Source organism: Pseudomonas sp. GW821-FHT05D12, from assembly GCF_059419825.1.
The window spans coordinates 1-55,164 of record NZ_JBWKSN010000022.1 but is presented as its reverse complement, the minus strand read 5'-3'; the positions used below and the strand labels follow the sequence as shown (position 1 = coordinate 55,164).

General features: G+C 63.1%; 57 protein-coding genes (1 of these 57 only partly in view). 33 read left to right on the top strand and 24 right to left on the bottom strand.

Annotation, left to right across the window (positions count from 1 at the left end; genetic code table 11):
- Window positions 1-255, top strand: partial view of a sugar transporter gene (locus AC07SI_RS28985; protein WP_065907348.1) — the final stretch only. The gene continues 936 nt to the left of window position 1, outside the view; the window shows 255 of its 1,191 coding nt (coding positions 937-1,191); its start codon lies beyond the left edge, outside the window; the stop codon is at window positions 253-255.
- Window positions 256-353: 98 nt separating this feature from the next.
- Entirely contained in the window at window positions 354-1,061 is a 708-nt protein-coding gene (aqpZ, locus tag AC07SI_RS28980) for an aquaporin Z (protein WP_495007019.1), read from the top strand.
- Window positions 1,062-1,082: 21 nt separating this feature from the next.
- On the opposite strand, the gene AC07SI_RS28975 is transcribed toward aqpZ, so the two are convergent.
- The 9 genes from AC07SI_RS28975 to AC07SI_RS28935 form a co-directional block, all read right to left on the bottom strand.
- Window positions 1,083-2,282: an NAD(P)/FAD-dependent oxidoreductase gene (locus AC07SI_RS28975; protein ID WP_495007018.1), complete on the bottom strand. Its 1,200-nt coding sequence runs from the start codon at window positions 2,280-2,282 to the stop codon at window positions 1,083-1,085.
- Between the two features lie 126 nt (window positions 2,283-2,408).
- On the bottom strand, window positions 2,409-3,404 hold the full coding sequence (locus tag AC07SI_RS28970; protein ID WP_495007017.1) for a GlxA family transcriptional regulator: 996 nt from the start codon (window positions 3,402-3,404) through the stop codon (window positions 2,409-2,411).
- Complete coding sequence (gene tal / locus AC07SI_RS28965) at window positions 3,401-4,324, bottom strand: transaldolase (RefSeq protein ID WP_495007016.1); 924 nt, start codon at window positions 4,322-4,324, stop codon at window positions 3,401-3,403. The genes AC07SI_RS28970 and tal overlap by 4 nt, the downstream gene beginning before the upstream one ends.
- Before the next feature lie 22 nt (window positions 4,325-4,346).
- Window positions 4,347-5,300 carry a sugar-binding transcriptional regulator gene (locus tag AC07SI_RS28960; RefSeq protein WP_495007015.1) on the bottom strand — a complete coding sequence of 318 codons (954 nt, stop codon included), beginning with the start codon at window positions 5,298-5,300 and terminating at the stop codon, window positions 4,347-4,349.
- Window positions 5,301-5,345: 45 nt separating this feature from the next.
- A complete protein-coding gene (locus tag AC07SI_RS28955; RefSeq protein ID WP_065907325.1) occupies window positions 5,346-6,146 on the bottom strand; it encodes a glucose 1-dehydrogenase in 801 nt (266 codons plus the stop codon).
- An 11-nt stretch (window positions 6,147-6,157) separates the two neighbouring features.
- A complete protein-coding gene (locus AC07SI_RS28950) occupies window positions 6,158-6,922 on the bottom strand; it encodes an SDR family oxidoreductase (RefSeq protein WP_213553198.1) in 765 nt (254 codons plus the stop codon).
- A 421-nt stretch (window positions 6,923-7,343) separates the two neighbouring features.
- Window positions 7,344-8,855, bottom strand: a complete 1,512-nt coding sequence (locus AC07SI_RS28945) for a sugar ABC transporter ATP-binding protein (RefSeq protein ID WP_495007014.1) — start codon at window positions 8,853-8,855, stop codon at window positions 7,344-7,346.
- 15 nt (window positions 8,856-8,870) lie between these two features.
- Window positions 8,871-9,803, bottom strand: a complete 933-nt coding sequence (locus tag AC07SI_RS28940; RefSeq protein ID WP_065907318.1) for a sugar ABC transporter substrate-binding protein — start codon at window positions 9,801-9,803, stop codon at window positions 8,871-8,873.
- Between the two features lie 50 nt (window positions 9,804-9,853).
- The gene (locus AC07SI_RS28935; protein ID WP_012724867.1) at window positions 9,854-10,861 is read right to left on the bottom strand and encodes an ABC transporter permease; all 1,008 of its coding nucleotides are present in this window, start codon (window positions 10,859-10,861) and stop codon (window positions 9,854-9,856) included.
- A 360-nt stretch (window positions 10,862-11,221) separates the two neighbouring features.
- Here AC07SI_RS28935 and AC07SI_RS28930 point away from each other — a divergent pair, with 360 nt between their 5' ends.
- From AC07SI_RS28930 to AC07SI_RS28915, 4 genes are all read left to right on the top strand, one after another.
- Entirely contained in the window at window positions 11,222-12,058 is an 837-nt protein-coding gene (locus AC07SI_RS28930; RefSeq protein WP_282398166.1) for a transketolase, read from the top strand.
- Window positions 12,048-12,980 (top strand): transketolase family protein, encoded by a 933-nt coding sequence (locus AC07SI_RS28925; protein WP_495007013.1) that lies wholly within the window; start codon window positions 12,048-12,050, stop codon window positions 12,978-12,980. The genes AC07SI_RS28930 and AC07SI_RS28925 overlap by 11 nt, the downstream gene beginning before the upstream one ends.
- Before the next feature lie 5 nt (window positions 12,981-12,985).
- Window positions 12,986-14,461, top strand: coding sequence for an FGGY family carbohydrate kinase (locus AC07SI_RS28920; protein WP_106803493.1), 1,476 nt, complete (start codon window positions 12,986-12,988; stop codon window positions 14,459-14,461).
- Between the two features lie 267 nt (window positions 14,462-14,728).
- A complete protein-coding gene (locus tag AC07SI_RS28915; protein WP_495007012.1) occupies window positions 14,729-15,031 on the top strand; it encodes a hypothetical protein in 303 nt (100 codons plus the stop codon).
- 13 nt (window positions 15,032-15,044) lie between these two features.
- Here AC07SI_RS28915 and AC07SI_RS28910 read toward each other — a convergent pair whose 3' ends face one another.
- Complete coding sequence (locus AC07SI_RS28910; RefSeq protein WP_495007011.1) at window positions 15,045-15,989, bottom strand: aliphatic sulfonate ABC transporter substrate-binding protein; 945 nt, start codon at window positions 15,987-15,989, stop codon at window positions 15,045-15,047.
- A 246-nt stretch (window positions 15,990-16,235) separates the two neighbouring features.
- Between AC07SI_RS28910 and AC07SI_RS28905 the strand changes: the two genes are divergently transcribed.
- The 5 genes from AC07SI_RS28905 to AC07SI_RS28885 all read left to right on the top strand — a co-directional run bounded on the left by AC07SI_RS28905 (window position 16,236) and on the right by AC07SI_RS28885 (window position 21,737).
- Window positions 16,236-17,174 carry an aliphatic sulfonate ABC transporter substrate-binding protein gene (locus AC07SI_RS28905; RefSeq protein WP_495007010.1) on the top strand — a complete coding sequence of 313 codons (939 nt, stop codon included), beginning with the start codon at window positions 16,236-16,238 and terminating at the stop codon, window positions 17,172-17,174.
- Entirely contained in the window at window positions 17,171-18,496 is a 1,326-nt protein-coding gene (locus AC07SI_RS28900; protein WP_495007009.1) for an LLM class flavin-dependent oxidoreductase, read from the top strand. Before AC07SI_RS28905 ends, AC07SI_RS28900 begins: the two co-directional genes overlap by 4 nt.
- A 424-nt stretch (window positions 18,497-18,920) precedes the next feature.
- Window positions 18,921-19,979, top strand: a complete 1,059-nt coding sequence (locus AC07SI_RS28895; RefSeq protein WP_495007008.1) for an ABC transporter substrate-binding protein — start codon at window positions 18,921-18,923, stop codon at window positions 19,977-19,979.
- Window positions 19,966-20,955, top strand: coding sequence for an ABC transporter permease (locus tag AC07SI_RS28890; protein WP_065907539.1), 990 nt, complete (start codon window positions 19,966-19,968; stop codon window positions 20,953-20,955). The genes AC07SI_RS28895 and AC07SI_RS28890 overlap by 14 nt, the downstream gene beginning before the upstream one ends.
- Window positions 20,949-21,737 (top strand): ABC transporter ATP-binding protein, encoded by a 789-nt coding sequence (locus AC07SI_RS28885; RefSeq protein WP_120448928.1) that lies wholly within the window; start codon window positions 20,949-20,951, stop codon window positions 21,735-21,737. The genes AC07SI_RS28890 and AC07SI_RS28885 overlap by 7 nt, the downstream gene beginning before the upstream one ends.
- Here the strand turns inward: AC07SI_RS28885 and AC07SI_RS28880 are convergent, their stop codons facing one another.
- Entirely contained in the window at window positions 21,738-22,586 is an 849-nt protein-coding gene (locus AC07SI_RS28880) for an AraC family transcriptional regulator (protein WP_065907544.1), read from the bottom strand.
- 109 nt (window positions 22,587-22,695) lie between these two features.
- Between AC07SI_RS28880 and AC07SI_RS28875 the strand changes: the two genes are divergently transcribed.
- Window positions 22,696-23,106 (top strand): hypothetical protein, encoded by a 411-nt coding sequence (locus tag AC07SI_RS28875; RefSeq protein WP_065907546.1) that lies wholly within the window; start codon window positions 22,696-22,698, stop codon window positions 23,104-23,106.
- A gap of 550 nt (window positions 23,107-23,656) precedes the next feature.
- On the opposite strand, the gene AC07SI_RS28870 is transcribed toward AC07SI_RS28875, so the two are convergent.
- Window positions 23,657-23,992: a hypothetical protein gene (locus AC07SI_RS28870; protein WP_065907552.1), complete on the bottom strand. Its 336-nt coding sequence runs from the start codon at window positions 23,990-23,992 to the stop codon at window positions 23,657-23,659.
- A 90-nt stretch (window positions 23,993-24,082) separates the two neighbouring features.
- Between AC07SI_RS28870 and AC07SI_RS28865 the strand changes: the two genes are divergently transcribed.
- The 3 genes from AC07SI_RS28865 to AC07SI_RS28855 all read left to right on the top strand — a co-directional run bounded on the left by AC07SI_RS28865 (window position 24,083) and on the right by AC07SI_RS28855 (window position 25,788).
- Window positions 24,083-24,427, top strand: a complete 345-nt coding sequence (locus tag AC07SI_RS28865; RefSeq protein ID WP_065907561.1) for a hypothetical protein — start codon at window positions 24,083-24,085, stop codon at window positions 24,425-24,427.
- Between the two features lie 55 nt (window positions 24,428-24,482).
- Window positions 24,483-25,391, top strand: a complete 909-nt coding sequence (gene glsB / locus AC07SI_RS28860; RefSeq protein ID WP_495007007.1) for a glutaminase B — start codon at window positions 24,483-24,485, stop codon at window positions 25,389-25,391.
- A 76-nt stretch (window positions 25,392-25,467) separates the two neighbouring features.
- A complete protein-coding gene (locus AC07SI_RS28855; RefSeq protein ID WP_065907763.1) occupies window positions 25,468-25,788 on the top strand; it encodes a hypothetical protein in 321 nt (106 codons plus the stop codon).
- 5 nt (window positions 25,789-25,793) lie between these two features.
- Here AC07SI_RS28855 and AC07SI_RS28850 read toward each other — a convergent pair whose 3' ends face one another.
- The 7 genes from AC07SI_RS28850 to AC07SI_RS28820 form a co-directional block, all read right to left on the bottom strand.
- Window positions 25,794-26,297 (bottom strand): signal peptidase II, encoded by a 504-nt coding sequence (locus tag AC07SI_RS28850; RefSeq protein ID WP_495007006.1) that lies wholly within the window; start codon window positions 26,295-26,297, stop codon window positions 25,794-25,796.
- 71 nt (window positions 26,298-26,368) lie between these two features.
- The gene (locus tag AC07SI_RS28845; RefSeq protein WP_495007005.1) at window positions 26,369-26,704 is read right to left on the bottom strand and encodes a DUF6124 family protein; all 336 of its coding nucleotides are present in this window, start codon (window positions 26,702-26,704) and stop codon (window positions 26,369-26,371) included.
- 407 nt (window positions 26,705-27,111) lie between these two features.
- The gene (gene mddA, locus AC07SI_RS28840) at window positions 27,112-27,882 is read right to left on the bottom strand and encodes a methanethiol S-methyltransferase (RefSeq protein ID WP_495007004.1); all 771 of its coding nucleotides are present in this window, start codon (window positions 27,880-27,882) and stop codon (window positions 27,112-27,114) included.
- 134 nt (window positions 27,883-28,016) lie between these two features.
- Window positions 28,017-29,285, bottom strand: coding sequence for an NAD(P)/FAD-dependent oxidoreductase (locus AC07SI_RS28835; protein ID WP_495007003.1), 1,269 nt, complete (start codon window positions 29,283-29,285; stop codon window positions 28,017-28,019).
- Window positions 29,282-30,034 carry an amino acid ABC transporter ATP-binding protein gene (locus tag AC07SI_RS28830; protein ID WP_065907571.1) on the bottom strand — a complete coding sequence of 251 codons (753 nt, stop codon included), beginning with the start codon at window positions 30,032-30,034 and terminating at the stop codon, window positions 29,282-29,284. Before AC07SI_RS28830 ends, AC07SI_RS28835 begins: the two co-directional genes overlap by 4 nt.
- Entirely contained in the window at window positions 30,031-30,699 is a 669-nt protein-coding gene (locus AC07SI_RS28825; protein ID WP_065907573.1) for an amino acid ABC transporter permease, read from the bottom strand. Before AC07SI_RS28825 ends, AC07SI_RS28830 begins: the two co-directional genes overlap by 4 nt.
- Window positions 30,696-31,478, bottom strand: a complete 783-nt coding sequence (locus AC07SI_RS28820) for an ABC transporter substrate-binding protein (RefSeq protein WP_065907574.1) — start codon at window positions 31,476-31,478, stop codon at window positions 30,696-30,698. The genes AC07SI_RS28825 and AC07SI_RS28820 overlap by 4 nt, the downstream gene beginning before the upstream one ends.
- Window positions 31,479-31,693: 215 nt before the next feature.
- Between AC07SI_RS28820 and AC07SI_RS28815 the strand changes: the two genes are divergently transcribed.
- Complete coding sequence (locus AC07SI_RS28815) at window positions 31,694-32,473, top strand: IclR family transcriptional regulator (protein WP_065907576.1); 780 nt, start codon at window positions 31,694-31,696, stop codon at window positions 32,471-32,473.
- Window positions 32,474-32,681: 208 nt separating this feature from the next.
- Here the strand turns inward: AC07SI_RS28815 and AC07SI_RS28810 are convergent, their stop codons facing one another.
- Together AC07SI_RS28810 and AC07SI_RS28805 are read right to left on the bottom strand one after the other, a co-directional pair.
- Complete coding sequence (locus AC07SI_RS28810; RefSeq protein WP_065907580.1) at window positions 32,682-33,926, bottom strand: saccharopine dehydrogenase family protein; 1,245 nt, start codon at window positions 33,924-33,926, stop codon at window positions 32,682-32,684.
- Between the two features lie 28 nt (window positions 33,927-33,954).
- Window positions 33,955-35,052: a carboxynorspermidine decarboxylase gene (locus tag AC07SI_RS28805; protein WP_106803504.1), complete on the bottom strand. Its 1,098-nt coding sequence runs from the start codon at window positions 35,050-35,052 to the stop codon at window positions 33,955-33,957.
- A 478-nt stretch (window positions 35,053-35,530) separates the two neighbouring features.
- Here AC07SI_RS28805 and AC07SI_RS28800 point away from each other — a divergent pair, with 478 nt between their 5' ends.
- The 6 genes from AC07SI_RS28800 to AC07SI_RS28775 are packed head-to-tail and all read left to right on the top strand — an operon-like array spanning window position 35,531 to window position 41,019.
- Entirely contained in the window at window positions 35,531-36,550 is a 1,020-nt protein-coding gene (locus AC07SI_RS28800) for a LacI family DNA-binding transcriptional regulator (RefSeq protein ID WP_495007002.1), read from the top strand.
- Window positions 36,534-37,538, top strand: coding sequence for an ABC transporter substrate-binding protein (locus AC07SI_RS28795; protein ID WP_106803505.1), 1,005 nt, complete (start codon window positions 36,534-36,536; stop codon window positions 37,536-37,538). Before AC07SI_RS28800 ends, AC07SI_RS28795 begins: the two co-directional genes overlap by 17 nt.
- On the top strand, window positions 37,539-38,357 hold the full coding sequence (locus AC07SI_RS28790) for an ABC transporter permease (RefSeq protein ID WP_495007001.1): 819 nt from the start codon (window positions 37,539-37,541) through the stop codon (window positions 38,355-38,357).
- Window positions 38,354-39,148 carry an ABC transporter permease gene (locus tag AC07SI_RS28785; RefSeq protein WP_106803507.1) on the top strand — a complete coding sequence of 265 codons (795 nt, stop codon included), beginning with the start codon at window positions 38,354-38,356 and terminating at the stop codon, window positions 39,146-39,148. Before AC07SI_RS28790 ends, AC07SI_RS28785 begins: the two co-directional genes overlap by 4 nt.
- Window positions 39,145-40,176 (top strand): ABC transporter ATP-binding protein, encoded by a 1,032-nt coding sequence (locus AC07SI_RS28780; protein ID WP_495007000.1) that lies wholly within the window; start codon window positions 39,145-39,147, stop codon window positions 40,174-40,176. Before AC07SI_RS28785 ends, AC07SI_RS28780 begins: the two co-directional genes overlap by 4 nt.
- A 6-nt stretch (window positions 40,177-40,182) precedes the next feature.
- Complete coding sequence (locus AC07SI_RS28775; protein WP_495006999.1) at window positions 40,183-41,019, top strand: phosphodiesterase; 837 nt, start codon at window positions 40,183-40,185, stop codon at window positions 41,017-41,019.
- Between the two features lie 83 nt (window positions 41,020-41,102).
- Here AC07SI_RS28775 and AC07SI_RS28770 read toward each other — a convergent pair whose 3' ends face one another.
- A complete protein-coding gene (locus tag AC07SI_RS28770) occupies window positions 41,103-42,746 on the bottom strand; it encodes a sensor domain-containing diguanylate cyclase (RefSeq protein ID WP_120448916.1) in 1,644 nt (547 codons plus the stop codon).
- Between the two features lie 141 nt (window positions 42,747-42,887).
- Here AC07SI_RS28770 and AC07SI_RS28765 point away from each other — a divergent pair, with 141 nt between their 5' ends.
- A complete protein-coding gene (locus AC07SI_RS28765; protein WP_282398059.1) occupies window positions 42,888-43,493 on the top strand; it encodes a LysE family translocator in 606 nt (201 codons plus the stop codon).
- Between the two features lie 406 nt (window positions 43,494-43,899).
- Here the strand turns inward: AC07SI_RS28765 and AC07SI_RS28760 are convergent, their stop codons facing one another.
- Window positions 43,900-45,054, bottom strand: a complete 1,155-nt coding sequence (locus AC07SI_RS28760) for an acetyltransferase domain-containing protein (protein WP_495006998.1) — start codon at window positions 45,052-45,054, stop codon at window positions 43,900-43,902.
- Window positions 45,055-45,186: 132 nt separating this feature from the next.
- Between AC07SI_RS28760 and AC07SI_RS28755 the strand changes: the two genes are divergently transcribed.
- The 8 genes from AC07SI_RS28755 (at window position 45,187) to AC07SI_RS28720 (ending at window position 53,606) form a co-directional block, all read left to right on the top strand.
- Complete coding sequence (locus AC07SI_RS28755) at window positions 45,187-45,684, top strand: sigma-70 family RNA polymerase sigma factor (protein WP_106803512.1); 498 nt, start codon at window positions 45,187-45,189, stop codon at window positions 45,682-45,684.
- Entirely contained in the window at window positions 45,681-46,634 is a 954-nt protein-coding gene (locus AC07SI_RS28750) for a FecR domain-containing protein (RefSeq protein WP_495006997.1), read from the top strand. Before AC07SI_RS28755 ends, AC07SI_RS28750 begins: the two co-directional genes overlap by 4 nt.
- Before the next feature lie 90 nt (window positions 46,635-46,724).
- Complete coding sequence (locus tag AC07SI_RS28745; RefSeq protein WP_495006996.1) at window positions 46,725-49,178, top strand: TonB-dependent siderophore receptor; 2,454 nt, start codon at window positions 46,725-46,727, stop codon at window positions 49,176-49,178.
- Between the two features lie 59 nt (window positions 49,179-49,237).
- The gene (locus AC07SI_RS28740; protein ID WP_495006995.1) at window positions 49,238-49,786 is read left to right on the top strand and encodes a DUF924 family protein; all 549 of its coding nucleotides are present in this window, start codon (window positions 49,238-49,240) and stop codon (window positions 49,784-49,786) included.
- Window positions 49,787-49,883: 97 nt separating this feature from the next.
- Window positions 49,884-50,516 (top strand): glutathione transferase, encoded by a 633-nt coding sequence (yfcF, locus tag AC07SI_RS28735; RefSeq protein ID WP_495006994.1) that lies wholly within the window; start codon window positions 49,884-49,886, stop codon window positions 50,514-50,516.
- A 111-nt stretch (window positions 50,517-50,627) separates the two neighbouring features.
- Window positions 50,628-51,359, top strand: coding sequence for a GntR family transcriptional regulator (locus AC07SI_RS28730; RefSeq protein ID WP_106803516.1), 732 nt, complete (start codon window positions 50,628-50,630; stop codon window positions 51,357-51,359).
- Between the two features lie 97 nt (window positions 51,360-51,456).
- On the top strand, window positions 51,457-52,737 hold the full coding sequence (locus tag AC07SI_RS28725; RefSeq protein WP_106803517.1) for an MFS transporter: 1,281 nt from the start codon (window positions 51,457-51,459) through the stop codon (window positions 52,735-52,737).
- A gap of 29 nt (window positions 52,738-52,766) precedes the next feature.
- The gene (locus AC07SI_RS28720; RefSeq protein WP_495006993.1) at window positions 52,767-53,606 is read left to right on the top strand and encodes an amidohydrolase family protein; all 840 of its coding nucleotides are present in this window, start codon (window positions 52,767-52,769) and stop codon (window positions 53,604-53,606) included.
- Here the strand turns inward: AC07SI_RS28720 and AC07SI_RS28715 are convergent.
- The gene (locus AC07SI_RS28715; RefSeq protein WP_065907610.1) at window positions 53,583-53,846 is read right to left on the bottom strand and encodes a hypothetical protein; all 264 of its coding nucleotides are present in this window, start codon (window positions 53,844-53,846) and stop codon (window positions 53,583-53,585) included. The genes AC07SI_RS28720 and AC07SI_RS28715 overlap by 24 nt on opposite strands.
- 131 nt (window positions 53,847-53,977) lie before the next feature.
- Here AC07SI_RS28715 and AC07SI_RS28710 point away from each other — a divergent pair, with 131 nt between their 5' ends.
- A complete protein-coding gene (locus tag AC07SI_RS28710; protein ID WP_065907612.1) occupies window positions 53,978-54,622 on the top strand; it encodes an ATPase in 645 nt (214 codons plus the stop codon).
- A gap of 34 nt (window positions 54,623-54,656) precedes the next feature.
- Window positions 54,657-54,998: a hypothetical protein gene (locus AC07SI_RS28705; protein ID WP_065907613.1), complete on the top strand. Its 342-nt coding sequence runs from the start codon at window positions 54,657-54,659 to the stop codon at window positions 54,996-54,998.
- The last annotated feature ends 166 nt before the right edge of the window (window positions 54,999-55,164 follow it).

The window sequence follows — 55,164 nt, the reverse complement described above, 5'->3', positions numbered from 1 at the left end:
ATGGGCTTCGGCCTGGCCATGCAATCCAAGGTGCTGGTCCTTGCGCCGGACGCCACCGACGTGGCGATGGCGATGTTCTCCGGCATCTACAACATCGGTATCGGCGGCGGTGCGCTGATGGGCAGCTGGGTCGGCAGCCACTTCGGCTTTGCCTGGATCGGCGCGGCGGGCGGCTTGCTGGCGGCGGTGGCGTTGATCGGCTATTGCCTGGCGATTCGTCGGTTCGGCACGGGTGTGCCCGCGACCCCGCGGTAAAACGCTAAAACCAGACAAGTCTTACAGGGCGCCATGATGCCCATTGCTACCGTCGCCCAGGACCGCCCACGTCCTGTGGTGACGGCACCTGAACAGCAATGGAGTCACTTGTGCAAAGACGTTTGACCGCAGAATTCCTCGGAACCTTCTGGCTGACTTTCGGCGGATGTGGCAGCGCCATTCTGGCGGCTGCGTTCCCTGGGTTGGGGATTGGCTTCGCCGGCGTGTCACTGGCGTTCGGCCTGACCGTGTTGACGATGGCCTACGCGGTGGGCGGTATCTCCGGTGGGCATTTCAACCCGGCGGTGACCCTCGGCCTCTGGGCCGGGCGCCGCCTGTGCGGGGGGAAAGTGCTGCCCTATATCGCGGCGCAAGTGGTTGGCGCCATTGCGGCTGCAGCGACGCTGTATGTGATCGCCAACGGCCAACCCGGTTTCGAGATGGGCGGCTTTGCTGCCAACGGCTACGGCGAGCTGAGCCCGGGCCTGTTCGACATGAAGGCTGCACTGCTGGCCGAAGTGATCGCTACGTTCTTCTTTGTGCTGATCATCATGCGCGTGACCGCGCCGGGCGCGCCCGCAGGCTTTGCGCCGATTGCCATCGGCCTGGCGCTGACCCTGATTCACCTGGTCCTGATCCCGGTGACCAACACCTCGGTCAACCCCGCGCGCAGCACCGGCCCGGCGTTGTTCGCCGGCGGTGAGTACATTGCGCAGTTGTGGTTGTTCTGGCTGGCGCCGATGGTCGGCGGGGTATTGGGGGCATTGGCAGCTCGTGGCCTGACGGTACATACACCACAGAGTTGATAGCTGCCGCCCCAGGCGCGGTCAGGCCACCGGGATCAGCGGGTCAGCCGCCGCCAGGGCGGTGGCCCGATCAGCAACGGGTGGGTAGATCCACACGGTGTTGATCTGCTGTTTAAGCTCCTTGGCTTCCTGGCCCACCAGTTTGAGCTGACGATCCCAGCCCTCGGTGTACACCGCGCCCCAGGCACCGAGGTCGAGGCAGGTGACGTATTTGGGCTGGCTGTAGGTCATCGGGGCCACACCGATCAGGTCGGCGGCGACGTTGTTGCCGGCGTAGCGGCCCAGGGCAATGGCGTGCTGGCAGGACATGCCGGCGAAGTGACCCAGGTCATCGGTGGCGGCGTAGGCCACATCACCGGCGGCAAAGACATCGGCCAGGCCCTTGACCTTGAGGTTGCCGTCCACATGCAGGCGGCCCTGGGGATCAAGGGTGCCGCTGACCTGTTCGGTCAGCGGGTTGGCGCGAAAGCCGATGGTCCAGATCACGGTACTGGACTCAATGCGTTCCCCATCGGCCAGGGTCACGCCGCCGGCATCCACCGCGGCCACTGAGGTGTTCAATCTCCATTCCAGGCCCAGGTGTTCGCTGGCTTGAACGATGGACGGGCGAATACCATCGCCCATGGAAGCCGCAATCTGCGGGCCGCGGTCCACCACGATCACACGAATATCGGCGTTGTCACCCAGTGTTTCGCGCAGGCGTGCCGGCATTTCGGTCGCGGTCTCGATCCCGGTAAACCCGCCGCCGGCCACCACCACAGTGTTACGTGCCGGGCTGTCGGGCAGCTTGTTCAACCCCTTGATGTGCGCTTCGAGGCGCGTGGCATCTTCGATCTGGTCCACATCGAACACGTGCTGGATGCCTTCCATCTGTGGCCGATTCAGACGGCTGCCAGCGGCTAGAACCAGGCGATCGTACGTGAGGGTGGTGGCTATGCCAGCCGCATTGCGGTAGGTCACCTGCTTGCCATTTTCATCGATGCGGTCGGCGGCGCCCTCGATGAAGTCCACGCCGACCGCCGCAAACAACGGCCCCAGCGGTGCTTGCATGGCATGCACGTCGGCTTCGTAGAAACGTGGACGAATACGTAGCGCCGGCTGTGGGGCCAGCACGCTGATCTGCACGTCATGGCGATCATGTTTGTCCAGCAGGCGTGCGGCGCTCAAGGCGCTCCAGACACCGCCGAAGCCGGCGCCGATGATAAGGATGTGCTGCTTCATGGGGATGCTCCAGGGACCAGGTCGATACGATTGCTCAAGGTGCAATGCGTTACCGGCCTACTCTAAGAGCGCGGTTGTTTGTCGGGTAGGACACAAAACCCTGAATTACTGCCAACCGGCCCGCTGTCAGCGGGAAAAGCGCGCGCGGTAGTCGCGAGGGGAAATCGACAGGTGGCGATGGAAGGTGTAGCGCATCCGTTCTTCATCGCCAAAGCCACACAGGTGCGCGACTTGGTCGATGTTGCGCTGGGAGTCTTCCAACAGGCGTCGTGCCGCCTCCACGCGAAACAACTCGATGGCCTTGGCCGGGGTGCGCCCGGTTTTTTGCTTGTAGACCCGGGCGAAATTGCGCGGGCTCATGCGGCTTTGTTCTGCCAGGCGCTCCACCGTAAGCTCGCTGTCGCTGAGGTTATCGGCGATCCACAGGTGCAAGGCGTCGAAACCCGCAGTGTCATCGGTCTGCGCTTGCAGCAGTTGGCTGAACTGGGCCTGGCCACCGGGCCTTTTGAGAAACACCACCAGCTCCCGCGCCACTTGCAGGGCGACGTGACGCCCGCAATCGGCCTCGACCAACGCCAGCGCAAGGTCGATACCGGCACTCACGCCTGCCGACGTCCACACATTGCCTTGTTGGACAAAGATCGCGTCCATGTCCACTTCGATGCTCGGGAACCCGCGCTTGAGCATGTCGCACATCGCCCAGTGCGTGGCAGCACGCCGGCCTTGGAGCAAGCCGGCCTGGGCCAGCAGGAACGTGCCGCTGCACACTGAAGCCGTGCGCCGGGCCTGGGTGGAGGCATGACGCAGCCAGTCCACCAGATCGGTGTTGGCGGCCATCGCCTGTTGAATGGCGGGGGCGCCGGGTACGATCAAGGTGTCGAGGGTGGCGGGGTCAAATTGCGCCAGTGGCAGGGTATCGACGCTCAAACCTTCGGCTGTTGGCATCAAGCCACCCGCCAGGCTGGCGGTGTGCATCACATAGCCCGGCAGGCCACGCTCGACCATGGCCTTGGTGGCCGCCCAGAACACGGTCTGGGCGCCGGTCAGGTCGAGCAGGCCCATGTGCGGGTAGGCCAGGAACACCAAGGTGCGCGACTGGCCGAGCGGCTGGACGGGGGTCATAGCGACGACAACACCGCCTCCAGTTTTTCCTGGTCCCGCGCAAACTGGCGAATGCCTTCTGCGAGTTTCTCAGTGGCCATCGCGTCTTCGTTCGAGGCCCAGCGGAACTGTGCCTCGGTCAACTGCAGGCGCGCTTCGCCGTCGGCGCCCGGGGTGAGTTTGCGTGCCAGCGGGCCCTGGTCTTCATCAAGCTTTTGCAGCAGTTCCGGGCTGATGGTCAGGCGGTCGCAACCGGCCAACTGTTCGATCTGGCTGAGGGTGCGGAAGCTGGCGCCCATCACCACGGTCTTGATGCCGTTGGCCTTGTAGTAGTTGTAGATGCGCGTGACCGACTGCACGCCGGGGTCTTCGGCGCCGGTGTAGTCCAGGCCGGTGTTCTTGCGGTACCAGTCGTAGATGCGGCCCACAAACGGCGAGATCAGGAACACGCCGGCGTCGGCACAGGCAGCCGCCTGGGCGAAGGAGAACAGCAGCGTCAGGTTGGTCTGGATACCGGCCTTTTCCAGGCGCTCGGCGGTGCGGATGCCTTCCCAGGTCGAGGCCAGCTTGATCAGCACGCGATCGCGGCCGATGCCGGCCTGGTCGTAGAGGGCGATCAACTGGTTGGCCTTGGCCCACAGCGCGTCTTCGTCGAATGACAGGCGCGCGTCGACCTCAGTGGAGATGCGCCCCGGAATCACCTTGAGAATCCCCGCACCCACCGACACCGCGAAGTGGTCGCCGGCCAGGCCCACATCCCCTTTGGCATGGCTCACGGCGCGGCGCAGCAGGTCGGCGTATTCCGGGATGGCGGCGGCCTTGAGCAGCAGCGAAGGGTTGGTGGTGGCGTCCACCGGGCGCAGGCGGCTGATGGCTTCCAGGTCGCCGGTGTCGCAGACCACGGTGGTGAATTGCTTGAGTTGTTCGAGCTTGGACGTCATGAGCGGCAGTCTCCAAAAGAGGTTATTGGTTGAGGGCCTGTGCGGTATCCAGGTCGGTAATCAGGATGTCCAGGTAGCCGCCCTTGAGCGCGCCACGAATCGCCTGGACCTTGTTCAGCCCGCCGGCCAGGCCCAGCACGCGGTGGATGCTGCGCAGCTTGGGCAGCGCCACCGACACCACGAACTCCTCATCTTCTTCCAGTACCGGCTTGCCCTGGGCGTCGAAGTAGCGCAGGCAGATATCGCCGACGGCACCGCGCTCGGCCAGCAGGCGTAGCATGTCTTCGGTGTAGTAGTTGCCACTGTTGCGCAGCAGTTGCGAAGGCTCCAGGTCGCCGATGCCGACGATGGCCAGGGTGATGCTGTCAAAGCGTTGCAGCACTTCCTTGACCTCTTCCATCTGCACGATGCGCTGCTTGCTCTCCACCGATTGCTCGATGCTTTGCGAGGGCAGCAGGAACGCCGGGCAGTTGAGCAGGGTGGCCAGGCGCTGGGTCAGCAAGGTCGCTTCAAACGCGCCTTTGTTGCCGACGCCACCCAACAGTTGTACCACTTCCTGGGCGCCTTGTTTGCCCGGTTGTGCATGCAGGTGGCCGACCATGGCGCGAATGGTGCTGCTCCACGACGAAATGCCGATGTGATCCTGCGGCGACAGGCTGGTCTCCAGGTAATGCGCGGCGGCCGAGCCGATGGCCTGCTTGATGCTTTCGTCATTGCCCGGTTCGGTGGCTTCGACCACGATCACCCGGCGCACGCGATAGCGGCGCTGCAACTGGGTTTCCAGCTCCAGGTGCAGGCCTTGCAGGCGCATCACGCTGATCTTCACCACGCCTTCCTGCAGCGCCCGACGCAGCGCGCGGCTGATAAAGGATTGGGACAGGTCGAGCTGTGCGGAAATCTCGGACTGCTTGAGCCCTTCTTCGTAATAGAGGCTCGCGATCTTGGTGATCAGGCGCTGTTCTTCGATTTGGCTCATGAAGGCCTCAGTGGTGACATCAATGCGGGTGAGGATACCAAACCCTTACGACATGATCAGGCCGCCGTCGATATTGATCGCCTGGCCGGTCAGGTAGGCGGCATCGTCGGAGGCCAGGAACGCCACCAGGCCTGCCACATCCGAGGGTTTGCCGGCACGGCGCAGGGGGATGTTCTTGACCCATTCGGCCATCAACTCGCCTTTGCCGTAGCGTTTTTCCTCGGTGCTGAGGATCTCGCCCCACACGCGGTCGTTGTAGTCCCACATTTCGCTTTCGATGATGCCGGGGCAAAACGCGTTGACCGTGATGTTATGCCGCGCCAGTTCCAGCGCCAGGCTCTGGGTGATGCCGATCACGCCCATTTTGCTCGCGGCGTAGTGCGGCGTATAGATGAACCCCTGGCGGCCCTGGCCGGACGAGGTGTTGATCAGCCGCCCGCTGCCTTGCTTGACCATGTACTTGGCCGCTTCCCGGCAGCCCAGCCACACGCCGGTGGTGTTGACCTGCAGCACCTTGTCGAAGTCGGCGCGGGGCATTTTGTCGTAGTGGTCGATGGTGATGATGCCGGCGTTCTGTACCGACACGTCGATGCTGCCAAAGCGCGCGTGGCCTTCGCGGTAGAGCTTTTCAATGTCGTCTTCACGGGTGACGTCGATAGCCAGGGCCAGGGCGTCGACCTTGTATTCCTGTGCCAGTTGGTCGGCGGTGAAGGTCACGCGTTCCAGGTCATTGGAAGCCAGTACCAGGTTGGCGCCTTCCTGGGCGAAGCGCTCGGCAATGCCGGCGCCGATGCCACGGCAGGCGCCGGTGATCACGATGGTTTTACCGCTGAAACGTTGCGACATCACAAGACTCCTTACCAGCAGACGAAGCCGCCATCGACCAGCAGGTCGACACCGGTGCAGAAAGACGAGGCCTGGCTGACCAGGAAAATCGCCGGGCCGACCATTTCTTCCACGCTGGCCATGCGGCCCATGGGCGTGGTCTGTTCAAAAATCTTCACCTGGTCGGCGACTTCCGGGCGCGAGTTCATCGGCGTCGCGGTATAGCCGGGGCTGATGCAGTTGACCCGCAGGCCCTTGTCGGCCCATTCCATCGCCAGGCTTTTGCTCAGGTGGATCACCCCGGCCTTGGAGGTGTTGTAGTGCGCCTGCAGCAAGCCGCGGTTGACGATGCTGCCGGACATCGAGGCGATATTGACGATGGCGCCTTTGCCGCGCGGCAACATGACGGCGGCCTGGGCCTGGCAACTGAGGAAGATGCCCGTGAGGTTGATGTCCAGGGTGGTCTGCCAGCGCTGCAGCTCGAGGTCTTCGGCGGCCTGGGCGTTGGCGATACCGGCGCAGTTGACCGCCACGCTCAGCGGGCCTAGTTCGGTTTCGGTGCGAGCGACGGCGGCGTCCAGCGCGGCGCGCTCGGTGACGGTGCCGCTCAGGGCCAGGGCACGACGGCCCAATGCCTGGATGCGTTCTACGGTGCTGGCAATGCCGGGGCTGCCGGGCAGGTCAAAACACGCCACATCGGCACCGGCTTCGGCCAGCCCGACGGCGATGGCCTGTCCGATCCCGCTGCCTGCACCGGTGACAAAAGCGACTTGGCCCTGAAGACTGAAAAGTTGCATGGATGACTCCGTTATTCATGGTTAGCAATACACCCCGCCTCGATCTGTCATTGGGGTGTGTCTGATTCAACGCGGGTGCCTGAGGGGGGGCTGCTGCGCAGCCCAACGCGGGGCAAGCCCGCTCACCACAAGGGTCGCGCTTTTACCGTTGGATAGATGCCACTGTCGGTCCCGGTGACGAAGGTGACTTGGCCCTGAAGACTGAAAAGTGGCATGGATGACTCCCTTACTAATAGTTAGCAATACACCTCCCACCATGTGGTGAGCGGGCTTGCCCCGCGTTGGGCTGCGAAGCGGCCCCTCGATCTGCCACCGGGGTGTGTCTGATTCAACGCGGGTGTTTGAGGGGGGGGCTGCTGCGCAGCCCAACGCGGGGCAAGCCCGCTCACCACAAAAAGGGTGGCGCATCCATCGTTCGTGGTCATGCGGTGGCCATTTCCATCACCGAAACCGGTGTGGCCTCGCCACGTTCCAGAATCCCCATCTGTCGCCCCCGGCTCATTACCATCACCCGATGGGACAGCCCGAGCACTTCATCCAGGTCGGAACTCACCACAATCACAGCCATGCCCTTGGCTGCCAGGTCCGCGATCACTTCATAAATCGCCGCGCGTGCACCCACGTCGATGCCGCGCGTGGGTTCGTCGAGGATGAACACCTTGGGATTGCGTGCCAGCCATTTGGCAATGATCACCTTCTGCTGGTTACCCCCGGACAGGCTGGAAATCCGCGACTGCGGTGCCCCTTTAACACCCAGGCGTGCCACCGCCGTGCGCGCGAATTCGCGCAGCGGGGCAGGGAACACCCAACCGCGTTTATCCAGCAGGTCGGTGTTGCCGTAGATCAGGTTGTCTTCGATCCGATGCTCCACCACCACGCCTTGCTGCTTGCGATCTTCGGGCACCAGCACCACGCCGGCCTGGATTGCCTCGAACGGCGAGCGCAACTGGCGGACTTCACCGTCCAGCACCATATGGCCTTGGATATCCCGCGCCGCGCCGGCGATGGTGCGCACCAGTTCGGTCCGCCCGGCGCCGACTACCCCGGCAATGCCGAACACCTCGCCGGCGCGCACGCTGAAGTCGATGCCGTGCAAGGCAAATTCGCGGCAGGTCAACTCCCTGACCTGCAGCATCACCCGCGCCTGCGGTGCTTGCAGCGTCGGGAAAATCCGCTCCAGGCTGCGTCCGACCATCTGCTCGACCAACTCACGCACCGGCACCTGGGCCGTGCCGTGCAGGGCGATCTGGCGACCGTCGCGCAGCACCAGCACGCGGTCGGCGATGCGCGCGATTTCTTCCAGGCGGTGACTGATATAGATGAACGAAACGCCCTCGGCCTTGAGCCGTTCCACCTGCTTGAACAGCAGCTCGGTTTCGTCGCCGCCCAATGCCGCGGTGGGCTCGTCGAGGATCAACAGGCTGGCCTTGAGGGTCAGCGCCTTGGCGATTTCCACCAGTTGCTGGGCCGCCACGCTCAGGCCTTCGACCTTGCGCGACGCCGGCACCTTGAGCCCCAGGCGCTCGAGCTGAATCTGCGCCTGGGCCTCCATGTACTCGCGGTCGACCCGCCCGTGACGCATGGGCAGGCGGCCGACGAAGATGTTTTCGGCGATCGACAGTTGCGGCAGCAGACGGATTTCCTGGTGGATCAGGCCGATCCCCGCACCCAGCGCGGCACCCGGTGATGCCGGCGCGTAGGGTGCGCCGAGCCAGGTCATGCTGCCGCCGGCTTCGGGTTGCACCAGGCCGGCGATGATCGATGACAAGGTCGACTTGCCCGCGCCGTTCTCACCGAGCAGGGCCAGTACCTCGCCAGGGCGAATATCCACGTTGACCTGCGACAGCACCTGCACCGGCCCGTAGGCCTTGCTGATATTGCGCAGGCACAGCACCGCGTCAGGTTGAGCGGTGTCCAGAGCGGCTGCTTGCATGACGACCTCCGAGGCTTACGGGTGCTGTTGCAGGAACGGCGCGACGTTGTCTTTGGTGGTCAGCACGGTGGGCAGCAGTTGTTCCTTGGGCACGTCTTTGCCGGCCTTCAGGTCAATTGCCGAGGCCACGGCCAGGCGCCCCATTTTCTGCGTCTGCTGGGTCATGGTCGCGTTGAGCACACCACTTTCCACGGCCTTGAGCCCGGCGACGTCGCCGTCAAAACCGACCACCACGACTTTGTGATCGAGGTTGCCGACTTTCACTGCCTGGGCCGCGCCCAATGCCATGGCGTCGGCGCGCCCGAAGAATACGGTGATGTTCGGATCACGCTGGAGCAGGTCCTGGGCCACCGCGAACCCTTTGTCCTGGGCCCATTCGGCGGGTTGCTGGGCGACCACCTTGAGGTCCGGGAAGGCTTTGAGACCTTGCTCAAAGCCTTTGGCGCGGTCGTTTTCCGGCGTGGTACCGAGCTGGCCTTGCAGGATCGCGATGCGCCCCTTGCCGTCGGTGATCTTGCCCACGTACTCGGCCAGGGTCTTGGCGCCGGCCACGCTGTCGCTGGCGATAAACGTATCGCCGGGTGCGTCGGGGGCATTACGGTCGACGGCGATCACCGGGATGCCGGCGGCCTTGGCGGCTTTGACCGGCACACCGGCGGCGGTAGCACCGGCCGGAATGTAGATCAGCACGTCGATCTGGCGGGTGATCAGGTCTTCAATCTGGCTGACCTGGGTCGAGGAGTTGCCCTGGGCGTCCACGGTGATCACCTTGATCCCCTTGGCCTTGCCCTCGGCTTCCACCGACTGCTTGATCTGGTTGAAGAAGTCGGCCTGCAGGTTGGCCACGGCCAGGCCGATGGTCAGGTCCTTGGCCCAGGTGGTGCCGGCGGCGCTGAGGGTCGCGGCAGCCAAGGCAGTGGCGATAAGCAGTTTCTTGGGGCTGAACATGTCGGTGACTCCTGGTTTTATTGTTGGAGGGTGTCAACTGTCGAACAGGTTTAACGGGCAGTGCTGGAGCGGCGTCGCAGGGTGTCGATGGTCACGGCGAGGGCGATGACCACGCCGATCACCACTTGTTGAATGAACGGCGAAACGCCAAGCAGGTTGAGGCCATTGCGCAGCACGCCAATGATCAGCACCCCCACGAGGGTGCCACCGATACTGCCGACGCCACCGCTGAGGCTGGCGCCGCCAATCACCACGGCGGCGATGGCGTCCAGTTCCAGGCTCAGGCCGGCGCTGGGTTGGGACGAGTCGAGGCGGGCGGCGAGGGTCACAGCGGCAATGCCGGCGAGGGCGCCGCTGATGGCGTACACCCACAGCGTGATCGCGCGCACCTTGATGCCCGACAGGCGCGCCACTTCCGGGCTACCACCCATGGCGTAAAGGTTGCGGCCGCCGGCACGAAAGCGCAGGAACACCCACGCCACCACCAGCATCACCAGGAACAGCCCGACGGTGGCCGAGAGAAAACCGAAATGCCGCACCGTCGCCAGGCTGGTGAACCAGTCCGGGTAACCGACGATCTGCCGGCCTTCGGTGAGGATATTTGCCAGGCCACGGGCCACCGACATCATGGTCAGCGTGGCAATGAACGGCGGCAGCTTGGCGTAGGTGATCAAGCCCCCGGAGACCAGCCCGGCCAGCATGCCGCTGGCAATCGAAATCGGGATGGCGAAGCCCAGCGGCACCGCCTGGTCCTGATAGAGCCAGCCGAGCATCATCATCGAGAAGGCCAGCACCGAGCCGACCGACAGGTCGATGCCGCCGATCACGATCACCGCCGTCATGCCGATCGCCAGGATGCCCAGCACCGTGACCTGATCGAGAATGTTCAGGCCATTGCGCAACGAGAAGAAGAATTCGGAACTGAAGGAGAAGACCAGCACCAACAGCACCAGCCCGATCAACGGGCCGCCGATATTGCTGGGCAGCAGTTTCACCAGCCGTGGGCGGTGGGGCGGCTTGAGTTCGGCCGGGTGCTGGACAATCGCTTTGGCGTCCACAGTGTTCTCCTGATTTATTTTTTTTGGAGTGCTTTCAGGTCGCCTGAATATTTATGCGAGCCTGACTGTTAATTCAGATTCCAGTGCCACCGCGTCAAAGTCAAGCGCTTAATTTTTCATGTGCGCCTCTAAACCGCAGCTTTTATACGCCTCAAAGCCACGGCATAGATAACCCCGGGTGGGATTTTGGCCGTCTGTCCGAGCGGTTTTTGCGCGACTTATTTCATTTTTCAGCGAATCACTCACTTGACCTGCTGGCTGATCGGCGTCTAAATAGAAATATATTGTCACTGCTGAATAAATATTCAAAACAGCTTTCGACACTTTCACCTCGCGTGGTCAGCCCACAGGAGCCGCTGCATGAATGCCTTCCAGTACGACGCCCACCAGATCAAAGAACAGGCCCGCCTGATCCGGCGCCACGTGATCCGCCTGAATGCTGACTCACCGGCCGGCGGGCACACCGGGGCCGATCTGTCGGAAACCGACATCCTCGCCACGCTGTATTTCCGCATCCTCGATACCGGCCCGGAACGCACCGAAGACCCTGAGCGCGATATCTATATCCAGAGCAAGGGCCATGGCGTCGGCGGTTTGTATTGCTGCCTGGCGCAGGCGGGCTACATCCCGACCGACTGGTTGCCTACCTACCAGCACTTCAATTCGCACTTGCCGGGTCACCCGGTGCGGCAGAAAACCCCCGGTATCGAACTCAACACCGGCGCCCTCGGCCATGGTTTGCCGGTGGCGGTGGGGTTGGCGTTGGCGGCGAAAATGTCCGGCAGCAAAAAACGTATCTACGTGCTGACCGGCGACGGCGAGCTGGCTGAAGGTTCCAACTGGGAAGCCGCAATGGCGGCGGCGAAGTACGGCCTGGATAACCTGTTTGTGATTGTCGACAAGAACAAGCTGCAGCTGGCGGGGTTGACTGCCGAGATCATGCCGCTGGACCCGCTGGACGTGAAATGGGCCGCCTTCGGCTTTCGTGTCAGTGAGTGCGACGGCAACGACGTCGGCCAGTTGATCGACGCCCTCGAAGACATGCAGACCCACACCGGTGCGCCGCAGGTGCTGATCGCCCACACCATTAAAGGCAAGGGCGTGTCGTTTATCGAAGCCCGTCCCGAATGGCACCACCGCGTGCCCAAGGGTGACGAAATCAATGCGGCACTGGAGGAGTTGAGTCATGGCGAGTGAACATCTGGCGAGCGTCATGGTGCAGGCGTTTATTGATGCGGTCGATGCAGGGCTGGACGTGGTGCCCGTGGTCAGCGACTCCACCTCCACGGCCAAGATCGGCCCGTTTGCCCAGCGCTTTCCCGAGCGCCTGATCAACGTCGGCATTGCCGAACAGTCGCTGGTCAGCGTCGCGGCGGGCCTGGCGCTGGGTGGCAAGATCGCCGCCACCTGCAACGCGGCGCCGTTTCTGATCTCGCGCGCCAATGAGCAGATCAAGGTCGACGTCTGCTACAACCAGGCCAACGTCAAGATGTTCGGCCTGAATGCCGGCACCAGCTATGGTCCGCTGGCCAGCACCCACCACAGCCTTGACGATATTTCGGTGATGCGCGGCTTTGGCAATGTGCAGATTTTCGCGCCGGCCGACGCGATCGAGTGCCGCCAGATCGTCGATTACGCGCTGCGCTACCACGGCCCGGTGTACATCCGTCTCGATGGCAAAGCCTTGCCGGATGTGCACGGCGCCGATTACCAATTCGTGCCGGGGCAGGTGGATATCCTGCGCCAGGGCGCCGATGTGAGCATCGTCGCCCTGGGGTCGGTGGTGCACGAGGCAGTGGATGCCGCGGCGTTGCTGGCGGAGCAGGGGATTCAGGCGCAGGTGATCAATCTGTCGTCGGTCCGGCCGCTGCAGCGTGACGTCTTGCTCAGTGCCTTGAGCGGCACCCATGCGGTCATCACCGTGGAAGAACACAACATCAACGGCGGCATCGGCAGCCTGGTTGCCGAAGTGCTGGCCGAGGCCGGGCTGGGTATCGCGCTGATCCGCCTGGGCATCGGTGATGGCGAATACGCCGCCGCCGGCGCCCGTGAACCGACCCGCGCCTTGCATAACATCGACGCGGCTGGGATCGTGGCGGCTGCCACTCGGTTGCGGTGACCCCCATGAATAACCACACTCCGCTGATCCTGGCGATAGACGAAGGCACCAGCAACGCCAAGGCGGTGCTGGTCAACGCGCTCGGGCAGGTGATTGCCCGCGGCTCGCGGCCGTTGAGCGTCAGCCATCCGCAGGCCGGGTTTTCCGAGCAGGATCCGCTGTTCATCTGGCACAGCACCCTGGCCGCGATTGAAGAATGCCTGGCCCAGGTGGATCGTCCAATTACCGCCTTGGCCATCAGCAACCAGCGCGAATCGGTGGTGGCCTGGGACAGGCGCACGGGCGAGCCGGTGTCGCCGTGCATCAGTTGGCAATGTCGACGCTCCACCGCGTTGTGCGCCCAGTTGCATGAGCAGGGGCATGAAGCTGTGATCCTGGAAAAAACCGGGCTGGCGCTGGACCCGATGTTCTCCGCCGGAAAGTTTCGCTGGATTCTCGACACCCTTGAAGACGGTCACGCCCGCGCGGCTGCCGGCGAGATTTGCCTGGGCACCGTCGACAGCTGGCTGCTGTGGAAACTCAGCGGCGGCCAGGTGTTCGCCACCGATTATTCGAATGCCGCGCGCACCCAGCTGTTCAACCTGCACACCTGCGCCTGGGACCCTGAGTTGCTGGCGCTGTTCGACATTCCTCTGGCGGCCCTGGCGCCGATCCGCCCGAGCGCCGGTTTCTTTGCCGAGACCGTCGCGCTGGGCGGCTTGCCTGCGGGCATCCCGGTGATGTCGATGATCGGCGATTCCCACGCCGCGCTGTACGGGCAGGGCGGTTTTGCCCCGGGCTTGGTCAAGGCCACCCTCGGCACGGGTTCTTCGTTGATGACGCCCATGAAGGGGCCGATCGCGTCCACGCACGGTCTTTCGACCACGTTGGCCTGGCATGACGGCAGCCAAGCCACCTTTGGCATGGAAGGCAATATCGTGCACACCGGCGCGGCGGTGCAGTGGGCCTCGCGCCTGGTGGCGGGTGAGTCGCTGGATGCGTTGACCGAACAGGCCGCGCAACTGCCGGACAATGGCGGCGTGTACTTTGTGCCGGCGCTGTCCGGGTTGGGCGCACCGCACTGGAAGGCCGATGCGCGCGGGTTGATCTGCGGGCTGACCGAAGCGACGTCTGGTGCGCATATCCTTCGTGCTTCGCTGGAGTCCATCGGCTATCAGATTCGCGATGTGTTCGAGGCGATGCAGCAGGACATTGGCAGTCCGCTCAAGGAGTTGTGGGTCGACGGCGGCGCCACGCGCAACCGCTGGCTGATGCAGTTCCTGGCCAACCTGCTGCAACGCCCGGTGGTGCGCAGCCTATCGCCGGAAGTCTCGGCGCTGGGCGCGGCGCACCTGGCGGGACGAGCCTTGGGCGTGTGGGCGAGCGATGCAGCGCTGGCGCAATTGGAGCGACAGCGCGAGCGGTTCGAACCGCAGGATGACCCGGCGATGGCAGGTCGTTACGCCGAATGGAAAAAGGCCCTGGCCCGCACACTGCTCTAAGGGTGTATGCAGCTCAAAAATGTGCGAGCGGGCTTGCTCGCGAATGCAGTCTTTCAGTCGAAGATGTATTCATTGAACCACCGCATTCGCGAGCAAGCCCGCTCCCACAGTTGATTGAGTCACTGCTTGGAGAGGGCATGGAGATCAAAACTGTGGGAGCTGGCTTGCCAGCGATAGCGGTGGTTCAGCAATGAAGAGATGGCTGACGGGTCGCCATCGCAGGCAAGCCAGCTCCCACAGTTGATCGGGTCACAGCGTGGAGGGTGTATGCAGATCAAAAATGTGGGAGCGGGCTTGCTCGCGAATGCAGTCTTTCAGTCGAAGATGTATTCATTGAGCCACCGCTTTCGCGAGCAAGCCCGCTTGTTGATTGAGTCACTGCTGGGAGGGGGTATGGAGATCAAAAATGTGGGAGCTGGCTTGCCAGCTCCTACAGTTGATCAAGTCACGGCTTGGAAGGGGTATGGAAATCAAATTGTGGGAGCGGGCTTGCTCGCGAATGCAGTCTTTCAGTCGAAGATGTATTCATTGAACCACCGCTTTCGCGAGCAAGCCCGCTCCCACAGTTAGACCGTGCCCGGCCTCAGGGCTTCCAGGTCTGCACATCCTTGGCGTCTACCGCCTTGGGCAGCAAGCCGGCCTTGAAGAACGCATCGGCAATCTTCTGCTGCTCACCCAGCTGATCGAGCGTCACCGGTTGCACCTGATAACTGCGGTGCGCATTGGCCGCTTCTACGGTGGCCACGTCCAGGTTGCCCCACAACGGGCCGAGGATTTTCGCTGCGTCCTGCGGGTTTTTCTTCACCCACTCGCCGGTTTTCTCCAGCTGCGCGTACACCACTTTCAACACCTGCGGATGCGCCTTGGCGTACGGCGTCCCGGTCAGGTAGTAACGCTTGTAACTGGCCAGCCCTGCGCCGTCGGCCAAGGTGCGTGTCGACAATTGACGTTGCACGCTGGTCAGGAAGGGTTCCCAGGTGACCCATGCATCCACCTTGTTGTTCTCGAACGCCGCGCGACCATCGGCCGGCGACAGGTACGCAGGCTCGATATCCGAGAAAGCCAACCCCGCCTTGGCCAGCGCCGCGATCAGCAAATAGTGGGTGCCGGCCGCCTTGGTCACCGCGATTTTCTTGCCTTTCAAATCCGCCAGTTGCTGGATCGACGAATCCTTGCGCACCACGATGGCCTGGGCCGAAGGCGAGGGCGCTTCCTGAGCGAAGTAGGTGAGTTTGGCCTGGGCGGCCTGGGCGAAGATCGGCACGGTATCCGCCACATCGGCGCTGATGTCGACGTTCCCCACGTTCAGCGCTTCGAGCAGCGGCAGGCCGCTGGGGAACTCGTGCCAGCTCACATCAATGTTGTCGGCCTTGAGGGCTTGTTCCAGGGTGCCCTGGGTTTTCAGCAGGGTGATCAGGGTCGAGGATTTCTGGTAGCCGATGCGCAGGGTTTCCTGGGCTTCGGCGCTGATGGCAACGGAAAAGGCCAGCAACCCTAAAACGACGGCGAGGGGACGGCGAATGGACATGGCGAGCTCGATCTTCAGCGAAATATCGCCAAGCATAAAGTTCTAAAAACTATTCGATAAATACTCTTTCGATCTTAGCTTAGGGCGCTTTTCGCACCGTCCTGCGAATTCGGCATAACCATAGAATTATAGAGTTCTTTCATAATCGCTCGTCATTAATATAATCAAGTTCGCTTATTTGCCAGGCCTTATGCCGCGTTTTGGCATATGCAGCTTCTTTCACTTCTTCTATGCCAAGGCCTTTTCATGACGTTCAAAAAACTCATTCTCGCCGCCAGCCTGCTGTTTGCCGCAGCGGCGGCCCATGCCGAGCAGACCCTGGATATCAGCTACCAGCGCTCATCCACCCTGTGGATCCTGCTCAAGCAAAATGGCCAGCTGGAGCAGCGCCTCAAGCCGCTGGGGTTCACGGTCAACTGGCATGAATTCAGCACCGGCCTGCTCAGCTCGTTGAACGCCGGCAGCGTCGACCTGCATGCCGATGTGGCCGACGCCTTCGCCCTTTTCACCCAGGCTGCCGATGCGCCGCTGACCTACTACGCGCAGGAAAACGCGTCGCCCGGCGCGCAGGCGATCATCGTGCAGGATAAATCGCCGATCCACAGCGTTGCCGACCTCAAGGGCAAGACCGTCGCCGTGTCCAAAGGCTCGGGCAGCAATTTCCTGCTGATCAGTGCGCTGAAAAAAGCCGGGCTGACCCTTGCCGATATCACCCCGCGTTACCTCGAAGCCCCCGACGGCGGCGCGGCGTTCGCCAATGGCAGCGTGGACGCCTGGGTGATCTGGGACCCGTTCTACGCGACCCAGCAACTCGACCACCACGCGCGCGTGATTGCCGACGGCAGCGATGGCCTGGCCAGTTACAACCGCTTCTACCTGGCCACGACCCGGTTCGCCAAGGCGCATCCGGACGTGTTGCAAGTGACGTTCGACACCCTGCGCGAGACCGGCCAATGGGTCAAAGCCCATCCCAAGGAAGCCGCTGAAATCCTCGGTCCGCTGTGGGGCAACATCGCTCCGGCCACGGTTGAGCGCGCCAACAGCCGACGCAGCTACGACATCATCCCGGTCAAGGTGGACAACCTCGCCGAACAGCAACGCATCGCCGACTACTACTACGCCGCCAAGCTGATTCCCAAGCCGCTCAAAGTCTCTGATATCACCGTGTGGACGCCGAAGCCATGAGCCGCCAGATCCACTTGTCAGCCTTCCTGCTGAGCGGCCCCGTGGTGCACAGCCATGCGGTGTGGCGCCATCCGGAAACTGTCGGCAATTACCTCGATCCCGAGTACTACGCGCGAGTGGCCAAGGTGGTGGAGGAGGGGCTGTTCGACTTTCTGTTCTTCGCTGATCGCCTGGCGGTGGGTGACCAGATGGGCGGCTCCCGCGAGTTGGCCTTGCGCTACGGCGCCCAGGACGCCACGCGCCTGGACCCGCTGCCGATCCTCTCCTACCTGATCGGCCAGACCCGCAAGTTGGGCCTGGGCGCGACGCGGTCCACCACCTATTACGAACCGGCACACATCGCCCGCGAGTTTTCCACCCTCGACCACCTGTCCAAGGGCCGCGCGGCCTGGAATATCGTCACCTCGATGAACGACAGCGAAGGGCGCCTGTTTGGCAAGGACAAGCACCTGGAACACGACCTGCGCTATGACCGCGCCGATGAATTTGTCGAAGTCGCGCTGAAGCTCTGGAACAGCTGGGGCAAGGATGCATTGAAGCTCGATCGTGCCAGCGGCGTGCTCGCCGACCCGGCGTTGATCCAGTCGGTGCAGCACCAAGGTGAGTGGTTCAAGGTCGAGGGCCCGCTGAATATTCCGCGCACGCCCCAGGGGCGGCCGGTGCTGATCCAGGCCGGTTCCTCCGGACGTGGCCGTCGGTTTGGCGCGCGCTGGGCCGAAGCGATTTTCACCATTCACCCGCACCTGGCAGCCATGCGCGCGTTTCGCGATGACGTGCGCGCGCAAGTCGTGCAGCAAGGCCGCGAGGCCGACAGTTGCAAGGTGCTGACAGCGGTGATGCCGTTCATTGGCGGCAGCGAAGCCGAAGCCCGCGCCAAGCGCGACCAGCACAACGCCCTGGCGCGTCCCGAGCTGGGCCTGGTGACGCTGGCTTCGCAGTTGAATGTGGACCTGTCGCCCTTCCCGTTGAGCGCCACGCTGGCGGAAATCGCGCAGTCGCCGCTGATCCATCCGGCTGCTGCGGAAAAGCTGCTGATGCAAGGCCCGCAGACCACCCTGGAACAACTCGGCCGGATCTTCGCCAGCAGCGTGCGCGTGCCGCAACTGGTAGGCACCGGGGCGCAGATCGCCGACCAACTGGCCGAACTGTTCGAGCAGGGCGGTTGCGACGGGTTTGTAATTTCGCCGGGGTATTTGCCGGGGTCGTTTACTGAGTTTGTCGAGAGTGTGATTCCGCACCTGCAGCGCAAAGGCGTGTTCCGCAAAGCGTATGAGGGCTCCACGCTGCGCGAGCACTTGGGACTGGCTGACCTGCAGGCCTGACCGCAACTTGCGCGACACACGCGCTTTTTTGTGGGGACCGAGCTTTTTTGTGGTGAGCAGTTTTTTTGTGATGAACGGTTTTTTTGTGGCAAGCCCGCTTTTTTGTGGCGAGCGGGCTTGCCCCGCGTTGGGGCGCGCAGCGCCCCCAAAACCCAACCCCGCAGTGTACCTGAAAGAACGCGGTGACTGTATTTGGGGCCGCTGCGCAGCCCAACGCGGGGCAAGCCCGCTCACCACAGGTAAGCCCGCTCACCACATCCAAGCGGGCTCTCCACAGACAAGCGGGCTCACCACAGGCAAGCCCACTCACCACAGGCAAGCGGGCTCACCACAGGCAAGCCCACTCACCACAGACGAGCGGGCTCACCACAGAAAAGCCGCTTACCGCATAACCAAGAACATCAATTTAAAAGGGATATTGAGCATGGCCACTTTCGATCACTTGACCCGTCGCCGCCTGCTCGGCATGGCCGGCCTGACCCTGGCTGGCCTGTCGCTGCCCGGCCTGGGCTTTGCCGCCGATGAACACGCCGGCCACAACACGCCCCAGGAGCCCGCCGGCACCGGAGACTTCATCCGCCTGGACTCGCCGCGCAAGTTGAAACTGGCCGTCAACCTCAACGCCGTGTGCCTGGCCCCGGTGGTGATCGCCCACGGCCAGGGGTTTTTCACCAAGCACAACCTCGACGTGGAGCTGGTCAACTTCGGCAACTCCACCGAAGTGCTGCTCGAAGCCATCGCCACCGGCAAGGCGGATGCGGGCGTGGGCATGGCGCTGCGGTGGCTCAAGGCGCTGGAGCAGGGCTTTGATGTGAAGCTCACTGCCGGCACGCATGGCGGTTGCCTGCGTTTGCTCAGTGCCGTGAACGGCGGCGTGAGCAAGCTCGAAGACCTCAAGGGCAAGGCCATCGGCGTGACCGACATGGCCAGCCCGGACCGCAATTTCTTTTCGATCCTGCTGAAAAAGCACGGCGTCGACCCGGTGCGCGATGTCGAATGGCGCCTCTACCCGGCCGACCTGCTGGGCACTGCGCTGGAGCGTGGCGAAGTGCAGGCGGTGAGCGGCAGTGACCCGTTCATGTACCGCCTGATCAAGTCCGGCGTGGCACGCGAGCTGTCCACCAACCTGGTGGAGGAATACGCCAACCTCAGCTGCTGCGTGGTCGGTGTCACCGGCAAGCTGGTGCGTGAAGACAAACGCGTAGTGGCGGCGCTGACCCAGGCGATTCTCGAAGCCCATGACTATTCCGTGCAGCACCCGGAGGCCGTCGCCAAGGGCTTCCAGGCCTATGCGCTGAACACCTCCACCGAAGAAGTGCAGGCGATCCTCCACGACCACACCCACGGCCACCATGCGGTCGGCGCGGCGTTGACCCAGGAGATCACCACCTACGTGACTGACCTGAAAACCGTCGAAGTGATCAGCAAGGGCACCGATCCGGTGGAATTCGCCAAGGAGATCACCGCCGATGTCTTCAGCTGACGCCACAACCCTCAATCCGCCCGTGGCTCTCAAGGTCGGCTGGCAGGGCGCCGCCGTGGTGGCGGCCTGGGTGGCCGTCGCGCTGTTGATCAGCTATTGGCCCAACGCGACACGCAATTGGCCGATGACCCAGGGCCTGGCGAATCTGTGCGTCGGCGTAGCGGTCGTGTTTATCCTGCTGAGCCTGCTCGGGCGCAAATTGACCAGGCTCGGGCTGCGCCTGCACACGGCGGCGCCTTGGCTGATCGCCTTGCCGGCGCTGCTGGGCCTCTGGGAGTTGCTCACCGCCAAACTGGCGCTGTTGCCGGTGCCGTTCTTTGCCCCACCGCAGGCCTTGCTCGCGGTGTACCTCGAAGACTACGCGCGGCTGGCCGACAGCCTGCTGCATTCGGCAGTGTTGCTGGGCTCCGGCGTGGCGCTGGGCGCCGCCACCGGTTTTGTCGCCGGCGTGGCCATCGGCTGGTCCACGCGGATCGGTTACTGGCTGCACCCGGTGTTGCGCATCCTCGGTCCGGTGCCGTCGACGGCGTTGTTGCCGCTGTGCTTTTTCCTGTTTCCCAGCAGCTGGAGCGCCAGCGTGTTCCTGATCGCGCTGGCCACCTGGTTTCCGGTCACGGTGCTGACCTGGTCCGGCGTCGCCAGCGTCGATAAAGCTTATTACGACGTGGCGCGTACCTTGGGCGCGAAGCAGGGCTTTCTGATTTTCAAGGTGGCGATTCCTGCCGCGTTGCCCCACGTTTTCGTCGGCCTGTTCATGGGCCTTGGCGCGTCGTTTTCCACCCTGGTCGTGGCGGAGATGATGGGCGTGAAATCCGGCATCGGCTGGTACCTGCAGTGGGCCCAGGGCTGGGCCGCCTACGCGAATATGTACGCTGCACTGTTGATCATGGCGTTGGCCTGTTCGGGGTTGATCACCGGGTTGTTCCTGGTGCGCGATCGGTTGTTGGCCTGGCAAAAAGGAACGATGAAATGGTAGCCCTGGCAACTGCAGTCGCCGCATCCACGGGATTGGCACTGCGTATTGAAAACCTCAGCCATGGCTTTGCCCTGGACGGTCAGCACCTGCCGGTATTGGAGCGGGTCTCCCTGGATGTTGCACCGGGCGAGTTCGTGGCGTTGCTCGGGCCTTCGGGCTGTGGCAAATCCACCTTGCTGCGCCTGGTGGCCGGCCTCGAACCTGCGGATGCCGGCAAGCTGCTGGCCGACGGCGAGGCCATCCTCGGCCCCGACCCGAGCCGCGTGGTGGTGTTCCAGGACCCGACCCTGTACCCGTGGCGCCGCGTGTGGGACAACGTCGCCATTGGCCTGGAAGCCCAGGGCCTGCTCAAGACCCATGCGGCCAAGGTCGACGAGGCGCTGGAAAAAGTCGGTCTCAGCCAGTTTGCCCGTGCCTACCCTCGGCAATTATCCGGCGGCATGGCGCAACGTGTCGCGCTGGCGCGTGCGCTGGTCAACCAGCCGCGCTTGCTGATCCTCGATGAGCCCCTGGGCAAGCTCGATTCGCTGACGCGCATCACCATGCAAAAGGAACTCATCGACCTGTGGCAACGCCAGGGCTACACGGCATTGCTGGTGACCCACGATGTGGAGGAGGCGCTGCTGCTGGCCAATCGGGTGATTGTGTTCAGCGACCGCCCGGCAAAAATCCAGGCGCAACTGCACATCGACAGGCCGTATCCGCGGCACCGCGACGACCCGTACCTGGTCGACTTGCGGCGGCAGATTCTTGGCCTGCTGGGGCTGGGGGAAAGCTGGTAGTCAGCGCGCGTCTTTCAGCGCAATGGTCTGGCTGGTCGCGCTCAACACACCGGCGCGCTCGGCCAGGTAGCGCGCCGGCGGCTGGCCCACCGCCTTGCGGAACATGGTGATAAAGCCGCTGGCATTCTCATAGCCCAGGTCCAGGGCCACGGCTTGCACGCTCTGACCTTTGGCGAGGCGCTGCAACGACAGGATCACATGCAACTGCCGTCGCCAACGGCCGAAACTCAAGCCCAATTCCTCGAGCAGCAGGCGCGTCATGCTGCGCTCGCTCATGCCGATGCGCACCGCCCATTGGCCAAGCGTGGCCTTGTCGGCGGGTTCGGCCAGCAGGCTGTCGGCCAGGCGCCGCAGCCTCGGGTCCCGGGGCATTGGCAGGTGCAGCGCTTCGATGGGGGCAGCGGCCAGCTCGTCCAGCAGCGTGTTGATCAAGCGGCCCTGGGCGCCGGCCTCGTCATACAACTGCGGGAAACTCACCGCCTTGCTGATCAACTCATGCAACAGGCCGGACACTGCCAGGGTGCAGCACTGCGGGGGCAGGGCGCAGGCGGCATCGGGGTCGATCAGCAGGCAATAGACTTCCGCCTCACCCGAGCCGCGCGCCGCATGGCAGGTGCCGCCGGGAATCCACAGTGCGCATTGCGGCGGCACGATCCAGATCCCCGCTTCGATTTCGCAATGGATCACCCCGCGCAGGGTGTACATCAACTGGCCTTTGCGGTGCGCGTGTTGCGCGTGTTCCCAGGTGTCCGAGGCGCTGGTGGCACCCACCGCGACCACGGCACGCGGGAACACGTCGGCATCCTTGGCCATCAGTGGGTCGTGCAAGTCCAGGCGGTGGTGTCTCATGGCGCGTTCGCAGTTTGGCTGAATTGCGAAACAGTCTGGCTATTCTGTGCAATGCCGTCCAGTGCCGGGCTCATTATAGTGAGAGTCACTCTCATTAAGGAGCTTGGCCATGCGACTCGACAGTACAACGTTCCCCGTGGTGAAAATCGTGTTTGACGCCCCCAACGAAGGCGGGCCGGAGGATGCATTCCTGGCCTTTGAACGCCTGTTGGCGAGGGAGCAAGCCTTCATGCTGCTGCACGAAAAATCCGCCGATGAAAACAACCACGAGCACTCCCACGAAGAGCGCAAGCAGGCGTCGATCTGGATGAAAAAGAACAAACAGGCGCTGCGCACGTTCGTCAAAGGCATGATCCAGGTCGAGCCCAGCGCCGCGCAACGCCTGGCCCTGAAGCCGTTCGCGGTCATGTTCGGCAAGGCCTGGGGCTACCCGCTGCTGGTGGTCGAGTCCAAGGACCAGGCTTGGGCACTCGCGCGCGATGTGCTGGATGAGCAGGTGTCGGATGTGGCGCATTTCTGAGTTGCGCCATACAAGCCCGCTACCAGAGGGGGATTGGAGTGGGCCTGGGCATCCGGGTGCATGGAGATCAAAAAGTGGGAGCTGGCTTGCCTGCGAAAGCGGTGTGTCAGGCACCTCATGCATCAACTGACACACCGCCTTCGCGAGCAAGCCCGCTCCCACATTGGATTGGGGTTTTGCCTAGGCATCCGGGTGTATGGAGATCAAAGGTGGGGATTGGGGTGGCGCCTAGGCACCTGGGTGTATGGAGATCAAAAAGTGGGAGCTGGCTTGCCTGCGAAAGCGGTGTGTCAGGCACCTGATAGATCAACTGACACACCGCCTTCGCGAGCAAGCCCGCTCCCACATTGGATTGGGGTGGGGCTTAGGCATCCGGGTGCATGGAGATCAAAGGTGGGGATTGGGCTGGCGCCCAGGCACCTGAGTGTATGGAGATCAAAAGGTGGGAGCTGGCTTGCCTGCGAAGGCGGTGGGTCAGGCACCTGATGCATCAACTGACACACCGCCTTCGCGAGCAAGCCCGCTCCCACAGGGGGGAGCGGTGGGGGCCTTAGTCCACGCAGATCGCGCGGCCCAGCTGGCCTTTTTCTACGGTTGCCGAGCAGCCGAAATGTCCGTTGTCCACCTGGCATGCGCCGGTTACCGGGCCGTTGCCGGATTGGGTCGTCACGCTGGTCTGGCACTCGCCTTCGCACTGGCTGGAGTCGGTACAGGCCTTGCCGGCGTCCTTGTACGGTGTAACGCACTTCCAGCTCTGCAGCTTGCCAACTTGCTTCATGGTGCCGCCGCCGGCCAGGCAGGCAGACGCGGTGGAGTCTTGGGCCGGCGGTGTTGCAGAGCACGCCGATAGCAACAGCAGGGCGGCCAGGCCGATCATCAATTTCATGCAAAAGTCCTCGTGGAGTAAGCGCAACGGTGCAGTGTACGGGCAATTGGACTACTTTGAATGACGAGCGATCCCTCCCGGTACTGACCCATGCACACGTTATGGAAACGCTATGTGGCACTGCTGGAAAACGACCTGAGCACGCAAATCTTCGACAATGTGAAGAACCTGCTGGTGTGCGCACTGCTGTTTGCAGCGGGGACTAATACAGTGCTCGGGCAGCGTGACTTGTTTATCGGCGTGTTCGCCTCCAGCGTGGCCGGTTGGGGGCTGATCATCCTGTCGTCGCTGTTGTTGGTGCTGAACGTGAGCGACGGCATTCGCAGGCTTTCCAAACTGCGCTACCACCTCGTGCTGCAACTGCTGATGATCCTGGTTTACCTGGTGATTGCCGAACGCATGGTCGAGATAGTCTGGGGCTTCCGCGCGCATTGAAGTATCCTCCGCGGCCCGCTTCCCATTGATTCAAAGACAGATGACAGGACAAGACATGCAGGCGATGCTTTCGTCGATCCTCGACGAAGTGCGCCCACTGATCGGCCAGGGCAAAGTCGTCGACTATATTCCCGCCTTGGCCGATGTACCCGCCAACCAGCTTGGCATTGCGGTGTACGGCAACGACGGTTCGGCGTACTGCGCAGGCGATGCCGATACGCTGTTCTCGGTGCAGAGCATTTCCAAGGTATTCAGCCTGGTACAGGCCATCGACCACGGCGGCGAAACCATCTGGGAGCGCCTGGGCCACGAGCCGTCGGGGCAGCCGTTCAACTCCATGGTGCAGCTGGAATTCGAACGCGGCCGCCCGCGCAATCCCTTCATCAACGCCGGCGCGCTGGTGATCTGTGACATCAACCAGTCGCGCTTCGCCGTGCCGATCCTGTCGATGCGCGATTTCGTGCGGCGCCTGTCGGGCAACCCGCAGATCCTGGTGAACAGCGTCGTCGCCGACTCCGAAGCCCAGCACGGCGCGCGCAATGCGGCCATGGCTTACCTGATGAAATCCTTCGGCAACTTCCATAACGATGTCGACGCGGTGCTGCACAGTTACTTCAACTACTGCGCGCTACAGATGAGCTGCCTGGACTTGGCCAAGGCCTTCAGCTTCCTGGCCAACGAAGGCGTGAGTGCCCACAGCGGCGAACAGATCCTCACCGCGCGCCAGACCAAGCAAGTCAACTCGATCATGGCCACCAGCGGGCTGTACGACGAGGCGGGCAACTTTGCCTATCGCGTCGGCTTGCCGGGCAAGAGCGGCGTCGGCGGCGGGATCGTCGCGGTGGTGCCGGGGCAGTTCACGGTGTGCGTATGGTCGCCGGAGTTGAACGCGGCGGGGAACTCGCTGGCGGGGATGAAGGCGTTGGAGTTGTTGAGCGAGCGGATTGGTTGGTCGGTGTTTTGAGGTTATAAAGGTGTTCCAGGCCGTTCCTGCGCTGCGTGGGAACGAGCATTTCTGCAGTGTCCAGATAGGAATCTTCATGGCTTACGAACTTCACATCGCCCGTGCCGACAGCCATGCAATTGCGCCTGAAGAGTGGCGCGCGTTGTGTGCCAGCGATCCAACCCTGGAGCTGCAGGACGAGGTGACCGGCATTAATCCCACTACCGGTGCGGTGATTTCCATGGGCGGAAATCAAACCGCCTACTGGACCTCTCCCACCACGCAGCAGGCTTACTATTTTGACTACCGGCGTGGTGAGATTGCCTTTGTGTACAGCGATGAAGCGATCGTGAAAGCCAAGGCTATTGCTCAATCGCTTGCCGCGACTATCAGGGGCGACGAGGGTGAGGCGTACTGACAGGCCTAGGCTTTGCGCGGCTTCATGAACACATCCATCATCAAATACAGCGCGCCCACGGTGATTGCGATATCGGCAATATTGAACACGCCGGTATGGGCCGGCCCGACGTTCAGCACCATGTAATCAACCACGTGCCCGTCGCGAAAAACGCGGTCGATCAGGTTGGCGATGCCGCCGAGGGCGATGGCGTACAGCGGCAGGACTTTGCGCAGGGGCTGGTTCCAGTTCGAGAGGGACCACCACAGTGCCCAAGCCACTACGACAGCCACGCCGACGATGAAAATCAGCTGTTTGACCTGCGGCGGCAACGCGGCGCCCAGGCTGAGGAACGCGCCGGGGTTCAGGCTCAATTCGAGTGCCAGGTTGATCGGGTTGGCGCCGATTTTGAAGCTGTGGGCGTGCAGTGAAACCAGGGCCAGCAGTTTGACGAGTTGGTCCACGGCAATAAAGGCGAGGCCGGCGAGGAGGGCGAAGGTGCGGCCTCGCAGTAGGGGCGACGTGCTCAAGCGGTAACTTCCTGTTTCAGGCTTTCGATAGAGCGCCCGAAGATAGCTCAGGCGCTGTATCGCGTCCATTGTCACGCCGCCGGATGGGCCACGCTCAGTGCCTTGTCCACCAGCAGTTGTACCCCGTCGAGCATACGGCAGATACCCAGCGCGACATTGCGTTGAGTACCGTCGATCTCGAACGCCAGGTGAGTGGCGATGTCGCTGATGCAGGCCAGGTCCTGGGAGGCGTTGACCAGCAGGGTTTCGGTGCCCAGGTTGGCGCGCACGGTGAAGAGTCCGTCGCTGGCTTCGGACGTGGCGGGTTGTGGGTTGAGGTAGTGATCGATGGCGCGGTAGGCCACTTCGTGCAGGGTGCTGGTGTCGAAGTCGGGATGGCTTGGGGGATTGGGGCTGTCTTTAATCATGGCGTAGCTCCTTTATAAATGGAGCTGCCACGCTTCGCGGTCAAACGAAGGAGGGTGGCAGCGATACGCGGGTTGACCGACCGGCCAAAGGAGCAAAACCGGCATACCCGAAGGTATCCCGCGTACAGCTGCCGCGACACAATACATCAGACGTAGAAATAACGCCGAAGATCGGTGTTGGCACAGTTGCTCTTTTGAAGTCGGACGGTCAAATCCGGCCGCTGAATTGGCAGCGACGACGAGAGGTTAGCCAGCACCTTGGCGAGCCACAACCTGAAAGCCTTGTCGGAAAAGTCCGAGAGCCGCATGCGCGGGGCACCGTTTATCGGGGTTGGGCTGGAAACAGCGGGAGTGCTGCGCACTCCAACGCGGGGCAAGCCCGCTCACCACAAAAAAAGGGGGGAGGGCTAGTTTTTGGGTTTTTTCGGGGGCTTTGACCCGGGGATAATCATGGCGACCTCTTGCTGGTAGCGTCGGTACCGCTCACCGAACAGCGTCACCAGGTCCTTTTCTTCAAAGCGTGCGCCGATGAAGATGTAAACCGTCATTCCGACCGCAAACAACAGATGCCCGGCGGTCATGTGTGGCGTTGCCCAAAAGGCAATCAGGAAACCCAGGTACAGGGGGTGACGCACGAGCTTGTAAAACAGTGGCGTCGTGAACACCGGCGGCTGTGACGTGGGCTTGCGCCAACGGTCGATGGCCTGCTTGAGCCCGAACAGCTCAAAGTGGTTGATCAAAAACGTTGCCAGCAACGCGATGCCCCAGCCCAGCCAGAACAGGCCCATCAACAGGGCCTTGGCCCAGGCGGCTTCAACCTCCCAGACACTCGCCGTAATGGGCTGCCACAGCCAGAACATCAACCCCAGCACCAGGCTGCTGAGCAGCACGTACGTGGAGCGTTCAACTGGCGCTGGGATGAACCCTGCCAGCCATTGCTTGAAACCCCGGCGCGCCATGACCGTGTGCTGGGCGCCGAACAGCATGATCAGCGCGGCATCGATCAACACGGCGGTCGGCCACTCACCGGGTGGGCCGTCGTTGATGTGCTTGGGCACCCCGATCTCGCCGACAAAGCCGATCAGGTACACGCAGGTGCACAGGAATACGAGGTAGCAGCAGGCGCTGTACACCAGCCCGAGCATTCGGGCGGTGTGTGGAGGATGTTCGAGGTTCATGGATGTCCTTCTCACTCAGTTGATCGCCCGCAATCCCAGCAGGCCAGCCAATGCATCTGGGCTAAGCCTAGCGAGTTTTGCGCGCGCGGTAACCTGTGAGAATTGACAGTCTGCAGCGTGCCCGGGAATAGGATTCAGCTGATATTGAGCCGGTCCAGCAGGCTGTACCACGCCACCCCCGCGCCAATGTAGAACCGCTGCAACCCGTGCATCGGCAAGCGTTGCAACGGTGTCACCGGGTAGGCGAACTCCGCGTGGCTGTCGCACAAGCGTGCGGCCAATTGCTGCCCCAGGCTGGTACACAGCGCGATGCCGCGGCCATTGCAGCCCAACGCCAGGGTGAGCCCCGGCGCGGGTTGGTGCACGTGGGGCATGAAGTCGCGGGTGATTGCGATGCGCCCGGCCCAGCGGTACTCGAATTCCAGCCGGCCCAATTGCGGAAACAGCAGCGCCAGGGAGCGCTCCAGGTGGGCAAAGTCGGCCGGTGATGTGGGATCGTTGAACAGCCCGCGCCCGCCCATCAATAAGCGTCCATGACTGTCTTTGCGAAAGTACAGCAGCAGCCGTTGCGCGGTGGACACGGTTTCCTGTCCCGGCAGGATGCACTCTGCCGCGCGCCCACTCAGCGGCTTGGTGGCGACGATAAAACTGTTCGCCGCCAGAATGCTCTGCGCCATCCCCGGCCATAGGTTGCCGCTGTAGCCGTTGGTGGCCAGCACCACTTGATCGGCCGTGACCTGAGCCCCGCCAGCCGTCTGCAGTTGCCATCCGCCGCCCTGGCGCTGCAACCCTGTCACCGCGCTGTACCCATGAATGCGCACACCCGCCGCCAACGCCGCGCCGACCAGCCCACGGGCATACGCCAGCGGCTGAATCGCCCCGGCACGGCCGTCCAGCCAGCCGCCAGCGAACGCCTCGCTGCCCATGCGCGCGGCCACCGCTGTTGCATCCAGGCGCTGCACCGGCACGCCGCGTCGCGCCCATTGCTCGGCTCGTGCATGCAGCCCGGCGACGCCCTTTTGCGTGTACGACACCTGCATCCAGCCCTTGCGCACCGGCGCGCAATCAATGCCGTGCTTGTCGATCAACCTGAACACCAGGTCCGCCGAGTTCGACACCGTCGAGATCAGTGGCTCGGCGCGCTCCGGTCCGAACATCTGCACCAGTTGCTCCGGGTCGTATTTGAGTGTCGGATTGACCTGCCCGCCGTTGCGCCCCGAGGCGCCCCAGCCCGGCTCGTTAGCCTCCAGCACGCACACACTGACCCCGCGCTCGGCCAAGTGCAGCGCCGTCGACAGGCCGGTATAGCCTGCCCCGACAATCGCCACGTCGACCTTCAGCGACTCCGCCAGCGCGGGCGTTGGCAGCACGGACGGCGCCGTCGCCGACCACAACGACTTCATGACAGGCTCCTTGCAGTGCCGGTGGGGTGCAGCACGCGTCGCAGAAAGTCCTGGGTGCGCGCGTGCTGCGGGTCGCCCAGCACCTGCTCGGCCGGGCCGCTCTCGACGATGTAGCCGCCATGCAGGAAGCACACGCGGTCGGCCACTTCGCGGGCAAAGCCCATCTCGTGGGTGACCACGATCATGGTCATGCCTTCGTCGGCCAGGGTGCGCATCACCGCCAGCACATCGCCGACCAGTTCCGGGTCGAGGGCCGAGGTGGGTTCGTCGAACAGCATGGCTTCGGGTTTCATCGCCAGGGCGCGGGCGATGGCCACGCGCTGCTGCTGACCGCCGGAGAGTTGTTCCGGGTAGGCGTCGGCCTTGGCACTCAGGCCGACTTTTTCCAGCAGCACCAGGGCTTCCTCGCGCGCTTGCCCAGGCGACTCGCCCTTGACGTACACCGGGCCTTCCATCACGTTTTCCAGCACCGTGCGGTGTGGGAACAGGTTGAAGCGCTGGAACACCATGCCCATGCGGCTGCGCAGGGCGTGCACGGTCTTGCTGCCGCGCTGCACGGTTTCTCCGAACACGCTGATCGTGCCGCCGTCATAGGCTTCCAGTGCATTGATGCAGCGCAGCAGGGTGGATTTGCCCGAGCCCGAGGGACCGATCAGGCACACCACTTCGCCCTTGGCCACGTCGAGGTCGACGCCGTGCAATACGCGGTGGCTGCCGTAATGTTTTTGCAGCTGACGAATCTCGATCACGCTTTTTTCCTCCGGCCCAGGTGCTGCTCCATACGGCGCAGGCCATACACCAGCGGCAGGCTCATCAGCAGGTAGAGCAGGGCGACCAGGGTGTAGACGGTCATGTTCTGGAAGGTCGACGAGGCGATCAGTTGGCCCTGGCGGGTCATCTCGGCGACGGTGATGGTCGACACCAGGGACGAGTCCTTGAGCATCATCACCAGGGTGTTGCCGTAGGGCGGCAAGGCAATGCGAAACGCCTGCGGCAGGATCACCCGGCGCATCATCAACGCCGAGCGCATGCCCAGGGCTTCGGCGGCTTCGCGCTGGCCCTGTTCGACCGCAATGATGCCGGTGCGAAAGTTCTCGGCCTGGTACGCCGAATAGGCGATGCCCATGCCGATCACCCCGGCGTAGAACGCCGTGAGGTGCACGCCCATGTCCGGCAGGACGAAGTAGATGTAGAACAGTTGCACGATGATCGGCAGGCCGCGGATCACGTTGATGATGGTGCTCGCCGTCCACGACAGCGCGCGGATCGGCGACAGCTTGAGCAACGCCAGCACCAGGCCGATGGCGCTGCTGAGCAGGAACGACAGCACGGTGATCTGGATCGTCACCCAGGCGCCCTGCAGCAGAATCGGCAGGAAATCCTGGGCGTTCTGCAGGAACTCCGCCAGGTTCATGGGCGCACCTGGGTATCAAGTCCCCACTTCTTGAGGATGCTGTCCAGGGTGCCGTCGGCCTTGATGCTGGCGATGGCAGTGTTCAGGCGTTCGAGGGTTTGTGCGTCGCCCTTGCGCACCACCAGGCAGACCTCGCCGACATTGACCGGTTGGTAGTCGGCGGCGAGTTTCACGCCTTTGAACAGCTTCTGGCGGATCTGGTACGCCACCACCGGCTGGTCGCCAACGGCGGCCTTGATGCGGCCCAGGGACAGGTCGCGGACCATCTCGCCAATCGAGTCGTAGGTGCGGATCTCCTTGAAGATGCCGAGCTTGTTCAGTTGATCGTAAAAGATCGTGCCGGCCTGCACGCCGACCACCTGGTCCTTCAACGGGGTGAGGTCGGGGTAGGCGGTATTGTCCTCGGCGTTGATGATCAAGCCTTCACCGTAGGCATACACCGGGGCGCTGAAATCGACGACCTTGGTGCGTTCTTCGGTCTTGAGCATGCCGGCGGAGATGAAGTCGAGCTTGCCGGAGGTGAGGGAGGGGATCAGCGCGGCGAAGTTGGTCTGTTCGATCTGGCTGGTGAAGCCGCCGGCCTTGCCGACGGCTTCAGCCACGTCGACCATCACCCCCTGGATGCTGTTGCTCTTGATATCGAGGAAGGTGAACGGCGAACCACTGGCCGTTGCACCGACTTTGTACGTGGACGCACTTTCTGCGTGCGCGGCGCTGACGCAGAGCGTGGCGCACACGGCGAAGGCGAGGCGGCGAAACACGGGCGAAAGACTGTTCATCGGGTTACTCCAAAAGGAAAACGGAAAGTCAGTAGCGCAAGCGGCTGCCGATGAAACCGCAAGCTCTGTGCCATTTCGATTGGAGTAAATCGAATATCGCCACGTAAATTCAACAAAATGAACTTGGCGTATCGATATGCGATATTTTGTGGTCTATTTTTGCGATTTAGGGTAGAAATATCGCCACGCCTGATCGTCCTGACCGCGAGTCCGCCATGTCCGAAGAACGCAACAGTTTGCACAACCAATCCCTGGAAAAAGGCCTGTCGGTACTCAAGGCATTCAGCGCCCAGCGCCGCAGCATGAGCCTTGCAGAGGTGGCCGAGGCCGCTGGCATGACCAAAAGCTCGGCCCAGCGCATGGTGTTTACCCTCGAAAGCCTGGGTTACCTTCGGAAACACTCGCGCACCCGGCATTACCAACTCACCCCGCGCGTGCTGGAGTTGGGCTTCAGTTACCTGGACGCGCATTCGCTGATCGAAGTGGCCAACCCATTCCTGTCCGAACTGACGCGGCTGACCGGCGAAACCTCATGCCTGACCGAGCCTGCGGGCTACGACATGACCTATATCGCGCGGTTCGTCAGCGCGGGCTTTGTGCCGGTGCACATGCCGATCGGCTCGCGGGTGCCGATGTACTGCACGGCGTCGGGGCGCGCGTATTTGAGCGCGTTGCCTACGGATGAAGCGTTGGCGCTGATCGAGCACAGCCAGCGCATTGCGCACACCAGCCAGACATTGACCGAGGTCGACAGGATCCTGGAATCGTTGCAGCAGGTGCGTGAGCAGGGCTATGCGGTCAATGCCCAGGAACTGTTCCTCGGCGACATGACCATCGGCGCACCGGTGCTGGGCGCGAATGGCCGGCCAGTGGCGGCGGTGCATGTGGTGGCGCCGACCAGTCGCTGGAGTCGGGCGGACGCGGAGAAGCAGTTGGCGCCGGCGTTGTTGCAGTGCTCCAGGGCGTTGAGCAATTCGGCGCGCAATCTTGAATAGCCCCATTCTCAAGAACACGGCCAATTCAATGTGGGGGCTTGCTCGCGAATGCGGTGTATCAGTCGCCAGATGCAGTGACTGGCACACCGCATTCGCGAGCAAGCCCGCTCCCACATTTTGATCTTCATTATTCTTTGATAGTTATGTGAGCCCCAACAAAAAATGCGCCCCTTGGGGCGCATTTTTTTGTTCGGTCAGCCATCGCCTATCAGGCAATCGCATCCCAAGCCCGATCACCGTGCTCGTCTTTGATTCGAGTCGGCAGGCCCATCACGTCCAGCGCCTTGAGGAACGGCTCAGCCGGCAGTTCCTCGACGTTGGCCATGCGTTGTACATCCCATTCACCACGGGCTACCAGCAGCGCAGCAGCGACCGGAGGCACGCCTGCGGTGTAGGAGATGCCCTGGCTGTCGGTCTCGGCGAAGGCTTCTTCGTGATCCGCCACGTTGTAGATGAACACCTCGTGCGGCTGGCCGTTCCTGGTGCCCTTGACCAGGTCGCCGATGCAGGTCTTGCCGGTGTAGCCAGGCGCCAGCGACGACGGGTCGGGTAGCACGGCCTTGACCAGTTTCAGCGGCACGACTTCCAGGCCTTCGGCAGTGGTGACCGGCTTTTCGGAGAGCAGGCCGAGGTTTTTCAGCACGGTGAACACGTTGATGTAGTGTTCGCCGAAGCTCATCCAGAACCGCACGTTGGGCACGTCGAGGTTTTTCGACAGCGAGTGCACTTCATCGTGGCCGGTCAGATAGAGGTTCTGCGAGCCGACTACTGGCAGGTCGTCGGTGCGCTTGACTTCGAACATGGTGTTGCTGGTCCACTGGCTGTTCTGCCAGCTCCACACCTGTCCGGTGAATTCGCGGAAGTTGATTTCCGGATCGAAATTGGTGGCGAAGTATTTGCCATGGGAGCCGGCATTGACGTCGAGAATGTCGATCGAATCAATGCGGTCGAAATGCTGTTGCTGCGCCAGCGCGGCGTACGCGTTGACGACACCCGGGTCGAAGCCCACGCCAAGGATGGCGGTGATGTTCTTCTGTTTGCACTCTTCCAGGTGGTTCCATTCGTAGTTGCCGTACCACGGCGGGGTCTCGCAGACCTTGCCCGGCTCTTCGTGGATGGCGGTGTCGAGGTACGCGACGCCCGTGTCGATGCAGGCACGCAGGACCGACATGTTGAGGAACGCGGAACCCACGTTGATGACGATCTGCGATTGTGTCTCGCGGATCAGGGCCTTGGTCGCTTCCACGTCCAAAGCGTTCAGCGCGAAGGCCTGGATGTCGGCGGGTACCTTGAGGCTACCCTTGGCCTTGACGCTGTCGATGATGGCCTGGCATTTGGAGATGTTGCGCGACGCGATAGCAATACGACCGAGTTCGTCGTTGTGCTGCGCGCACTTGTGGGCCACCACCTTGGCGACACCTCCTGCACCAATGATAAGAACGTTCTTTTTCAATTGCTTTATCTCTCCTTTATCCGCCAGCTTACGAAAGGCTGGACAGGTAGTCGTCGTAACCAAATTCACGAACCACTTCGACTGTACCGTCGAGTTGTTTCACTACGATGGACGGCATTTTCAGGCCGTTGAACCAGTTTTTCTTGACCATGGTGTAGCCCGCGGTGTCGATGAACGACAGCCGATCGCCGATGGCCAGCGGACGATCAAATTGGTACTCGCCGAAGATGTCCCCGGCCAGGCAGGATTTGCCGCACACCATGTAGGTGTGTTCGCCCTCGCTCGGTGCCAGCTTGGCGTTGAGGCGATAGATCAGCAGGTCCAGCAGGTGCGCTTCGATGGAGCTGTCGACCACGGCCAGGTGTTTGCCGTTGTAGAGGGTGTCGAGCACGGTCACTTCCAGCGAGGCGCTGTTGGTGATCGCCGCTTCGCCGGGTTCCAGGTAGACCTGCACGCCGTACTTCTCGGAGAACGCCTTCAGGCGCGCGCAGAACGCGTCCAGCGCATAGCCTTCACCGGTGAAGTGGATGCCGCCGCCGAGGCTGACCCACTTGACCTTGTGCAGCAGCGCGCCGAAGCGTTCTTCTATGGTGCCGAGCATTTTGTCGAACAGGCTGAAGTCGCCGTTCTCGCAGTTGTTGTGGAACATGAAGCCTGAGATCTGCTCGATCACGCCTTCGATCTTCTCCGGGTCCCATTCGCCCAGGCGGCTGAACGGGCGCGCCGGGTCGGCCAGCAGGTAGTCGGAGCTGCTCACCTGCGGGTTGACGCGCAGGCCACGGGTCTTGCCCTCACTGCGTTCGGCAAAACGCTGCAGCTGGCTGATCGAGTTGAAGATGATCTTGTCGCAGTTATCCAGCATCTCTTCGATTTCATCGTCGGCCCAGGCCACGCTGTAGGCGTGCGCCTCGCCTTCGAACTTCTGGCGACCGAGCTTGAGCTCATACAGCGACGACGAGGTGGTGCCGTCCATGTATTGCTGCATCAGGTCGAACACCGACCAGGTGGCAAAGCACTTGAGCGCCAGCAGGGCCTTGGCGCCGGACTGTTCGCGCACGTAAGCGATCTTCTGCATGTTGACCAGAAGCTTCTGTTTATCGATGAGGTAGTACGGCGTTTTGATCATTTTTGAGAGCCTGCGGCGGTGCCTGCCAAAAAAGGACACGCATTGTGCCCGCACTTGGATCAGATCGAAAGGTTAGTGGGCGGATTTTGCTGCGCCGCCTTTAATCTGGCCTGCGAATATGACAGCCCGTGAGGATGATGAACGGTCATGGTGATTGAACCAGCTTGGAGCGACGAGAGGTGAGAATGGACGCATGGACAGTGCACTGTCTGGAGGCTTCGGGCTGCCTGGCCGAGTTTCGTCAGGCATTGACGGGAGAATTCGACATCGCCTGTCAGGCCATTTCCCGATACCTGCCTGCCCAGGACCTCCTGGCGATCGCACTCGACAAAGGATGGCTCCACACCCCCCCTGTAGGAGCCGGCAAGGCGGCTCCTGCAGGTTATCGGTGACATCAAACCGTCATCTGCCCACCATGTGACTGCCATATTCCCTCGCTACTGTCCTCGCCAATGAGATCGATCTCAAGCGAGTGACGATGACTGACCTGAAAGACGTTGCGCGGTTGGCCGGGGTGTCCCGTGCCACTGCCGCCCGCACCTTTGCTTCTCCCGACCAGGTGCGCCCGACCACCCGCGAGCAAGTGTTTGCCGCCGCCCGCGAGTTGGGCTTTCGCCCGAATCTGCTCGGCCGTCAGTTGCGGCTGCAAACCACCCAATTGATTGGCGTGGTGGTGCCCAACCTGCTCAACCCGGTGTTCGCCGAGCAGTTCCAGGCCATGGAGCGTGCGGCGCGGTTGCGCGGCTACAGCCTGGTGCTCGCCACCACGGACTACGAAAGCGAGCGCGAAAGCAGCGTGGTCGAAGAGTTGTTGCGCCAGCGCGTCGACGGCCTGGTGCTGACGGTGACCGACGCCGAAAGCAACACCGTCCTCAGCAGCCTGAACAGCGAAAAAACCCCGTTCGTGCTCGCCTACCACCAACCGGGCAACCCCAACTACAGCGCCGTGTCGGTCGACAACCGCGCGGGCATGGCCCTGGCTACCCGCTACTTGCTGGAAGCCGGTCACCGGCGCATCAGCATGGTCGCCGGGCCCGCGTTGCAGTCGGACCGGGCCCGGCTGCGCTATGCGGGCTACTGCGATGCGATGAGCGAATACGGACTGGCCAGCCGGCCGGTGATCGAAATGCCGGCCCACACCCAGGCCGAATTCGCCGCTATCGAAGCCTGCCTGCAAGGGCCCCAGGCGCCGACTGCGCTGGTGTGTTCCAACGATTTCCTGGCTATCAGCCTGATCGCCGAACTGCGCCGCAATGCCTGGCAGGTGCCGCAGCAACTGTCGGTCGTGGGCTTTGACGGCATCGCCCTCGGCACCCAGATGCACCCGACCCTGTGCAGCGTGGTGCAGCCCATCGCACTGCTCGCCAGCACGGTGATTGATCAACTGCTGGCGCAGATCGCCGGTAACGACCCGATATCCCACTGCCTGCCTTGCCATATCCGGCCGGGCGACAGCACTCAACCCCATGAGGAGAGCTTCGATGCGCGCATTGCGTAAAACCCTGGCAGCCGTGCTGCTCTGCGGTATGGCCGGCCTGGCCCAGGCCGCCGACACCGCAATTTGCTACAATTGCCCACCGGACTGGGCCGACTGGGGCACCCAACTCAAGGCCATCGCGGCCGACACCGGCGTGCAGGTGCCGCTGGACAACAAGAACTCCGGCCAGTCCCTGGCGCAACTGGTGGCCGAGAAGGCCGCCCCCGTGGCGGACGTGGTGTATTACGGCGTGACCTTCGGCCTGCAGGCGCAAAAGGCCGGCGTGGTCGACGGCTACAAACCCAAGGGCTGGGAGCAGATTCCCGCCGGCCTCAAGGACCCGGACGGCCACTGGTTCGCGATCCACTCCGGCACCTTGGGCATCATGGTCAACGTCGACGCGCTCGGTGGCTTGCCGGTGCCGCACAGCTGGGCCGACCTGCTCAAGCCTGAATACAAAGGCATGGTCGGTTACCTGGACCCGTCCAGCGCGTTTGTCGGCTACGTCTCGGCGGTAGCGATCAACCGCGCCCTGGGCGGCGACCTCGACAACTTCGCCCCGGCCATCGACTACTTCCAGAAGCTTGCGAAAAACGCGCCCATCGTGCCCAAGCAAACCGCGTACGCGCGGGTGCTCTCCGGTGAGTTGCCGATCCTGGTGGACTACGACTTCAACGCCTACCGCGCGCGCTACAAAGACAACGCCAACGTGGCCTTCGTGATCCCCACGGAAGGCAGCATCAGCGTGCCCTACGTGATGAGCCTGGTGGCCAACGCGCCGCACCGCGCCAATGCGCAAAAAGTCCTCGACTTCGTGCTGTCCGACGCCGGCCAGGCACTGTGGGCCAAGGCTTATCTGCGCCCGGTGCGCCCGCTGAAAATGCCTGCCGACGTCGCCGCGCAATTCCTGCCCGACAGCGACTACGCCCGCGCCGGCGTGGTCGACTACGAAAAAATGGCCGCCGTGCAGGAAGCCTTCGCCGCCCGTTACCTGAACGAGGTCAAGTAAGTGGCAGCATCGGCAAAACACGCGGCTTGGGCGTTGGCCCCGGCCTGTGCGGTACTGCTCGCGTTCTGGCTGTTGCCGCTGGCCCACCTGATGCTGCTCGGCGCCGAGAGCCGCGACAGCCTCGGCAGCGGTTACTGGCAGGTACTCAGCAGTGCGCAGTACCTGGGCAGCCTGGGGCAGACGCTGCTGCTGGCGGTCGTAGTGACACTGGTCGCGCTGTTGATCGGCGGCATCAGCGGGGTGTTCCTCGCGCGCCAGCAGTTCTTCGGGCGTTCGGCCCTGGTCGCGCTGCTGACCTTTCCCTTGGCGTTTCCAGGAGTGGTGGTGGGGTTCCTGGTGATTCTGTTGGCGGGGCGCCAGGGCCTGCTGGCCTCCCTTGGCCTGCAACTGGCGGGTGAGCGCTGGATCTTTGCCTACTCGCTGGCCGGGCTGTTTGTCGGCTACCTGTACTTCTCGATTCCACGGGTGATCCTCACGGTGATGGCCGCGTGCGAAAGCCTCGACCGCAGCCTGGAAGAAGCCGCGCATTCGCTGGGGGCAGGGCACTGGCGCGTGGTCTGCGACGTGATCGTGCCCGGCCTGGCGCCGGCTTTGGCCTCGTGCGGGGCGATCTGCTTCGCCACCTCCATGGGCGCCTTCGGCACCGCGTTTACCTTGGGCACGCGCCTGAGCGTGACCCCGGTGGCGATCTACAACGTGTTCACCAACTACGCCAACTTTGCCGTCGCCGCCGCGTTGTCGGTGGTGCTGGGTGCGCTGACCTGGGCGGTCTTGCTGCTCACGCGCCGGCTGGTGAAAAATGCGGGGACGGTCCTGTGAAGCGCTCATCGCTGTTTGTGATTCAACTGCTGTTCACCTTGCTGGTGTGCGCCTTCATGTTGGTGCCGGTGCTGATGTCATTGCTCGCCGGGCTCACGCGCAATTTCTTTGTGGGGCTGTCCAGTGGCTTGACCTTCGACTGGTTGATCCAGGTCTGGCAGGCCTATTCGCCGACGGTGTGGCTGTCGTTGCAACTGGCGCTGGCGTGCGCGGTGTGCGTCTGCGTGATCGGCGTGCCGGCGGCCTATGCCCTGGTGCGCATGAACAACCGCTTCAGCCGCGCCTTCGAAGAGTTGATGGTGCTGCCGGTGGCGATGCCGGGGTTGGCCAGTGCGCTGGCCTTGCTGCTGACCTACGGCCAGTTCGGCACCTTCCGCAGCAGCTGGTTGTTCATCCTCGTCGGGCATGTGCTGTTCACCTTGCCGTTCCTGGTGCGCCCGGTGATGGCGGTGATGCAGCGCCAGCACTTGCCGGTGCTGGAAGAGGCGGCGGCGAGCTTGGGCGCCGGGCCGATCAAGCGCTTTTTCAGCGTGGTGGTGCCCAACTGCCGCGCGGGAATCCTCGCCGGTGTGCTGATGGTGGTGACCTTGTCCCTGGGTGAATTCAACCTGACCTGGATGCTCCACACACCGATGACCAAGACCCTGCCGGTGGGCCTGGCCGACAGCTACGCCTCGGCGCGCCTGGAAATCGCCAGCGCCTACACCCTTATCTTTTTGCTGATGATCGTGCCGCTGTTGATTGCGCTGCAGGCCATCAGCGCGCGTTTGTCCCGTGGAGAACGTCGATGACTGCTATCACTATTCGCCTGCAAGGCTGTCGCAAGGCGTTCGCCGACGGCACCGTGGCCGTGCATGACTTGAACCTGACCGTCGAAGGCGGCGAAACCCTGGCGATTCTCGGCCCGTCCGGTTGCGGCAAGACCACCACGTTGCGCCTGATTGCCGGCCTCGAACGTCCGGATGTCGGCCAGGTATTGTTCGGCGACCAGGACGTGACCCGCCTGCCCATCGAGCGTCGCGACGTGGGCATGGTCTTCCAGAATTACGCGCTGTTCCCCAACCTGGATGTGGCCGGCAACATCGTCTACGGCCTGAAGATTCGCGGCGTGTCGGCGTCCGAACGCAACAAGCGCTGCGACGAGTTGCTGGAACTGGTGGGCTTGCAGCACCACGGCAAGCGCAGCATTCACGAGTTGTCCGGCGGCCAGCGCCAGCGCGTGGCCCTGGCCCGTGCATTGGCACCGCGCCCGAAAGTGCTGTTGCTCGATGAGCCGCTGGCGGCTCTCGATGCGCAACTGCGTGAGCGCCTGCGCAGCGAGTTGGATCAACTGCTGCGGGGCCTGGGGATCACCTCGGTGTTCGTCACCCACGACCAGGGTGAAGCCATGGCGCTGGGTGATCGCATCCTGGTGATGGAACACGGCCGCGTGGCGCAGTTGGGCAGCCCGCGGGATATCTACCAGAAACCGGCCAACGCGTTCGTCGCCGGATTCGTCGGCAACCTGAATGCGTTCTCGGTGCTCGAAGCCTCGCCCCTGGGCCTGAAAGTCTGCGGCGGCGAACTGCCGTGGCAGGCGGCCAACCTGCCCGGCACGGTGTACTGCCGCCCTGAACACCTGCGCGTGATGGAAGGCGAGGGGCACCTGCACGGCCATCTGCTGGCGCAGTTTTTCCAGGGCGCGCAAAGTCGCCTGCTGGTGGATGTGGGCGGTCCGCAACCGTTGCTGGTCGACAGCAGCGACAACCAGCTCTACGCCGTGGGCGCGCCGATTGCCCTGGCGATCACACCGCACATGTTGTTCACCTTGAACGCCTGAGAACTTATGTCCAATCGTGCCTTTGTTGTTGCGCAGATCAGCGATCTGCACCTTAAAGCCGGCCAGCGCCTCACCTATGGCGTGGTCGATACCCTCGGTGCGCTGCGCCGCGCCGTCGATCATCTGAACGCCAGCCACCCACGGCCCGATATCGTGGTGGTCAGCGGTGACCTGGTGGACTTCGGCCGCGCCGATGAATACGCGGTGCTGCACCCTGAACTGGCGCGCCTGCACATGCCGGTCTACCTGGTGCCCGGCAACCACGACGCGCGCGGGCCGATGCTCGATGCGTTCGGTGATCACGCCTATTTGCCGGCCTCGGCCGAGGGGCCGCTGGACTGGGTGGTAGACGCGCATCCACTGCGCCTGATCGGCCTCGACTCGACCATTCCGGGCGGCCACGGCGGGCAGTTGCTGGACAGCCAATTGCAGTGGCTCGACAAGCAGCTGGCACTGCGCCCCGACGCGCCCACGCTGCTGATCCTGCATCACCCGCCGTTTATCAGCGGCATCGGGCATATGGACCGTGAGCCCTTCATCAACGCGGCGGCTTTGGAAGCAGTCGTGGCCCGCCATCCGCAAGTGGAGCGCCTATTGTGTGGGCACCTGCACCGGCCGATGCAGCGGCGTTTCGGCGGCAGCATGAGTTGCGTGTGTCCCGGCACTTCGCACCAGATCGTGCTGGACTTGCAAGATACCGCGCCGGCGCATTTCAACCTGGAGCCGGCGGGGTACTTGCTGCATCGCTGGGATGCACAGCAGGGGTTGATCAGCCACAACGGCGTGTTCGGGGAGTACCCGGGGCCGTACCCGTTTTATGATGCGAATGGGTTGATTGATTGAAGCATCGGGCTTTCCATGGCGGGGGCGGGCGCGCTGCGCACCTCAGCGGTAGCAGGCTCCCTCGCCACGGTCCAGAACGGGGCTCAGGCCACGCGGTTTCTGCCTGAACCCTTGGCCTCGTACAAGCGCATGTCCGCGCGTTTGAGCAACGCCAGGGAATCGCGGTCCGAGGGTTCGGCCACACCGACGCCGATGCTCACCGTCACATGGCCGACTGTCGGGAACACGGCGGCTTCCACGGCCGCGCGGATTTTTTCGGCGACCACTTCGGGGCTGTCCGGTTCCTCGACTTCGGGCAGTAGCACGGCGAACTCCTCACCGCCGTAGCGCGCGACGAAGTCGGTGGCGCGGGTGGTGTTTTCGATCAGCGCCGCGAGCTGGCACAGCACGTCATCACCGATGGCGTGGCCGTAGGTGTCGTTGACGCGCTTGAAGTAGTCGGCGTCGATCAGCAGCAGCGCGAAGGTACGCCCGGTGCGCTGGAACAGCAGGCTGTTCTCGGCCAGTTTTTCATCGAAGCGACGCCGGTTGAACACGCCGGTCAGGGCGTCGTGGGTCGCCAGTTTGAGCAGGTCGGCGTTGGCCTGGGTGAGGTCGGCGGTGCGTTGGGCCACGGTGGCTTCCAGGGAGGCGTTGGCCTCTTGCAGTTCGCGTTCCTTGGAGAGCAATGATTGCGTCATGCCGGTGAGGGAGCGACCCAGTTGGGCGATTTCCAGCACGGGGTGGTCCTGAGGGAAGACTGCGCCGGGCTGGTGGTTCTGCACCTGTTTGGCCGATTTGGCCAGGCGCTCGATCGGGCGGCTGAGGGAGGAGGCCAGGAAGTAGGCGGCAAGCACAAACACGACCGCAGCCAGCAAGCCCAGCACCAGCAATTTGTAGAGCAGGGTGCGCGCCGGCTCCAGCGCTACATCCAGCGGTTGGCGCACCATGATGTACCAGGTCATTTTCGCGTTGGACGGGCTCGGCACGGCGATGGAGGCGGTGACGTAGCCATTACCGGTCGACCAGCCGGACGCACTGCGCAACTGGTCTGGCGGCATTTGCTCGCCGGCCAGCAACTCCGGGTAGAGCACCTTGCCATCGAAGTCGACGATCAGCGCCTCGATCTGTGGGATCGCATCTTTTTGCATCACGGCCGAATCGACGATCTGCGTCACCCAGCGCCAGTGCGCATGAGCGCCCAGCACGCCGATGGTTTCGCCTTGTGCGTTGCGAATCGGCGCGGCAAAGTCGATGAAGCGCAACGGCTCGCCACTCGCCGAACCCGGCAACAGCTTGGCCAGCAGCACCGCCTCGTGAGGATCACCGGTGTACTCGCCGCGCAGGCCGGCCTGGAACCACGGGCGCTGCTGCACCGACTGATTGACCAGCAACCCGTTGACCGCCTGGCGCACTTGCCCGTTGGCGTCGGCCACGCCCATCCACGCGTATTCGGCGCGCGACTGGGTGCGCAGCTCCATCAAGGTCAGGATGTCCGGCGCGTCCAGGTCGCCCTTGCGCATGATCGGCGCCTTGCTCAGCAGCGAAACTTCCAACTGGCGTTCACGCAATTGCACCGCCAGCAACGCCGCCGTCGAGCGGGCCGTGCTCAACAGGGCGTTGCCGCTGGCCTGTTTCATCTGTTCGGTGGCGATATGGCCGACATAGACCCCCACGCTCAATAACGTGAGTAACGACAAACCGGCAAACCACAGGGTCAGGTGACTACGCAGACTGGCTTTGATCATGGGGGGCTTTCGTCGACTGGGCGTTATTACAGGGTAGGCGTAATACCACAGAGCGTGCCAGCACTTGGGACCACAAACGTTCAAGAAGCACGCCAGGGCGGCTCAGTAGACTCGCCTCACTTCTTCTATTGCAGGTTCCCCATGGATATTTTCCTCTACGCCTTCAGTGTCATGTACAGCCCAGGTCCGGTGAATTTCATGGGCCTGAATGCCGGGCTCACCGGCCAGTTCCGGCGCTCCACCGGGTTTTTCATCGGCGTTGGTTGCGCGATGCTGTTGTTGTTCGTGCTGTTTGGCTACACCGGCGAAGCGCTTATCTCCCCGGCGGTGCTGCCGTACATCTCGTTGATTGGCGGGGTGTACACGTTGTACCTCGCCTATCAGGTGTTCAACGCGCGCACCGAAGTTGAAGAGTCTGCAAGCCCTGCGACCAGGACCCTCACGTTCTGGAATGGCCTGGTGATCCAGTTGCTCAACCCGAAGGGCATCATGGCAGTGTTGCCGATCACCAGTGTGATGTTGCCGGCGGCGCACATTACCGGGGCATCCATCGCCGGGGTCTCGGCATTACTGGCGTTCGGGGCGTTTGGTGCGCCGTGGGTGTATGCGCTGCTGGGCGCGGTGCTGGGGCGGCGCATCAATGGGGCGTCGGCCTTCACGCTGTTCAACCGGAGCATGGGCGTGGCGCTGGCGGTGTGCGCGTATTTCATGTTTCACGCGTTCTATGTGCATTTGGTTTCAACGTGAGAATACATCTGGTACTGCGCTACCGCCTTCGCAGGCAAGCCAGCTCCCACATTAGGCTATGTTGAGTCAGAGGTATTTGAGTCCGGCCGGGTCGGGGGGGCTTGGCTTGTGTGCGTCCACCACACATCTGGCTGGCTGAACGCGGTCAAAAATGTGGGAGCTGTGTTGGGTCAGAGGTATTTGAGTCCGGCGAGGTCGGGCGCCTTGGCTTGTGTGCGTCCACCACACATCTGGCTGGCTGAATGCGGTCAAAAATGTGGGAGCTGGCTTGCCTGCTAAAGCGGTGGGTCAGTGAATACATCTGGTGCTGACACACCGCCTTCGCAGGCAAGCCAGCTCCCACATTAGTTCGTGTTGGGTCAGATGTATTGGAGTCCGGCCAGCTCCTACACTCGGCCGTGTTGAGTCAAAGGTACTTGAGCCAAGCCAAATCCCGCCGCCGGGCTTTCAGTCTGGCGAACCAACGCACTGGCACGTACAACGCCACAGGCAGCACTAACGCGACCAGCCAGATGGCGCCGATGCTGTCGGCGCCAAAATAGCTGCCCTGGTTGAGCCCGAACAGCGCCACACCGATGACATAGAGCATTTTCAGCACATAAAGATGCAGCAAGTAGAAGAACATCGGCGCCGCGCCGAAGGTGGCGAGCACGCCGATCCAGCGTTTTTGTCCGGCACGTTCAAACGCCAGTAACAGCAGCAACCCGAGCCCCAGGGTCAGCGCCAGAAACAATAGCGAAGGCGGGTACTTGGTGACGTTGAAAAAGCTCATCAGCGTCCGCACGCCGTCGTCATAGGCCTGCCAGGGTTTCTCGCCATAGCCATTGGCGGCGCGCGCCGCTACGAATCCCACCAACGCCGCCGCACCGCTCAGCAACAGGTAGCGCTGGCGCAGCGCCGGCTGCAGGGCATTCGCGAACCATGGGCCGAGGCCGTAGCCGAGGGCAATCACGCCGATCCACGGCAGCACCGGATACGTGATCCGCAGGCGCAACGCGTCGCCAATCTCGATCCAACCGCGCTCATGCAGAATCGCCCAGGCGTTTTGCAGCGCCGACCCCGGCGTGAAGTGCAGGCCATCGAGCAGGTTGTGCCCGGCGATGATCACCAGGGCGACCGCGATCAGCAACGGACGCGGCAGCCACACCAGTGCGGCGAGGGCGAGCATGCTCACGCCGATGGCCCAGATCACTTGCATATAGATCACGCTGGGCGGCAGTTGGAAGGTCCACGCGAAGTTGACCAGGGTGAACTCCAGCACCACCAGGAACAGCCCGCGCTTGAACAGGAACGCCGACACATCGCGCCGGCCCTGGTACTTCTGGCCGTACAGCCACGCGGATAAACCCGTGAGCAGCACAAACACCGGTGCACACAGGTGGGCGAGGGTGCGGCTCACAAACAACGCGGGTTCGGTGCTGTCGATGTTCATCGGGTCGCTGACCTGGCGGTGCAGCAGGAAGGTTTCGCGCACGTGGTCGAGCAGCATGAACAGGATGACCAGGCCGCGCAGGGCGTCGATGGCCAGCAGGCGTGGGCGTTGGGGAACAGCGTCGGTCATGGGCGGCATCACAGGGCAGGCGGGCGATGAGCGTTATCCTATAACATTAATTTGCGCGTTGCCGTGCTTCGTTGTGCAGATTAGAATGCGATCAATTCTTAATTACTCCTTGGCCCCGCGCCGGTGACTCGCATGTCGTCCCCCCTTAATCTGCCTATCCAGGACCTGTACTGCGAACACCACGGATGGTTGTACCGCTGGCTCGACCGCAAGCTGGGCAACGCCAGCGACGCGGCCGACCTGGCCCACGATACATTCATGCGCCTGCTCACCCGCCAGCCCGGCAACGGTTTTGGCAGTGAGCCGCGTGCGTTGCTCACGCATATCGCCAAGGGCCTGATGATCGACAGTTGGCGCCGCCAGGAAGTCGAGCGCGCCTACCTTGAGACCATTGCCCACCTGCCCGAGCAGGAAGTGCCGTCGCCGGAAACCCGCTGGCTGATCCTCGAAGCGCTGTACCGCATCGAGGCCATGCTGCGCGACCTGCCCGACAACACCCGCCAGGCCTTCCTGATGTCGCAGATCGACGGCTTGACCTACGCGCAGATCGCCGAGCACCTGCAGGTGTCGCTGGTGTCGGTCAAACGCTATATGCGCGATGCATTTCTCGCCTGCCTGAGCGTGGCATGAGCCCGTCGATCGACCCGCTGATCCTCGGCGAGGCCGCTGACTGGATGGTGCAGTTGCAGTCCGGCAGCGCCACCGACGAGGATCGCCGCGCCATCGCCCAATGGCAGTGCCGCAGCGCGCAGCACGCCCAGGCCTGGCAGCGGGCGGAAGCGATCCTCGGCGATTTCAACAGCGTGCCCGGCGCGATTGCCGGCGACACCCTCAAGCGCATCGGCCGCAAGAAAGCCCTGGGTCGGCGCCAGGCCCTCGGGCTGTTGCTGCTGGCGGGGCCGGCGAGCTGGCTGGCCTGGCAGCACAAGCCCTGGCAGGCCTGGACCGCCGACCAGCACACCGCCATCGGCGAGCAGCGCAACCTCACGTTACCGGATGGCACGCGCCTGCTGATCAACACCGCCAGCTCGCTGAATATCGTCTTTACCGATCAGGTGCGGCGCATCGAATTGCTGCAAGGCGAAGTGCTGATTACCACCGCCAAGGACCCGGCGCCGACGCACCGTCCGTTCAGCGTGCAGACCCGTCACGGCAGCGCGCGGGCGCTGGGGACGCATTTCAGTGTGCGGGTCGGGGAGCAGAGCAGCCGCGTGGCGGTGATCGACGGCGCAGTGGAAATGCTGCCGCTGCATGCCAGCCGGGGGCTGATCCTCAAGGCCGGCGAACAGAGCGCGTTCGGCAGTGACAGCGTGGCAGCGGTGGCGCCGCTGGAGGTGGGCGCAGTGACCTGGGAAAACGGCATGTTGCTGGCCCAGCAGATGCGCCTGGCGGATTTGCTCGAGGAGCTGGGCCGTTACCGGCAGGGCGTGTTGCGCTGTCACGCCAGTGTGGCCGGGTTGAGCGTGTCCGGCGCGTTCCCGCTGCGCGACACCGATGCCAGCCTGCGCCTGTTGCAGGACACGTTGCCGGTCAAGGTCAGCAGCCTGACCGGTTACTGGGTCACTGTTGAGCCACGCTGAAACTTTTTTGCCTGTTCGCTGATACCTTTTTCGTTGTCGTGCGGTGTAGGGGAGAACCCTCAACTTTGCACCGCGCCGACAGGAATGCCCATGACCTTCACATCGCACCCCATCCGCCCCTTGCAGGCCTTGAGCCTGGCCGTCGCGCTCGCGGCCATCGCACCGCTGCACAGCGCCGTGGCCGCCGAGCCGGCAAGCAGCGCGGCGCGCAGCTACAACCTCGGCGCCGGGCCGTTGGGTAATGTGCTGGCGCAGTTTGCGGCATTGTCCGGCGTGCCGTTGTCGTTCGACTCCAAGCTGCTCAATGACCAGCACAGCGCAGGCCTGCAAGGCAGTTACACCGCGCAGGCGGGCTTTATGCAGTTGCTGCAGGGCAGCGGCTATACCCTGCAGAGCACCGGCGCGAATGGCTACACCGTGGTGCCCCAGGCCAACGGCGATGCGGTGGAGCTGGGCGCTACCACCATCAGCGGCGAGGGCGGGGCACAGGCGGACACCTACGGCGGTGGCCAGGTCGCGCGTTCGGCGCGATTGGGCGTGTTGGGCAATCGTTCGATCAACGATGTGCCGTTCAGCGTGGTCAGCTACACCGCCAAGACTATCGCCGACCAGCAGGCGCGCACCGTGGGCGATGTGCTGCTCAATGATGCGTCGGTGCGCCAGTCTTCCGGGTTCGGCAACTTCTCCCAGGTGTTCACCATCCGTGGCTTGCCGTTGAACACCGATGACATTGCCTTCAATGGCCTGTACGGCGTGCTGCCGCGGCAGATCATCACCACCGAGGCGCTGGAGCGCGTCGAGCTGTTCAAGGGCCCCAACGCCTTCGTCAACGGCGTGTCGCCGGCTGGCAGCGGCATTGGCGGCAGCGTCAACCTGGTGCCCAAGCGCGCCGAAGACATCGCCACGCGCAGCGTCACCCTCGACACCACCACCGATGGCCAGGCCGGCGGCCACCTCGACGTGGGCCAGCGCTTTGGTGAAGACAACCGCTTCGGCGCGCGGGTCAACCTGGCCCGGCATGGCGGCGATACTGCCATCGAGGATGAATTCAAAAGCTCGCAGCTGGTGGCCGTGGCCCTGGATTACCGGGGTGATCGCCTGCGCCTGTCCACCGACTTCGGCTACCAGAAAGAACGCATCAACAATGGCCGCTCGGTGGTGTACCCCAATGGCACCAAAGTGCCGAAGGCGCCTTCGGCCAAGGACAACTATGCGCAGGATTGGAGCTGGTCGGAGCTGGAAGATACCTACGGCATGTTCAATGCCGAGTACGACCTGACTGAAAACTGGACCGCCTATGTCGGCGGCGGTGCCAAGCACACGCGCGAGAATGGCCAGTATTCATCGTTGTACGTGGGCAACGACGGCAGCGGCCGCGTCGGCTTCCTGTACTCGCCCCATGATGAAGACAACAAGAGCGCCATGGCCGGCCTCAACGGGCATTTCAACACAGGGCCGGTGACCCATCAGGTCAATCTCGGGTTGTCTGGCATCTGGGGTGAGCAGCGTTCGGCGTTCGAGGCGATCCTGCAGGCCAACCGTCGGCCGGGCAATCTGTACAACCCGACCCAGGTGCCTCGCCCGACCGTCACTTACTTCGGCAGCGACATTCACGACCCGCGTGTCGTCGGCAAGAACCGTATCAAGAGCGCCGCGGTTTCGGACACGCTCGGCTTTATCGACGACCGCGTGCTGTTGACCGTCGGCGTGCGTCGCCAGACCATCGAAGTGGATGGCTGGAACACCACCAGCGGCGCGCGCACGGCGAACTATGGCGAGTCCATCACCACGCCGGTGTATGGGCTGGTCGTCAAGCCGTGGGAGCACGTGTCGTTGTATGCCAACCGGATCGAAGGGCTGGCCCAGGGGCCCACGGTGCCGACGGCGGTCGACATCACCAACAGCGGCGACGTGTTCCCGCCGAGTCGCAGCAAACAGACCGAGGCCGGGGTCAAGCTCGATTGGGACAACTACGGTGCGACCCTCGGCGTCTACCGCATCGAACAGCCCAACAGCGCGACCAACAACAACCCCAACAGTGTGACGCCGCAGTTCCCCAACGGCACCCGCACGTTCAATGTCGACGGCGAGCAAATCAACAAAGGCGTCGAGTTGAACGTGTTCGGCGAGCCCATCGACGGCCTGCGCCTGCTGGCGGGCGCCACGTGGATGCACACCGAATTGCAGAACACCTCCAACGGCGCCACCGATGGCAACCGCGCCGCCGGCGTGCCGCGCTTCCAGTTCAACCTGGGTGCCGACTGGGACATCCCGGGCCTCCAGGGCGCCGCCGTCAACGCACGGCTGCTGCGCACCGGCGGGGAATACGTCAACGCCACCAACACCCTGAACATCCCGGCCTGGACCCGCGTCGACCTCGGCGCCCGCTATGGCTTCAAGGCTGACGACAAGTACATCACCCTGCGCGCCAACGTCGAGAACGTGGCGAACAAGGCGTACTGGGCTTCCGCATCGACGGCCAACAACTACCTGACCCAGGGCGAGCCGCGCACGATCAAGCTGTCGGCCACGGTGGACTTCTAAGCGCCCACTACGGTCCACTGTAGGTGCCGGCCAACCGGCGCCTACAGGAGATAGCCATCGTGAGTACGACCGAACACACGCCGCAGTCCGTCATCGATTTCTGGCAGCACGCCGGCCCCAAGCGCTGGTTCGCCAAGGACGACGGGTTTGACGCAAGCTTTCGCGACACCTTCCACGCCACCCACCTGCAAGCGGCCCGGCGTGAACTGGAAGGCTGGCTGGACACGGCTGACGGCGCGCTGGCGCTGTTGATCCTGCTTGACCAATATCCACGCAATGCGTTTCGCGGTACTGCGCATATGTTCGCTACCGACCCGCTGGCGCGCCTGTATGCCCGGCGCATGGTCGATGCCGGCCTCGATCAGCAGGTGGACCTCACGTTGCGTGCGTTCTGCTACCTGCCGTTTGAGCACTCGGAGGATGCGGCTGACCAGCAACGCTCTGTGGCGCTCAACGCGGCGTTGGACGCCAACACCTACCGCTGGGCAAAAGAGCATGCACGCATCATCGAGCGCTTCGGGCGGTTTCCGCACCGCAACGACGTGTTGGCCAGGGTCACCACACCCGACGAGCGCAGCTTTCTGGAGGAGGGCGGGTTCGCCGGCTGAGCGGCTATTCCCGCGAGGAATGCCCCCATAAAAACAGTGCATTGTCTTTCTCGGCGGACATCTCGTAGCGTGGGGTTTCACCCAAGGAGACCCTGCCATGCACCAGCCCCCGTTGCGCCTCTATGTTGATTCGCTCTACACCAGCCCCTACGCGATGTCGGTGTTCGTCGCCCTGCGCGAAAAGGGCCTGGGCTTCGATGTGGTGACCCTGGACCTGGACGCCGCGCAAAATCGCACGGCCGATTTCGCCCAACTGTCCCTGACCCAGCGCGTGCCCACGCTGGTGCACGGCGATTTTGCGCTGTCGGAGTCGTCAGCGATCACCGAGTACCTGGAGCACCTTTACCCGGACACGCCGGTGTACCCGGTCGAGCCAAGGCAGCGGGCACGGGCGCGTCAGGTGCAGGCGTGGCTGCGCAGCGACTTGCTGCCGATCCGCCAGGAGCGTTCGACGCTGGTGGTGTTCTGCGGGCAGACAATGCCGCCGCTGTCGCCGGCGGCCGAGGTCGCGGCAGGCACGTTGATCAGTGCGGCGCAGGCGCTGCTGGCGGGTAACCCGGAGTACCTGTTCGGCGCGTGGTCGATTGTCGATGTGGACCTGGCGGTGATGCTCAATCGCCTGATTCTCAACGGCGACAGCGTGCCCGCCGGGCTGGTTGATTACGCGCAGCGCCAGTGGGCGCGGCCGTCTGTGCAGGAATGGGTCAACCTGCCACGCCCTCCGCTTTAAGCCACCATTCATCCCCCGCCTGCGGTGGCGCCCTTGACAGGCGTCACCCGCGCGGCAAATACTCTCGCCATATTCATATATATGACTAAATAAAAAAGTGAATGTGGCCCCATGAATACGCTCTCCAGTGATGCCCGTCTGCCGCTCTACCAACGCCTGCGCGACCATCTGGTCGAACAGATCGCCAACAATCGCTGGCGCCCTGGCGAAGCGATTCCCACCGAAGCGGTGCTGTCCGCCGAATACGAGATCTCCACGGGCACCGTGCGCAAGGCGGTGGATGCGCTGGTGAGCGAGGGCATCCTTGAGCGCCAGCAGGGCCGTGGCACGTTCGTCCGCCGCCCGCAATTCCAGTCGTCGCTGTTTCGCTTCTTCCGTTTCCAAGGCCCCTCGGGCGAACGCCAGGTGCCCGAGAGCCGCATCCTCACGGTGGAATCCGTGACAGCACCGTCGGCGGTCAGCGAGGCCCTCGGCCTGAAAGCCGAAGCCCAGGTGATTCGTATCGTGCGTACCCGTCTGCTGGACGTGCAGCCATTGCTGGCGGAAGAGATCTGGCTGCCGCGCAAGCGCTTCCAGGCGTTGCTCGACATCGACTTGTCCGCGCAGGGCCCGTTGCTCTACCCGGTGTATGAAAGCGTCTGCGGACAAGTGGTGGCCTCGGCCGAGGAGACCCTTACCGCCGAGTCGGTCAACGAAGTGTACGCGCGGCTGCTGCAGGTGCCGGTCAACAGCCCGGTGGTGGTGATCGAGCGCCTGGCTCGCGATTACGCCGGGCAGCCGCTGGAGTGGCGACGCTCGCGCGGGCACGCCGAGCACTTCCGATACCGCGTGGATATCCGCTGACGCACCACCCGTAGTTTCACGTGTTTGCCAACACTGGCCTTGCAACGGCGCGGTTCGTGCTCGGCTGCCTCGCGTTTGACCTATAAGGATAAAAATCATGTTCAGTTGGTATCGCCAAGTCACTCCTCGGGAGCGCAAAACGTTCTGGGCCTGCTTCGGCGGATGGTCCCTCGATGCATTGGAAGTGCAGATGTTCGGCCTGGCGATCCCGGCCCTGATCGCCGCGTTCGCCTTGAGCAAGGGCGATGCCGGGCTGATCAGCGGGGTCACGCTGGTTACCTCGGCCATCGGTGGCTGGGTCGGCGGCACCTTGTCCGACCGCTACGGCCGGGTGCGCACCCTGCAGTGGATGATCCTGTGGTTCTCGTTCTTCACGTTTATCTCGGCGTTTGTCACCGGCTTCCACCAGTTGCTGATCGTCAAGGCCCTGCAGGGTTTCGGCATCGGCGGTGAGTGGGCGGCGGGCGCGGTGTTGATGGCCGAGACCATCAACCCCAAGTATCGCGGCAAGGTCATGGGCACCGTGCAAAGCGCCTGGGCCGTGGGCTGGGGCGTGGCGGTCGGGGTGTTCGCGCTGATCTATTCGTTTGTGCCGCAGGACATGGCCTGGCGTGTGATGTTCGTGGTGGGCCTGCTGCCGTCGTTCCTGATCATCTGGGTGCGCCGCAATGTGGAAGAGCCCGACAGCTTCCAGCGCCTGCAAAAAGAGCAGGTCATCCCGCAGAGCTTCTTCAAGTCGCTGGCCGGGATTTTTCGGCCCGAGCTGATCCGCGTCACGCTGTTTGGCGGCCTGCTGGGCCTGGGCGCCCATGGCGGTTACCACGCGGTGATGACCTGGCTGCCGACCTTCCTCAAGACCGAGCGCAACCTGTCGGTGCTCAACTCGGGTGGCTACCTGGCGGTGATCATTTTTGCGTTCTGGTGTGGCTGCGTGGTCAGTGGTTTGCTGATCGACCGCATTGGCCGGCGCAAGAACATCGTGCTGTTCGCGCTGTGCTGCGTGGTCACCGTGCAGGCCTATGTGTTCCTGCCACTGACCAATACGCAGATGCTGTTCCTCGGCTTCCCGCTGGGCTTCTTCGCCGCCGGCATTCCGGCCAGCCTGGGGGCGTTGTTCAACGAACTGTACCCGGCGGATGTGCGCGGTGCCGGCGTGGGTTTTTGCTACAACTTCGGGCGCGTGCTGTCGGCGGTGTTCCCGTTCCTGGTGGGGCATATGAGCGACTCGATGTCGCTGGGCTCGGCCATCGGCATTGATGCCGGGATTGCCTACGGGGTCGCCGTGATTGCCGCCCTGTGCCTGCCGGAAACCCGTGGCCGCGTGTTGGAAGCGGCGCCGGTCGACAGCATCCCCAGCGGCCAGCGCGCGCAGGCCTGAGACCTATTTACGGATGAAAGACGACCACCATGCTCGATAACTGCTCCACGCCCATCACCGGCATCGATGCCCACGCCCATGTGTTCAGCCAGGCGCTGACCCTGGCCGGTGAGCGGCGCTATACCCCTGGGTACGACGCCACGCTGGGGGATTACCTCAGCCACCTGCACGCCAATGGCCTCAGCCATGGCGTGCTGGTACAACCGAGCTTCCTCGGCACCGACAATCAATACCTGCTCGCGGCCCTGCAGCAGGCGCCCGGTCAGTTGCGTGGGGTGGTCGTCGTAGACCCGGACGTCGGTCGCGATACCTTGCAGGCCATGGCCCGCCTGGGCGTCGTGGGGGTGCGCTTGAACCTGGTGGGGCGTGCGCTGCCGGATTTTGCCGGGCCGGGCTGGAAAGGGTTTTTCGCGCTGATCGCCGAACTCGGCTGGCACGTGGAATTGCACCGCGAGGTGGATGACTTGCCGCAACTGGTTCGGCACTTGATTCCGTTCGGGGTCAAGCTGGTGATTGATCACTTTGGCCGGCCCGATGCCCGGCAAGGGGTTGAGCAACGCGGGTTTGCCGAGTTGCTGGAACTGGGACTCAGCGGCCACCTGTGGCTGAAAGTCTCGGGTATCTACCGCCTGGCCGGCACGCCCGCGCAGAACCTGGCGTTTGCGCGCGAGGCCATGCCGCTGCTGCTGCAAAGTTTCGGTCGGCATCGGCTAGTGTGGGGCAGTGACTGGCCGCACACCCAACATGAAGCGTCCACGGGCTATGCCAGTGTGGTTGAGCAGCGCCAGGCCTTGGGCTGTTCGGCGCAGGTCGAGCAGGCGTTGCTGGTCGATACGCCGAGCCGTTTATTCGGCTTCCACCACCCGTAGCCAGGCCTGCTCCACGCGGCGGTCGAGGTCTTCCCAATCCGCCATGCCCAGTACCCGTGTAGTGTTCAATCCGCGCAGATAGCCGCGCAGTTGCTGGGCGCTGGCGTTCACCTGCTCGGCATCGGCGGTGTCGTTCTGCAGCACGGTTTCATAGTCGACCAGGTAATCGGCGACCCGCTCGCGAAACTCCGGCAGTACGGCCTCGCGGATGCGGTCGAAGGTTTTCTGGTGGGGCTTCATGGCGTGGTCCTTATAAGTTTTATGTGCGCACTATCGGTTCAGATAATAGTCACCATCAAGCATCGCAAGTTCTGTTTTTACAGGAAAGGCGGAAAATCGCCTCATCAAGACGCTGCTCAAGGAAATGCGCGATGAGGACATTTATCCAACTGGCTTTGATGGCCCTGATGCTGGGCACTGTCGTCATGAACACGGCGGCAATCGCCGATGAACTGCCCACAGGCCATTTGCTACCTATCGTCGGTAGCGTAGACTCCCTGCAGCGTGCGCAATCGGTGGGTGTATTGCTGAGCGACAACACCCGCGACAATCTCAGCTACCTTGAACGCTACCACGACATGGCCTTGAATGGCGCCAAGGATGCCCTCGACGGGCGTATCCGCGAGGCGTTCGTCAACAGTTCCGACCCGGAACTGGCCATCGATTGGTTGATGAGCTCGCTGCAAGGCACCTTCCTGTCGGTCACCGTGTACGACAACCTGGATGCCCTGATGCAGGCTCACCCCGATGTGGTGGTGATGCTCGACACCCATAACCAACTGCTGACCCAGCGTAACGACCAGGTCGAGGCGCGTTTTATTGCGCGGTTCTATGACACGAACCTGCAATACATCGCCAAGGCCGAAGGCTCGGTGCACAAACAGCTGCCATCGGTGTGGGTGCACGACAAGGCCGCACCGGAGATTGCTGCGCAGATCGAACAGCAGCGCGATGTACAGCTTGATGCCTTGAAGCAGTTCGATGCATCGCTCAAAGCGTTGATTCGTGCCAGTTGATGTGACCTTTTTTAGTTATTTTCAGGAATTTTTCATGCGCTCTTTTTTCGTCCCGGCCCTGGCCTTTGCTTCCCTGTTACTGGCCGGTTGTGTTTCCGCTCCGAATGCACCCACCCTGACCCTGCAAACCAGCAAGGGCCCAGAAGCCTATGTGCAGTGTGTTGTACCGAAACTTGAAAAACACGGGATCACCTCGACGGTGACGCAAAACTCGCGTCACGCCAAAGTGGTACTGACCAGCAAGATCGCCGCCGATGACGTGCTGGAAGCCTACAAGTCGCAGGATGGCGGCAAAGTGTTCTTGTACGAGCGCAAGCCGCTGGCGTCGACGATCACGCCATCGCGTTTGGAGCTTGCCGCGCAGGAATGCAAGTAACTGCCGGCAGCGCATCGCCTGGTGTGGGGATGTGGACGCGCCAACCTTTGAGCGGATTGCACAACCCGGTTCCAACTTGAAATACATCCCCAATGTGGGAGCGGGGGGGGGGGGGGGGGGGGGGGGGGGGGGGGGGGGGGGGGGGGGGGGGGGGGGGGGGGGGGGG

Bases quoted from the DNA above. Each gene is read 5' to 3' on its own strand.
- aqpZ (WP_495007019.1), top strand. From the start codon at position 354: ATGGAGTCACTTGTGCAAAGACGTTTGACCGCAGAATTCCTCGGAACC.
- AC07SI_RS28975 (WP_495007018.1), bottom strand. From the start codon at position 2,282: ATGAAGCAGCACATCCTTATCATCGGCGCCGGCTTCGGCGGTGTCTGG.
- AC07SI_RS28970 (WP_495007017.1), bottom strand. From the start codon at position 3,404: ATGACCCCCGTCCAGCCGCTCGGCCAGTCGCGCACCTTGGTGTTCCTG.
- tal (WP_495007016.1), bottom strand. From the start codon at position 4,324: ATGACGTCCAAGCTCGAACAACTCAAGCAATTCACCACCGTGGTCTGC.
- AC07SI_RS28960 (WP_495007015.1), bottom strand. From the start codon at position 5,300: ATGAGCCAAATCGAAGAACAGCGCCTGATCACCAAGATCGCGAGCCTC.
- AC07SI_RS28955 (WP_065907325.1), bottom strand. From the start codon at position 6,146: ATGTCGCAACGTTTCAGCGGTAAAACCATCGTGATCACCGGCGCCTGC.
- AC07SI_RS28950 (WP_213553198.1), bottom strand. From the start codon at position 6,922: ATGCAACTTTTCAGTCTTCAGGGCCAAGTCGCTTTTGTCACCGGTGCA.
- AC07SI_RS28945 (WP_495007014.1), bottom strand. From the start codon at position 8,855: ATGCAAGCAGCCGCTCTGGACACCGCTCAACCTGACGCGGTGCTGTGC.
- AC07SI_RS28940 (WP_065907318.1), bottom strand. From the start codon at position 9,803: ATGTTCAGCCCCAAGAAACTGCTTATCGCCACTGCCTTGGCTGCCGCG.
- AC07SI_RS28930 (WP_282398166.1), top strand. From the start codon at position 11,222: ATGAATGCCTTCCAGTACGACGCCCACCAGATCAAAGAACAGGCCCGC.
- AC07SI_RS28925 (WP_495007013.1), top strand. From the start codon at position 12,048: ATGGCGAGTGAACATCTGGCGAGCGTCATGGTGCAGGCGTTTATTGAT.
- AC07SI_RS28920 (WP_106803493.1), top strand. From the start codon at position 12,986: ATGAATAACCACACTCCGCTGATCCTGGCGATAGACGAAGGCACCAGC.
- AC07SI_RS28915 (WP_495007012.1), top strand. From the start codon at position 14,729: ATGCAGATCAAAAATGTGGGAGCGGGCTTGCTCGCGAATGCAGTCTTT.
- AC07SI_RS28910 (WP_495007011.1), bottom strand. From the start codon at position 15,989: ATGTCCATTCGCCGTCCCCTCGCCGTCGTTTTAGGGTTGCTGGCCTTT.
- AC07SI_RS28905 (WP_495007010.1), top strand. From the start codon at position 16,236: ATGACGTTCAAAAAACTCATTCTCGCCGCCAGCCTGCTGTTTGCCGCA.
- AC07SI_RS28900 (WP_495007009.1), top strand. From the start codon at position 17,171: ATGAGCCGCCAGATCCACTTGTCAGCCTTCCTGCTGAGCGGCCCCGTG.
- AC07SI_RS28895 (WP_495007008.1), top strand. From the start codon at position 18,921: ATGGCCACTTTCGATCACTTGACCCGTCGCCGCCTGCTCGGCATGGCC.
- AC07SI_RS28890 (WP_065907539.1), top strand. From the start codon at position 19,966: ATGTCTTCAGCTGACGCCACAACCCTCAATCCGCCCGTGGCTCTCAAG.
- AC07SI_RS28885 (WP_120448928.1), top strand. From the start codon at position 20,949: ATGGTAGCCCTGGCAACTGCAGTCGCCGCATCCACGGGATTGGCACTG.
- AC07SI_RS28880 (WP_065907544.1), bottom strand. From the start codon at position 22,586: ATGAGACACCACCGCCTGGACTTGCACGACCCACTGATGGCCAAGGAT.
- AC07SI_RS28875 (WP_065907546.1), top strand. From the start codon at position 22,696: ATGCGACTCGACAGTACAACGTTCCCCGTGGTGAAAATCGTGTTTGAC.
- AC07SI_RS28870 (WP_065907552.1), bottom strand. From the start codon at position 23,992: ATGAAATTGATGATCGGCCTGGCCGCCCTGCTGTTGCTATCGGCGTGC.
- AC07SI_RS28865 (WP_065907561.1), top strand. From the start codon at position 24,083: ATGCACACGTTATGGAAACGCTATGTGGCACTGCTGGAAAACGACCTG.
- glsB (WP_495007007.1), top strand. From the start codon at position 24,483: ATGCAGGCGATGCTTTCGTCGATCCTCGACGAAGTGCGCCCACTGATC.
- AC07SI_RS28855 (WP_065907763.1), top strand. From the start codon at position 25,468: ATGGCTTACGAACTTCACATCGCCCGTGCCGACAGCCATGCAATTGCG.
- AC07SI_RS28845 (WP_495007005.1), bottom strand. From the start codon at position 26,704: ATGATTAAAGACAGCCCCAATCCCCCAAGCCATCCCGACTTCGACACC.
- mddA (WP_495007004.1), bottom strand. From the start codon at position 27,882: ATGAACCTCGAACATCCTCCACACACCGCCCGAATGCTCGGGCTGGTG.
- AC07SI_RS28835 (WP_495007003.1), bottom strand. From the start codon at position 29,285: ATGAAGTCGTTGTGGTCGGCGACGGCGCCGTCCGTGCTGCCAACGCCC.
- AC07SI_RS28825 (WP_065907573.1), bottom strand. From the start codon at position 30,699: ATGAACCTGGCGGAGTTCCTGCAGAACGCCCAGGATTTCCTGCCGATT.
- AC07SI_RS28820 (WP_065907574.1), bottom strand. From the start codon at position 31,478: ATGAACAGTCTTTCGCCCGTGTTTCGCCGCCTCGCCTTCGCCGTGTGC.
- AC07SI_RS28815 (WP_065907576.1), top strand. From the start codon at position 31,694: ATGTCCGAAGAACGCAACAGTTTGCACAACCAATCCCTGGAAAAAGGC.
- AC07SI_RS28805 (WP_106803504.1), bottom strand. From the start codon at position 35,052: ATGATCAAAACGCCGTACTACCTCATCGATAAACAGAAGCTTCTGGTC.
- AC07SI_RS28800 (WP_495007002.1), top strand. From the start codon at position 35,531: ATGACTGACCTGAAAGACGTTGCGCGGTTGGCCGGGGTGTCCCGTGCC.
- AC07SI_RS28795 (WP_106803505.1), top strand. From the start codon at position 36,534: ATGCGCGCATTGCGTAAAACCCTGGCAGCCGTGCTGCTCTGCGGTATG.
- AC07SI_RS28780 (WP_495007000.1), top strand. From the start codon at position 39,145: ATGACTGCTATCACTATTCGCCTGCAAGGCTGTCGCAAGGCGTTCGCC.
- AC07SI_RS28775 (WP_495006999.1), top strand. From the start codon at position 40,183: ATGTCCAATCGTGCCTTTGTTGTTGCGCAGATCAGCGATCTGCACCTT.
- AC07SI_RS28770 (WP_120448916.1), bottom strand. From the start codon at position 42,746: ATGATCAAAGCCAGTCTGCGTAGTCACCTGACCCTGTGGTTTGCCGGT.
- AC07SI_RS28765 (WP_282398059.1), top strand. From the start codon at position 42,888: ATGGATATTTTCCTCTACGCCTTCAGTGTCATGTACAGCCCAGGTCCG.
- AC07SI_RS28760 (WP_495006998.1), bottom strand. From the start codon at position 45,054: ATGACCGACGCTGTTCCCCAACGCCCACGCCTGCTGGCCATCGACGCC.
- AC07SI_RS28755 (WP_106803512.1), top strand. From the start codon at position 45,187: ATGTCGTCCCCCCTTAATCTGCCTATCCAGGACCTGTACTGCGAACAC.
- AC07SI_RS28750 (WP_495006997.1), top strand. From the start codon at position 45,681: ATGAGCCCGTCGATCGACCCGCTGATCCTCGGCGAGGCCGCTGACTGG.
- AC07SI_RS28745 (WP_495006996.1), top strand. From the start codon at position 46,725: ATGACCTTCACATCGCACCCCATCCGCCCCTTGCAGGCCTTGAGCCTG.
- yfcF (WP_495006994.1), top strand. From the start codon at position 49,884: ATGCACCAGCCCCCGTTGCGCCTCTATGTTGATTCGCTCTACACCAGC.
- AC07SI_RS28730 (WP_106803516.1), top strand. From the start codon at position 50,628: ATGAATACGCTCTCCAGTGATGCCCGTCTGCCGCTCTACCAACGCCTG.
- AC07SI_RS28725 (WP_106803517.1), top strand. From the start codon at position 51,457: ATGTTCAGTTGGTATCGCCAAGTCACTCCTCGGGAGCGCAAAACGTTC.
- AC07SI_RS28720 (WP_495006993.1), top strand. From the start codon at position 52,767: ATGCTCGATAACTGCTCCACGCCCATCACCGGCATCGATGCCCACGCC.
- AC07SI_RS28715 (WP_065907610.1), bottom strand. From the start codon at position 53,846: ATGAAGCCCCACCAGAAAACCTTCGACCGCATCCGCGAGGCCGTACTG.
- AC07SI_RS28710 (WP_065907612.1), top strand. From the start codon at position 53,978: ATGAGGACATTTATCCAACTGGCTTTGATGGCCCTGATGCTGGGCACT.
- AC07SI_RS28705 (WP_065907613.1), top strand. From the start codon at position 54,657: ATGCGCTCTTTTTTCGTCCCGGCCCTGGCCTTTGCTTCCCTGTTACTG.